Source organism: Arthrobacter sp. sptzw32 (assembly GCF_059089735.1).
On sequence record NZ_JBNHEZ010000001.1, the window covers coordinates 57,672 to 114,081 of the forward strand.

At 65.5% G+C, this 56,410-nt stretch carries 52 protein-coding genes and 1 tRNA gene (2 of these 53 only partly in view); 29 read left to right on the forward strand and 24 right to left on the reverse strand.

Annotated features, from left to right (window positions below):
* The 5 genes from AC5RVN_RS00255 to AC5RVN_RS00275 all read right to left on the reverse strand — a co-directional run.
* Nucleotides 1–403: the start of an aminotransferase class I/II-fold pyridoxal phosphate-dependent enzyme gene (locus tag AC5RVN_RS00255; RefSeq protein ID WP_494136738.1), read on the reverse strand. Its footprint begins 824 nt before the window's first position; 403 of the gene's 1,227 nt are visible here — the first part of the coding sequence; the start codon lies at nucleotides 401–403; the stop codon falls past the left edge of the window.
* A 296-nt stretch (nucleotides 404–699) separates the two neighbouring features.
* Nucleotides 700–1,503: an amino acid ABC transporter ATP-binding protein gene (locus tag AC5RVN_RS00260; protein WP_494041683.1), complete on the reverse strand. Its 804-nt coding sequence runs from the start codon at nucleotides 1,501–1,503 to the stop codon at nucleotides 700–702.
* A gap of 12 nt (nucleotides 1,504–1,515) precedes the next feature.
* On the reverse strand, nucleotides 1,516–2,307 hold the full coding sequence (locus AC5RVN_RS00265) for an amino acid ABC transporter permease (RefSeq protein WP_494041684.1): 792 nt from the start codon (nucleotides 2,305–2,307) through the stop codon (nucleotides 1,516–1,518).
* Nucleotides 2,308–2,457: 150 nt separating this feature from the next.
* Entirely contained in the window at nucleotides 2,458–3,261 is an 804-nt protein-coding gene (locus tag AC5RVN_RS00270) for an ABC transporter substrate-binding protein (RefSeq protein ID WP_494041685.1), read from the reverse strand.
* A gap of 168 nt (nucleotides 3,262–3,429) precedes the next feature.
* A complete protein-coding gene (locus AC5RVN_RS00275; RefSeq protein WP_494136739.1) occupies nucleotides 3,430–4,821 on the reverse strand; it encodes an isochorismate synthase in 1,392 nt (463 codons plus the stop codon).
* Nucleotides 4,822–4,980: 159 nt separating this feature from the next.
* On the opposite strand from AC5RVN_RS00275, the gene AC5RVN_RS00280 reads away from it, so the two are divergent.
* The 3 genes from AC5RVN_RS00280 to AC5RVN_RS00290 are packed head-to-tail and all read left to right on the forward strand — an operon-like array spanning nucleotide 4,981 to nucleotide 8,204.
* Complete coding sequence (locus AC5RVN_RS00280) at nucleotides 4,981–5,763, forward strand: demethylmenaquinone methyltransferase (RefSeq protein ID WP_494105190.1); 783 nt, start codon at nucleotides 4,981–4,983, stop codon at nucleotides 5,761–5,763.
* A 3-nt stretch (nucleotides 5,764–5,766) separates the two neighbouring features.
* Nucleotides 5,767–7,107, forward strand: coding sequence for a geranylgeranyl reductase family protein (locus tag AC5RVN_RS00285; RefSeq protein ID WP_494136740.1), 1,341 nt, complete (start codon nucleotides 5,767–5,769; stop codon nucleotides 7,105–7,107).
* Nucleotides 7,104–8,204, forward strand: coding sequence for a polyprenyl synthetase family protein (locus AC5RVN_RS00290; RefSeq protein ID WP_494041689.1), 1,101 nt, complete (start codon nucleotides 7,104–7,106; stop codon nucleotides 8,202–8,204). Before AC5RVN_RS00285 ends, AC5RVN_RS00290 begins: the two co-directional genes overlap by 4 nt.
* Nucleotides 8,205–8,512: 308 nt before the next feature.
* On the opposite strand, the gene AC5RVN_RS00295 is transcribed toward AC5RVN_RS00290, so the two are convergent.
* On the reverse strand, nucleotides 8,513–8,938 hold the full coding sequence (locus tag AC5RVN_RS00295; RefSeq protein WP_494105188.1) for a hypothetical protein: 426 nt from the start codon (nucleotides 8,936–8,938) through the stop codon (nucleotides 8,513–8,515).
* Between the two features lie 13 nt (nucleotides 8,939–8,951).
* Nucleotides 8,952–9,620 (reverse strand): trimeric intracellular cation channel family protein, encoded by a 669-nt coding sequence (locus AC5RVN_RS00300; protein WP_494041691.1) that lies wholly within the window; start codon nucleotides 9,618–9,620, stop codon nucleotides 8,952–8,954.
* A 60-nt stretch (nucleotides 9,621–9,680) separates the two neighbouring features.
* Here AC5RVN_RS00300 and AC5RVN_RS00305 point away from each other — a divergent pair, with 60 nt between their 5' ends.
* From AC5RVN_RS00305 to AC5RVN_RS00330, 6 genes are read left to right on the forward strand one after another with little or no spacing between them, the layout of a single operon-like run.
* On the forward strand, nucleotides 9,681–10,574 hold the full coding sequence (locus AC5RVN_RS00305) for a sirohydrochlorin chelatase (protein ID WP_494136741.1): 894 nt from the start codon (nucleotides 9,681–9,683) through the stop codon (nucleotides 10,572–10,574).
* A gap of 54 nt (nucleotides 10,575–10,628) precedes the next feature.
* Nucleotides 10,629–12,374 carry a nitrite/sulfite reductase gene (locus tag AC5RVN_RS00310; protein ID WP_494105187.1) on the forward strand — a complete coding sequence of 582 codons (1,746 nt, stop codon included), beginning with the start codon at nucleotides 10,629–10,631 and terminating at the stop codon, nucleotides 12,372–12,374.
* Nucleotides 12,371–13,162 (forward strand): phosphoadenylyl-sulfate reductase, encoded by a 792-nt coding sequence (locus AC5RVN_RS00315; RefSeq protein WP_494136742.1) that lies wholly within the window; start codon nucleotides 12,371–12,373, stop codon nucleotides 13,160–13,162. Before AC5RVN_RS00310 ends, AC5RVN_RS00315 begins: the two co-directional genes overlap by 4 nt.
* Nucleotides 13,159–14,106 (forward strand): sulfate adenylyltransferase subunit CysD, encoded by a 948-nt coding sequence (gene cysD, locus AC5RVN_RS00320; protein ID WP_494041695.1) that lies wholly within the window; start codon nucleotides 13,159–13,161, stop codon nucleotides 14,104–14,106. The genes AC5RVN_RS00315 and cysD overlap by 4 nt, the downstream gene beginning before the upstream one ends.
* Nucleotides 14,106–15,518 carry a sulfate adenylyltransferase subunit 1 gene (locus AC5RVN_RS00325; RefSeq protein WP_494136743.1) on the forward strand — a complete coding sequence of 471 codons (1,413 nt, stop codon included), beginning with the start codon at nucleotides 14,106–14,108 and terminating at the stop codon, nucleotides 15,516–15,518. Before cysD ends, AC5RVN_RS00325 begins: the two co-directional genes overlap by 1 nt.
* A gap of 50 nt (nucleotides 15,519–15,568) precedes the next feature.
* Nucleotides 15,569–16,735, forward strand: coding sequence for an RtcB family protein (locus AC5RVN_RS00330; protein WP_494041697.1), 1,167 nt, complete (start codon nucleotides 15,569–15,571; stop codon nucleotides 16,733–16,735).
* A gap of 26 nt (nucleotides 16,736–16,761) precedes the next feature.
* On the opposite strand, the gene AC5RVN_RS00335 is transcribed toward AC5RVN_RS00330, so the two are convergent.
* Together AC5RVN_RS00335 and AC5RVN_RS00340 are read right to left on the reverse strand one after the other, a co-directional pair.
* The gene (locus AC5RVN_RS00335; RefSeq protein WP_494136744.1) at nucleotides 16,762–17,589 is read right to left on the reverse strand and encodes a glycerophosphodiester phosphodiesterase; all 828 of its coding nucleotides are present in this window, start codon (nucleotides 17,587–17,589) and stop codon (nucleotides 16,762–16,764) included.
* Between the two features lie 113 nt (nucleotides 17,590–17,702).
* Nucleotides 17,703–18,113: an Hpt domain-containing protein gene (locus AC5RVN_RS00340; RefSeq protein WP_494041699.1), complete on the reverse strand. Its 411-nt coding sequence runs from the start codon at nucleotides 18,111–18,113 to the stop codon at nucleotides 17,703–17,705.
* Nucleotides 18,114–18,444: 331 nt separating this feature from the next.
* On the opposite strand from AC5RVN_RS00340, the gene AC5RVN_RS00345 reads away from it, so the two are divergent.
* The 6 genes from AC5RVN_RS00345 (at nucleotide 18,445) to AC5RVN_RS00370 (ending at nucleotide 26,184) form a co-directional block, all read left to right on the forward strand.
* Nucleotides 18,445–19,584 (forward strand): ABC transporter substrate-binding protein, encoded by a 1,140-nt coding sequence (locus tag AC5RVN_RS00345; RefSeq protein WP_494137081.1) that lies wholly within the window; start codon nucleotides 18,445–18,447, stop codon nucleotides 19,582–19,584.
* Between the two features lie 35 nt (nucleotides 19,585–19,619).
* Complete coding sequence (locus AC5RVN_RS00350; RefSeq protein ID WP_494041700.1) at nucleotides 19,620–20,345, forward strand: ABC transporter ATP-binding protein; 726 nt, start codon at nucleotides 19,620–19,622, stop codon at nucleotides 20,343–20,345.
* Nucleotides 20,335–21,282, forward strand: coding sequence for an ABC transporter permease (locus AC5RVN_RS00355; protein ID WP_494136745.1), 948 nt, complete (start codon nucleotides 20,335–20,337; stop codon nucleotides 21,280–21,282). The genes AC5RVN_RS00350 and AC5RVN_RS00355 overlap by 11 nt, the downstream gene beginning before the upstream one ends.
* 138 nt (nucleotides 21,283–21,420) lie before the next feature.
* Complete coding sequence (locus AC5RVN_RS00360; RefSeq protein WP_494136746.1) at nucleotides 21,421–23,196, forward strand: glycoside hydrolase family 5 protein; 1,776 nt, start codon at nucleotides 21,421–21,423, stop codon at nucleotides 23,194–23,196.
* Between the two features lie 150 nt (nucleotides 23,197–23,346).
* On the forward strand, nucleotides 23,347–24,618 hold the full coding sequence (cobA, locus tag AC5RVN_RS00365; RefSeq protein WP_494136747.1) for a uroporphyrinogen-III C-methyltransferase: 1,272 nt from the start codon (nucleotides 23,347–23,349) through the stop codon (nucleotides 24,616–24,618).
* A 99-nt stretch (nucleotides 24,619–24,717) separates the two neighbouring features.
* Entirely contained in the window at nucleotides 24,718–26,184 is a 1,467-nt protein-coding gene (locus AC5RVN_RS00370) for an FAD-dependent oxidoreductase (RefSeq protein ID WP_494136748.1), read from the forward strand.
* A gap of 101 nt (nucleotides 26,185–26,285) precedes the next feature.
* Here AC5RVN_RS00370 and AC5RVN_RS00375 read toward each other — a convergent pair whose 3' ends face one another.
* Genes AC5RVN_RS00375 through AC5RVN_RS00385 form a run of 3 tightly spaced genes read right to left on the reverse strand, consistent with a single transcriptional unit; the run spans nucleotide 26,286 to nucleotide 28,650 of the window.
* The gene (locus AC5RVN_RS00375; RefSeq protein WP_494136749.1) at nucleotides 26,286–27,500 is read right to left on the reverse strand and encodes an SRPBCC family protein; all 1,215 of its coding nucleotides are present in this window, start codon (nucleotides 27,498–27,500) and stop codon (nucleotides 26,286–26,288) included.
* Nucleotides 27,501–27,528: 28 nt separating this feature from the next.
* A complete protein-coding gene (locus AC5RVN_RS00380) occupies nucleotides 27,529–28,356 on the reverse strand; it encodes a DUF1206 domain-containing protein (RefSeq protein ID WP_494136750.1) in 828 nt (275 codons plus the stop codon).
* A gap of 3 nt (nucleotides 28,357–28,359) precedes the next feature.
* Complete coding sequence (locus AC5RVN_RS00385; protein WP_494136751.1) at nucleotides 28,360–28,650, reverse strand: hypothetical protein; 291 nt, start codon at nucleotides 28,648–28,650, stop codon at nucleotides 28,360–28,362.
* Between the two features lie 153 nt (nucleotides 28,651–28,803).
* Here AC5RVN_RS00385 and AC5RVN_RS00390 point away from each other — a divergent pair, with 153 nt between their 5' ends.
* Nucleotides 28,804–29,340 carry a hypothetical protein gene (locus tag AC5RVN_RS00390; protein WP_494136752.1) on the forward strand — a complete coding sequence of 179 codons (537 nt, stop codon included), beginning with the start codon at nucleotides 28,804–28,806 and terminating at the stop codon, nucleotides 29,338–29,340.
* Nucleotides 29,341–29,433: 93 nt separating this feature from the next.
* Here AC5RVN_RS00390 and AC5RVN_RS00395 read toward each other — a convergent pair whose 3' ends face one another.
* From AC5RVN_RS00395 to AC5RVN_RS00405, 3 genes are all read right to left on the reverse strand, one after another.
* Nucleotides 29,434–30,651: an AI-2E family transporter gene (locus AC5RVN_RS00395; protein WP_494136753.1), complete on the reverse strand. Its 1,218-nt coding sequence runs from the start codon at nucleotides 30,649–30,651 to the stop codon at nucleotides 29,434–29,436.
* 118 nt (nucleotides 30,652–30,769) lie between these two features.
* Nucleotides 30,770–31,450: a FadR/GntR family transcriptional regulator gene (locus tag AC5RVN_RS00400; protein ID WP_494041710.1), complete on the reverse strand. Its 681-nt coding sequence runs from the start codon at nucleotides 31,448–31,450 to the stop codon at nucleotides 30,770–30,772.
* A 6-nt stretch (nucleotides 31,451–31,456) separates the two neighbouring features.
* On the reverse strand, nucleotides 31,457–32,803 hold the full coding sequence (locus AC5RVN_RS00405) for an MFS transporter (protein ID WP_494136754.1): 1,347 nt from the start codon (nucleotides 32,801–32,803) through the stop codon (nucleotides 31,457–31,459).
* 146 nt (nucleotides 32,804–32,949) lie between these two features.
* On the opposite strand from AC5RVN_RS00405, the gene AC5RVN_RS00410 reads away from it, so the two are divergent.
* A complete protein-coding gene (locus AC5RVN_RS00410; protein WP_494136755.1) occupies nucleotides 32,950–34,518 on the forward strand; it encodes a CYTH and CHAD domain-containing protein in 1,569 nt (522 codons plus the stop codon).
* A gap of 15 nt (nucleotides 34,519–34,533) precedes the next feature.
* Here AC5RVN_RS00410 and AC5RVN_RS00415 read toward each other — a convergent pair whose 3' ends face one another.
* Nucleotides 34,534–35,970, reverse strand: coding sequence for a PucR family transcriptional regulator (locus AC5RVN_RS00415; protein WP_494041713.1), 1,437 nt, complete (start codon nucleotides 35,968–35,970; stop codon nucleotides 34,534–34,536).
* 168 nt (nucleotides 35,971–36,138) lie between these two features.
* Here AC5RVN_RS00415 and AC5RVN_RS00420 point away from each other — a divergent pair, with 168 nt between their 5' ends.
* Both AC5RVN_RS00420 and gabT read left to right on the forward strand, forming a co-directional pair.
* Nucleotides 36,139–37,569 carry a gamma-aminobutyraldehyde dehydrogenase gene (locus tag AC5RVN_RS00420; RefSeq protein ID WP_494136756.1) on the forward strand — a complete coding sequence of 477 codons (1,431 nt, stop codon included), beginning with the start codon at nucleotides 36,139–36,141 and terminating at the stop codon, nucleotides 37,567–37,569.
* Nucleotides 37,570–37,615: 46 nt separating this feature from the next.
* Nucleotides 37,616–38,986: a 4-aminobutyrate--2-oxoglutarate transaminase gene (gabT, locus tag AC5RVN_RS00425; RefSeq protein ID WP_494105179.1), complete on the forward strand. Its 1,371-nt coding sequence runs from the start codon at nucleotides 37,616–37,618 to the stop codon at nucleotides 38,984–38,986.
* Nucleotides 38,987–39,086: 100 nt separating this feature from the next.
* On the opposite strand, the gene AC5RVN_RS00430 is transcribed toward gabT, so the two are convergent.
* Both AC5RVN_RS00430 and rarD read right to left on the reverse strand, forming a co-directional pair.
* Nucleotides 39,087–40,328, reverse strand: a complete 1,242-nt coding sequence (locus tag AC5RVN_RS00430) for an NAD(P)/FAD-dependent oxidoreductase (RefSeq protein WP_494136757.1) — start codon at nucleotides 40,326–40,328, stop codon at nucleotides 39,087–39,089.
* Nucleotides 40,329–40,370: 42 nt separating this feature from the next.
* On the reverse strand, nucleotides 40,371–41,420 hold the full coding sequence (gene rarD, locus AC5RVN_RS00435; RefSeq protein WP_494136758.1) for an EamA family transporter RarD: 1,050 nt from the start codon (nucleotides 41,418–41,420) through the stop codon (nucleotides 40,371–40,373).
* 83 nt (nucleotides 41,421–41,503) lie between these two features.
* On the opposite strand from rarD, the gene AC5RVN_RS00440 reads away from it, so the two are divergent.
* The 7 genes from AC5RVN_RS00440 to AC5RVN_RS00470 all read left to right on the forward strand — a co-directional run bounded on the left by AC5RVN_RS00440 (nucleotide 41,504) and on the right by AC5RVN_RS00470 (nucleotide 49,812).
* On the forward strand, nucleotides 41,504–42,502 hold the full coding sequence (locus tag AC5RVN_RS00440) for a DNA topoisomerase IB (protein WP_494041718.1): 999 nt from the start codon (nucleotides 41,504–41,506) through the stop codon (nucleotides 42,500–42,502).
* A gap of 104 nt (nucleotides 42,503–42,606) precedes the next feature.
* Complete coding sequence (locus AC5RVN_RS00445) at nucleotides 42,607–44,040, forward strand: FAD-dependent oxidoreductase (protein ID WP_494136759.1); 1,434 nt, start codon at nucleotides 42,607–42,609, stop codon at nucleotides 44,038–44,040.
* A 157-nt stretch (nucleotides 44,041–44,197) separates the two neighbouring features.
* Entirely contained in the window at nucleotides 44,198–45,538 is a 1,341-nt protein-coding gene (locus tag AC5RVN_RS00450; protein WP_494041720.1) for a GAF domain-containing protein, read from the forward strand.
* A gap of 90 nt (nucleotides 45,539–45,628) precedes the next feature.
* Nucleotides 45,629–47,152: an acetaldehyde dehydrogenase ExaC gene (gene exaC, locus AC5RVN_RS00455; protein WP_494041721.1), complete on the forward strand. Its 1,524-nt coding sequence runs from the start codon at nucleotides 45,629–45,631 to the stop codon at nucleotides 47,150–47,152.
* A gap of 3 nt (nucleotides 47,153–47,155) precedes the next feature.
* Nucleotides 47,156–47,566, forward strand: coding sequence for a DUF779 domain-containing protein (locus AC5RVN_RS00460; RefSeq protein ID WP_494041722.1), 411 nt, complete (start codon nucleotides 47,156–47,158; stop codon nucleotides 47,564–47,566).
* A 174-nt stretch (nucleotides 47,567–47,740) separates the two neighbouring features.
* On the forward strand, nucleotides 47,741–49,288 hold the full coding sequence (locus AC5RVN_RS00465) for an amino acid permease (RefSeq protein WP_494105175.1): 1,548 nt from the start codon (nucleotides 47,741–47,743) through the stop codon (nucleotides 49,286–49,288).
* 164 nt (nucleotides 49,289–49,452) lie between these two features.
* Complete coding sequence (locus tag AC5RVN_RS00470; protein WP_494041754.1) at nucleotides 49,453–49,812, forward strand: nuclear transport factor 2 family protein; 360 nt, start codon at nucleotides 49,453–49,455, stop codon at nucleotides 49,810–49,812.
* A 4-nt stretch (nucleotides 49,813–49,816) separates the two neighbouring features.
* On the opposite strand, the gene AC5RVN_RS00475 is transcribed toward AC5RVN_RS00470, so the two are convergent.
* The 4 genes from AC5RVN_RS00475 to AC5RVN_RS00490 all read right to left on the reverse strand — a co-directional run bounded on the left by AC5RVN_RS00475 (nucleotide 49,817) and on the right by AC5RVN_RS00490 (nucleotide 53,233).
* Nucleotides 49,817–50,452, reverse strand: coding sequence for a DUF2461 domain-containing protein (locus AC5RVN_RS00475; protein WP_494136760.1), 636 nt, complete (start codon nucleotides 50,450–50,452; stop codon nucleotides 49,817–49,819).
* A gap of 147 nt (nucleotides 50,453–50,599) precedes the next feature.
* Complete coding sequence (locus AC5RVN_RS00480; RefSeq protein ID WP_494041725.1) at nucleotides 50,600–52,096, reverse strand: catalase; 1,497 nt, start codon at nucleotides 52,094–52,096, stop codon at nucleotides 50,600–50,602.
* A 7-nt stretch (nucleotides 52,097–52,103) separates the two neighbouring features.
* Complete coding sequence (locus AC5RVN_RS00485; RefSeq protein WP_494041726.1) at nucleotides 52,104–52,589, reverse strand: Fur family transcriptional regulator; 486 nt, start codon at nucleotides 52,587–52,589, stop codon at nucleotides 52,104–52,106.
* A 152-nt stretch (nucleotides 52,590–52,741) separates the two neighbouring features.
* A complete protein-coding gene (locus tag AC5RVN_RS00490; protein WP_050054209.1) occupies nucleotides 52,742–53,233 on the reverse strand; it encodes a YajQ family cyclic di-GMP-binding protein in 492 nt (163 codons plus the stop codon).
* A gap of 184 nt (nucleotides 53,234–53,417) precedes the next feature.
* Here AC5RVN_RS00490 and AC5RVN_RS00495 point away from each other — a divergent pair, with 184 nt between their 5' ends.
* The 3 genes from AC5RVN_RS00495 (at nucleotide 53,418) to AC5RVN_RS00505 (ending at nucleotide 54,559) form a co-directional block, all read left to right on the forward strand.
* Entirely contained in the window at nucleotides 53,418–53,672 is a 255-nt protein-coding gene (locus AC5RVN_RS00495) for a hypothetical protein (protein ID WP_494041727.1), read from the forward strand.
* A gap of 188 nt (nucleotides 53,673–53,860) precedes the next feature.
* Nucleotides 53,861–53,942 (forward strand) — tRNA-Tyr (locus AC5RVN_RS00500).
* A 185-nt stretch (nucleotides 53,943–54,127) separates the two neighbouring features.
* Nucleotides 54,128–54,559: a CBS domain-containing protein gene (locus AC5RVN_RS00505; protein ID WP_494041728.1), complete on the forward strand. Its 432-nt coding sequence runs from the start codon at nucleotides 54,128–54,130 to the stop codon at nucleotides 54,557–54,559.
* Between the two features lie 161 nt (nucleotides 54,560–54,720).
* On the opposite strand, the gene AC5RVN_RS00510 is transcribed toward AC5RVN_RS00505, so the two are convergent.
* Nucleotides 54,721–55,599: a LysM peptidoglycan-binding domain-containing protein gene (locus AC5RVN_RS00510; protein ID WP_494136761.1), complete on the reverse strand. Its 879-nt coding sequence runs from the start codon at nucleotides 55,597–55,599 to the stop codon at nucleotides 54,721–54,723.
* Nucleotides 55,600–55,951: 352 nt separating this feature from the next.
* Nucleotides 55,952–56,410 carry the 3' portion of a potassium channel family protein gene (locus tag AC5RVN_RS00515; protein ID WP_494105170.1) on the reverse strand. 273 nt of this gene lie beyond the right edge of the window, so the window shows 459 of its 732 coding nt (coding positions 274–732); the start codon falls outside the window, past its right edge; the stop codon is at nucleotides 55,952–55,954.

Below are 56,410 nucleotides of genomic sequence, written 5' to 3' on the forward strand. Positions count from 1 at the left end.
AAATGACCTCGTCACCCGGATCGCCCACGGTCTTCAGGGCCAGCGCGATGGCCGCGAAGCCGCCGGTGGTGAGGTAGATATCCTCCGGCCGAAACGGTACGTCCAGCAGCCGCTGAAGGGATTCTGCAGCAGCCTCCCGGGCCTCCTCTCCATTGCTCTGGTACGCGAACCATTGGTCATGCTGCGGAGTAAGGGCATCCCGCAGCGTATTGACGTAGCGGTCGGGCGGCATCTGGTGCGGGTTGCCGAAGGTGAAATCAGAAATGTCAGTTTGGCCGTGCCGGCGCAATTTGGCCGCCGTGAAGAAAGCATCGACCCGCTGGAAAGAGGGGATGGATGCCAGCCGGGCGGCACGCGTCGATACTGCCGGGGTGGCCTGCGTTGTGGTTGTCGGCTCTCTCATTTAAGCGCTCCTGTGGTTGCCGGCCGGGGCCTGCTGTGTGGGTTGGCAGCGCGCTGCTGAGCCAGTGGAGGCTGTAGAGGGACCATTGTCGAATGCACCAGCCACAGAAGTAAAGGACCCCGCCGGAACGAAAACCGGCCGGCAGTGCGGCGCCCCGCCGCCGCACGAATTACGCGGGCGTCAGCGCGCAAAGGCCCAGCTGCGACGCAAAAGCGCGGGGACGCAAAAATTCCCCGCCGCCATGGACAACCACAGCGCCGGGGAATTCGCCAGGCGGTCCTAAAGAGGCGGAGCGCTTATTCCTCGATGTCGATGTGTGTGGGATCGAGCACGCGGCGGAGGAACTCCTTGGTGCGAGGCTGGGTGGGGGCGGAAATGACCTGCTCGGCCACGCCTTCCTCCACCACAACGCCGCCGTCCATAAACACCACACGGTCGGCAACTTCGCGGGCGAAGCCCATCTCGTGGGTCACCACCAGCATGGTCATGCCCTCCTGGGCGAGGTTCCGCATGACGGAGAGGACGTCGCCCACCGTCTCAGGGTCCAGCGCAGAAGTAGGTTCGTCGAAGAGCATCAGCTCAGGGTCCATGCTCAGTGCGCGGGCGATGGCCACGCGCTGCTGCTGGCCGCCGGAGAGCTGGTCCGGGAAACGGTCCGCGAGGTGTCCGAGTCCCACGCGCTCCAGGTTGTGCATGGACACCTTGTCCGCCTCGGCCTGGGAGCGCTTGAGAACCTTCGTTTGGGCGATGGAGCAGTTGCGCTTGGCGTCCAGGTGCGGGAACAGGTTGAACTGCTGGAACACCATGCCCACCTTGCGGCGCATCCTGTCGATGTCCACGTCGGGATCGGTGGCCTCAAAGCCGCCCACATGGATGCTGCCCTGGTTGGGCTGCTCCAGCAGGTTCACGCACCGCAGCAGGGTGGACTTGCCGGAACCCGACGGCCCGATCAGGCACACCACTTCACCCGGCGCCACGGCCAGGTTGATGCCCTTCAGGACCTCGTTGGATCCGTAGGACTTGCGCAGGTCCTTGATTTCCACGCCGGCAGCGTGGATGGTGCCGGTGCTGCCGGCGGAGGAATGTACGACGTCGTTCATAGTCTTCCCTGCCTATCGATTGTTCCGCGCGGTGCGGCTTTCGAACTTCCGGGCCAGGAAGCTCAGGGGGATGGTGATCACCAGGTAGAAGGCGCCGGCCACCAGGAGTGGAGTAAGGCCCGCGCCGAGGCTGGAGATGCCGTCGCGGCCAAACTTGGTCAGCTCGTACTGGGATGCGGTGAGGCCCAGGACGTAGATCAGCGATGAGTCCTTGGTGAGCAGGATGACCTCGTTGGTCAGCGGCGGCAGGACGATCTTGAACGCCTGCGGGATGACGATGGTGACCATGGCCCGCCACTGCGGCATGCCAAGGGAGCGCGCGGCCTCCAACTGGCCCTTCGGTACTGCCTGCAGGCCTGCGCGGAGGGTTTCGGCGATGTAGGCCGAGGCCACCATGCCGAGCGAGACCATCACGATCACGGTGATGTTCCAGGAGACGCCGAACGCCAGCGGAACGCCGTAGCCGAAGGCGATGAAGACCAGCAGCGCGGGAATGCCGCGGAAGAACTCGATGTACCCGGTGGCGATCCAGCGGTACAGCGGGAAGCTGGAAAGCTTCATCAGGGCCAGCAGGAGACCGCCGGAGAGACCCACAATGAAGCCGAGGAAGGTGTAGATCAGGGTGTTCGTCAGGCCGGTCATGAAGATGCCCGGGAACATGGGGCCGATCTTGGCGAAGTTGAAGACGCTGTTGCCGATGGTTTCCCAGTCGGTGGCCAGGACCAGCGCGGCGATGGCCACAACAAAGATCCCGGCCTGGACATACAGGCTTACTCTGGCTCGTTGACGTGCGGTCATTGCCATGGGTTACTCACATTCGTTGTGCGTGGCAGAGGCCCCGGACTCACTGCGGTACAGCTCGTCCGGGGCCCCGGCTGCGTAGTTCTCTAAGCCGTGCACCAACCTGGGCGGGGGAGCCTCAGGCCTGCACGGCCACTACTTTGCGGTCTTTGGCTACTTGGCGGTTTCGCCGAACCAGGTGGTCTTGAACTTCTCGAGGGAGCCGTCGTCGGTCAGGCGCTTGAGCGTGCCGTTGACCTTTTCCGCCATGGCGGTGTTGCCCTTCTTGATGGAGATGCCCAGCTGCTCGCCGGTGGCGAACTCCTCAACGCTCTTGAACTTGGGCTGGTCCTTGATGGCGTAGCCGAGGACGGACTGGTTGCCCAGGGCGGCGTCGATGGTGCCGGCTTCCAGGGCCTGTACCAGAAGGCCGCTGTCCTCGAACTGCTGGGCGTCGATGCCCTGTTCCTGGGCGTAGTCTGCGCCGGTGGTGGCTTGCTGGACGCCTACCTTCTTGCCCTTGGCGCCGTCAAGGTTGGTGATGCCGGAGTCATCGCTGGCTACCAGGGCGAGGTCGTCATCCAGGTACGGGGTGGAGAAGTCCATGACGGACTTGCGGGTGTCCGTGATGGAGATGGAGGAGATGCCGAGGTCGCACTGGGTCAGTGCGGTGCCGGTCTCGATGGCCTCGAAGGAGCTGTCCACGATGCTCAGTTCAGCGCCGAAGTCCTTGGCGAGCTCCTTGGCGATGTCAACGTCGAAGCCGACCGTCTGGCCGTCCTTTTCGAATTCAAACGGCTCGTAGGGAATGTCGGAGCACACGGTGAGCTTGCCGGCGTTGATGAGCTGGATGCCGCCTTCGGAGGCTGCCGGAGTGGAGCCCCCGCCGCCGCAGGCCGTGAGGGAGAGGGCGCCGACGGCGAACAGTGCTGCTGCCTTGGCGGTGATCTTGGCCGTGGCCAGGGACTTGAGCTGCATGTTTCTTACCTTTTGTTGCAGGAGTATGCGGTACTAAATCGGTTCATAGTGTAGCGCCGATTACGAGATGTGCATCACAGGAAACTTCGATTCACTATTGGATAACCAAGTTACCGTTGTTTCAAGCCTAGGTGAAGGGGTGATGTTCCGGATCCCGGACTTTCCGGCCTAGCTGCTGATTCCGAGCGACTCCAGCATGGGCCGGAACTTCGCCCAGGTTTCCGCCAGTTCGGCTTCCGGCTGTGATCCGTCCACGATCCCGCAGCCGGCATAGAGGCGCACCGTGTCGTGCGACTCGATGACAGCCCCCCGCAGGGCGATGCCCCATTCTCCGTTACCTGCAGCATCCAGCCACCCCACCGGTCCGGCGTACGGTCCGCGGTCCAGGTGCTCCAGCTTGCGGATCAGGGCCCCGGCCACCTGAGTGGGCGTTCCGCACACGGCCGCCGTGGGATGCAGGGCGTTGATCAAGGCCAGGCAGGTGGGCACATGCCCTTCCACCTCCGTGAGTTCCGCTTTCACATCCGAGGCCAGGTGCCAGACGTTGGGCAGCTCAAGGATGAACGGTTCGTCATGGGCGTTCATCGCCTCGGAGAACGGCGCCAGCTGGGAGGTGAGCGACTGGATCGCGATCTCGTGTTCGTGCCGCTGCTTTTCCGACCCCGCCAGCACCCGCGTGGCGTAATCCATGGGAAGGCCGTCCTCGCCGTGGGCATCACGCCGGTCAAGGGTTCCGGCCAGCACGCGTGCCTGGGCAGTGCGCCCCTCCACCTGGATCAACATCTCCGGCGTGGCCCCCACCAGGCCGTCCACCCCGTACGTCCAGCATTCGCGGTACCGCCCGGCGAGCTCCCGCAGCACCTGAGCGGCGTTCACACCGGAGGGAACGGTAGCCACGACGTCGCGGGCGAGCACCAGTTTCTCCAGCGCGCCGGTCCGGATCTCGGCCACACCCGCTTCCACGGCGGCCATCCAGTCTTCCTCACTCAGCGACCCCGTATGCAGGGTTGCGCCGGCGGCAAGAGGCAGGGGACGTACGACGGCGCCGCCCGCCCGGGCGGTAGCCGCGCCGGAGGTGCCGTCCCCGCCGGAGTCCGCCGCCGCCGTCGTGATTCCAGCGCCTGGTGCATTGCTGATTAGCCAGCGGTCCAGCGCGGCGAGGGCACTGTCCTCTGTGAGGGGGCCGTCGTCGAGCGTTAACTGGGTGAGCCAGACCTGTCCGTCCCGTACACCCACCACTACCTCAGGCACGATCAGCCGGGATTCATGCGCGGAAGTCTTGGAGAAAGCGAAGGAGCCGAAGGCCACGGGACCGGTGCCCGGCAGATCCACTGCATCCGAGATGTCGGCTTCGAGCACCAGGTGGCGCCACCAGATGTCGGCCTCAAGAAAGCGGTCAGGGCCGGTGGCGGTGAAACGGGTGATCTCGCCGAAGCCCACCAGGCCGGCCTCGCGGCGCGTCCAACACAGGACGTCATCCCGCACCAGAAACGACGGCAGGCCCCCGGGGAATTTTCGGCCGTCAAGGGGGACTGTCAAGGAGCGGAACGTGCTGGTCATGATGGATCAACACTACCCCTCAGTAAACGGCAGCAGCGTGCCGCCATCCAGGCCGGGGTGGCCCACAAGCTCCGCGGGGCGCAGCCTTCCGCTACTGACCCGGACGTCCGCATCAAGGCCTTGGTCCGGACGCTCCGGAACATTTGAGACAATGTCTGGGTGAACCGAGCATCCTTGGAAAAGCGTCCGGACGAAGTAGCCACGATGTTTGACGACGTCGCCCCCAAATACGACGTCGTCAACGACGTCCTGTCCCTGGGGCAGACCCGCCGCTGGCGCAAGGTAGTGGTGGAAGCCATGGAAGCCACCAAGGGTCAACTCGTCCTGGATCTCGCCGCAGGAACGGGCACCTCCAGCGAGCCCTACGCGGATGCAGGCATCGATGTGGTGGCCTGCGACTTCTCGCTCGGAATGCTCAAGGTCGGCAAGCGCCGCCGCCCGGACATCAACTTCGTGGCCGGGGACGCCACCAATCTGCCGTTCGCCGACAACACCTTTGACGCCACCACCATCTCCTTTGGCCTGCGGAACGTGAACGAACCCAAGAAGGCCCTGCAGGAGATGCTCCGCGTCACTAAGCCCGGCGGCCGCCTGGTCATTGCCGAGTTTTCGCAGCCCGTGGTTCCGCTGTGGCGCACCATGTACACCGAATACCTCATGCGCGCACTGCCGGCCATCGCCGTCAAGGTGGCTTCCAACCCGGACGCCTACGTCTACCTCGCCGAGTCCATTCGCGCCTGGCCGGACCAGGACCACCTGGCCGCCTGGCTGGAGGAGACGGGTTGGGAAAAGGTTACCTACCGCAACCTCACGGGCGGGATCGTTGCAGTCCACCGTGCGCTCAAGGCCCCCGAGGCTACAGCCGGCACCCCCGGCGGATCTGCTGCCGCCATCGCTGCGCACAAGGGCCCCGTGGCCAAGCTGCGCCGCAACATCCGCTGACCCGTGAGGGTACTGATAGTCGGTGCGGGACCGGCCGGTTCCACCGCCGCGTACTACCTCGCCAAGGCGGGCATCGACGTCACGGTTCTGGAAAAGACCAGCTTTCCGCGCGAGAAAGTCTGCGGCGACGGCCTAACCCCGCGCGCCGTCCGCGAAATCCAAAAGCTTGGACTGCCCCACCCGGAGGAAGACGGCTGGCGCCGCAACAAAGGCCTGCGCCTCATTGCCGGCGGCCGCACCATCGAACTGCCTTGGCCGGAGGTGTCCGACTTCCCGCAGTACGGCCTGATCCGCACTCGGCTGGGCTTTGACGAGGAACTGGCCCGCCATGCCCAGGCCGCCGGTGCCACCATCCTCGAGCGGCACAGCGTGACAGAAGCCCTCCGGGACGACGACGGCCGGGTCACCGGCGTCCGCGCCGCAGTCCTCGACGAGGCAGGACGCAAGACGGGGGAAACGCGGAAGTTCAGTGCCGACGTCGTACTCGCCGCCGACGGGAACTCCACCCGCACAGCCGTGTCGCTCGGCATCCAGAAGCGCGACGACCGCCCCCTCGGCGTGGCCGTCCGCACTTACTTCACCTCGCCGCGCACGGACGATGACTGGATGGAAGGCTGGCTTGAGCTCCCCGGCCGTGACGGCAAGCTGCTGCCCGGCTACGGCTGGGTGTTCGGCGTAGGCGACGGCACCTCCAACGTCGGTCTCGGCATCCTGAACTCCTCCAAGGAATTCGGCAAGCTCGACTACAAGCAGGTCCTGCGCGAATGGACTGCCGGGATGCCCGCCGATTGGGGCTTCACGCCGGAGAACCAGGTGGGTGAGATCCGCGGTGCCGCGCTGCCCATGGGCTTCAACCGCACCCCGCATTACTCTGCCGGCCTGCTCCTTTTGGGTGACGCCGGCGGCATGGTTTCGCCATTCAACGGCGAAGGCATTTCCTACGCCATGGAGTCAGCGCGCTTCGCCGCCGAGTTCATCATCGACGCCTCCTCCCGAAGCGTGGCTGCTGGCGGAACGTACAACGCCGACGCCCACCTCTCGCGGTACGCGGACTATGTGCGGGACCAGTGGGGGTCGCACTTTACGCTGGGGCGGGCGTTCGCCGCGCTGATCGGCAAGCCGGCGGTCATGAAGCTCGCGCTGCGCACCGGCATGCCCATCCCGGTGCTGATGCGGTTCGTGGTCCGGCTCCTGGCCAACCTCACGGACCCCGCTGCCAAGGGCTTCGAGGACCGGGTGATCCGGGTCCTGGAATCGCTGGTTCCGGCCACATCGAATACATTGCCCACCCCGGCAGTCTCCAATCAGCGGTATCCGCAACAAAAAGTTAGGGTTAACCCGTGACCAACCCCGCGAACCACAGCTGGACGCATGCCGGACACGGCCTGACGGACTCCGAACCCAGCCTCAACACCACCGCCATCGCCACCGGCCTGCAGCTGCCCGCGGGGTTCGCCGCCATCGCTGGTGACGCCGAGCTGGGACCCGCCATCACCACCAACCTGGCCCGGGTTGAGAAGAAGCTCCGCGAAGCCATTGCCAACTCCGATCCGCTCGCGGACGCCACGTCCCGCCACCTCGTGGAAGCCGGCGGCAAGCGCATCCGGCCGCTGCTGACGCTCCTCTGCGCCCATCTCGGTGACGCATCGCTGCCCGCAGTGGTGCAGGCCGCCGTCGTGGTTGAACTGACGCACCTCGCCACCCTGTATCACGACGACGTGATGGACTCGGCGCCGTTGCGCCGCGGTGCGCCCACCGCCCACGAGGTGTGGGGCAACTCAGTGGCCGTCCTCACCGGTGACCTGATTTTCGCCCGCGCCTCCATCCTGGTGTCCGAGCTGGGCGGCCGCGCGCTCGGCATCCAGGCCCGGACCTTCGAGCGGCTGTGCCTGGGCCAGCTGCACGAGACGGTGGGACCGCGGCCCGACGAGGATCCGGTGGAGCATTACCTGTCGGTGATTGCGGACAAGACGGGCTCCCTGGTTGCGGCGTCCGGACAGTTCGGCGCCATCTTCTCCGGTGCCGACGAGGCATACGAAGACGTTCTGGTGGAGTACGGCGAGAAGGTAGGCGTTGCCTTCCAGCTCGCCGACGACGTCATCGACGTCACGGGCATCAAGGTCAAGTCGGGCAAGTCACCGGGCACGGACCTGCGCGAAGGTGTTCCCACGCTGCCGGTGCTGCTCCTGCGCAAGGCCGCTGCCGATGGTGACCAGAGCGCCATCGGGCTTCTCAAGCTCATTGACGGGGACCTGACCTCCGATGAAGCCCTGGCCGAGGCTGTTGCGGGTTTGCGCGAGCACCCGGTTACTGCTGAGTCCTGGGTGGTTGCGCGCGAATGGGCAAATGAGGCCATTGCTGCGCTTGCCCCGCTGCCGGAAGGCGTGGTCAAGGAATCGCTGTCCAACTTTGCGGTGGCTGTGGTGGACCGCGCGAGCTAGCCCTTTTGTGTTGTGTGTCGAGGCCCGGCCCCCTGGTGGCGCCGGGCTTCTGCTTTTGGCGGCCGCTGACGTTCCTGCACTGTCCTTTAAACGGGACAGCCCCGGTCCGCAGCAACGGTACGAGTCATACGTTGCTGTGAACCGGGGCTGTCTCTCCGTTCGCATCAGACCCGCCGGAGGCGTTTAGCGGATCCGTGAACAGTCTATGACAGGTTTGTCACAAAGCGCAAGCAGCTTGTTACTTCCGGTGTCAAAGTCTTAGGCGAGGTGGATTTCCTGGTGGGCGACCGCCTGGTGGTCAACAGGACTTAGTCTTCGTCGTCCCCGAAGGCCCACTCGAACATATCGAACACGAACTCCGAGAAGGTGCCCTCTTCGGACTTCCACTGGCCGCGGGTGTTGTTGCGGCGGTACACAATGGGGTCCGGGACGCCGAGGTCGCCTACGCGGAAGCCCCAGGTGTACTCCTCTTCCTCATCCTCGAGGAACATGAGGAAGCCTTCGTCGTCGACTTCGAGCTCATCCGGGTCCCAGAAGTAGTGGTAGGCCTCCATCAGGTCCTCGCAGCCACCGATGGCCAGGTAGAACTCGCGGAGGACCAGGGGAATCTGGAATTGGTGGTCGGCCAGGGCCTTGTCCAGCTCCTCGGCGGACAGCCCGTCTTCTTCCTGCCATTCGTCTTCGAGATACTTCGGAACAAGCGCACGGAATTTCTCGAGGAACATGTCAGTCATGCAAATATCCTAGCTAATCGCCGCCCCGCAATTCGCCGCCTCCGGAACCGCTGCGGTGCCACCCGTTGACGGCCAGCGGGATGTACCAGGACCGCCGCCAGCCCACCACCCGGAAGGCAAAAACAAGGCCCGCCACCAAGCACGCCGTGACCGCGTTAAAGGCCCCCGTGACCCACAGCACCGTGGTCAGGGCCGCGCCGCTGAAGGCCGGCACGGCATAGAGGTCCCGGGAGTTGAACAGCTGCGGCACCTCGTTGGCGGTAATGTCCCGCAGCAGCCCGCCGCCCACCGCGGTCGTCACACCCAGGAGCACGGCAGCAACGGGGTTGACGCCGAACGAGAGCGCCTTGAGCGTGCCGGTAATGGAGAACAGGGCCAGTCCGCCGGCGTCGAACAGGACCAGCAAGGACGTGAAGCGTTCCACGCTGGAAAACAGGAAGTACACCAGGACCGTGGCAAGAAGCGGCGGGACGAGGTAGGCCGGGTTGGTGAAGGCCGCCGGGATCACGGCAAGGATGATGTCGCGGATAACGCCGCCGCCAAGGGACACGAGGGAGGCCAGCAGGAGGGAGCCCACAATGTCGAACTGCTTCCGGGCCGCCAGCAATGATCCGGAGACGGCAAAGAAGAAGACACCGGCCAGGTCCAGCCACACCAGGGCGATGTCAAAAGGGAAAGTCATGGAGCGTCCCGGCAATTCATTGAGGGCGGACAGGGCGGCTCCAACGTTACGCTAGCCCCTATGAACAGCCCCATCATGATCGCCTGCGCCCATGGGACGTCCAGCACACAGGGCGCCGCAGAGGTCAATGCGCTGCGGGACGCCATCGCCGCCCTGCGTCCCGGGCTGGATGTCCGCGAGGCCTACGTGGATGTCCAGCAGCCGGACCTGGTGGACGTGGTGGCGGGCCTGCCGGAGGGGGAGTCCGCCGTCGTGGTGCCGTTGCTGCTGAGTGTTGGCTATCACGTGAAGGTTGACATCGCCAGGGCGGTCAAGAGCCGTCCCGGAAGTGTGGCCGCCGCGCCCCTGGGGCCGGATCCGCGGCTCGCTGCCCTGCTGGACCAGCGGCTGCACGAGGCCGGGGTGACGGATCGCGACGTGATCGTTTTGGCCGCAGCGGGCTCGTCCAACCCCAAGGCGGCGTTGAGCGTCGAGGAGCTGCTGGGCCAGCTCCAGGAGCTGCGGCCCAACCGGATAACGGCCGCCTATGGTGCCTCCGCGAAGCCTTCCGTGCCCGACGCCGTCTCGATGCTTCGTGAGGAACTGGAAGGAGGTGCCGGGGCGGGAGAGTCCGCCGGAGCCGTCGACGTCGGCGGGCGGGTGGTGATCGCCTCCTACCTCCTGGCGCCGGGGTACTTCCACGACCAGCTGGCCAAGGCCGGTGCCGACCTGGTGACCGAACCGCTGCTGCCGTCTCCGGTGCTGGCCGAAATCGCACTGGCAAGGTACGACGCCGCCGTCGAAAAGGCCGCTGACACCTCCGCCACAACAGGTGCAGAAACACCAGCGGCAGTACCCGCCCAAAGCCCGGCCCATGGGCCCGCCGCAGCCCGCCCCGAAGTCGTGCCGGATGCACAGGAGGGTGGCTTCTTCAAGGCGGTCCGGCGTTTCGTGACGAAATATTTCCCTAGGTGACTCAACGTTTCCGGGCCTTTGTGACGCAATTCGGGCGGGACCTACAGTCGATGCATGACTGATACAGCTCTGGCCGGAGCGTCCGCGGACACCGCCGCCTCCAAGCGCCCGGCCCGCACGTCCCGACCCGCCGCGAAGCCGCACGGTCAGTGGAAAGTGGACGGCAAAACACCCCTGAACGCCAACGAAACCTGGAAACAGGAAGACGACGGCCTGAACGTGCGCGAGCGTATCGAGACCATCTACTCCAAGGAAGGCTTCGACGCCATCCCCGGCCAGGACCTGCACGGCAGGTTCCGCTGGTGGGGCCTGTACACCCAGCGCAAGCCCGGGATCGACGGCGGCAAGACCGCAACCCTTGAGCCGCACGAGCTCGAGGACAAGTACTTCATGCTCCGTGTAAGGATCGACGGCGGCGCCCTCACCACCGAGCAGCTGCGGGTCATCGGCCAGATCTCCGTGGACTTTGCCCGGGACTCGGCGGACCTCACTGACCGCCAGAACATCCAGCTGCACTGGATCCGGGTGGAGGACATTCCCGAGATCTGGACCCGCCTGGAAGCCGTTGGCCTGTCCACCACCGAGGCGTGCGGCGATGTTCCCCGCGTTATCCTCGGTTCGCCTGTGGCCGGTATCGCCAAGGACGAGATCATCGATCCCACCCCGCTCATCGAGGAGCTGGGGGAGCGGTTCATCGGCAACCCGTTGCTGTCCAACCTGCCGCGCAAGTACAAGACCGCCATTACCGGCCACCCCAGCCAGGACGTGGTCCACGAGATCAACGACTTCGCCCTGGTGGGTGTCCGGCACCCCGAACTCGGCATCGGCTACGACCTCTGGGCCGGGGGCGCGCTGTCCACCAACCCGATGCTGGGCAAGCGCCTCGGCGCGTTCGTAACTCCGGAGCAGGCCGCGGACGTCTGGCTAGGCGTCACCAGCATCTTCCGCGACTACGGCTACCGCCGCATGCGCACCAAGGCGCGCCTGAAGTTCCTGATGGCCGACTGGGGTCCGGAAAAGTTCCGGCAGATCCTCGAGGACGAATACCTGGGCTACAAGCTGGCCGACGGACCGGCAGCGCCCAAGCCCACCTCCCCGGGAGACCACATCGGGGTGCACGAGCAGAAGGACGGAAAGTTCTTTATCGGTGCCACCCCGCTGGCCGGCCGCCTGTCCGGTGCTGCCCTGGTGAAGCTCGCGGACACCCTCGAGGCCCGCGGCTCCTACCGCCTGCGCACCACGCCGCACCAGAAGCTCGTTGTCCTGGATGTCGAGAAGGAGCAGGTGGAGCCACTGGTGGCCGAGCTGGACGCGCTGGGCCTGTCCGCCCGCCCGTCCGTGTTCCGCCGCGGCACCATCGCCTGCACCGGCATCGAATACTGCAAGCTCGCCATTGTGGAGACCAAGCACACCGCGGCCACCGCCGTCGCCGAACTGGAACGCCGCCTGGCCGATCTCGCCGCCTCCGGGAAATTGCCGCACGCCTTGTCGCTGCACATCAACGGCTGCCCCAACTCCTGCGCCCGCATCCAGACAGCGGACATCGGCCTCAAGGGCATGATGCTTCCCACGCCCGACGGCGACCCCTCCCCGGGTTTCCAGGTTCACCTGGGCGGCGGGCTGGCGTCCAACGAGCGTGAGGAAGCAGGGCTGGGACGCACCGTCCGCGGACTCAAGGTCTACGTGGACGACCTGCCCGATTACGTGGAGCGCGTCGTCCGCACCTTCGTGGCCCAGCGCGCCGAAGGCCAGACCTTCGCCGAGTGGGCACACGCCGCAGACGAGGAGGCACTCCAGTGAGCAAGCACGCCCTCGGAGTCGACCCTGTTGTAGCGCCGGCTGAGGCTTCAGCCCAGGTCGACGCCGCGGTGGCAACCGCTGCTCCCAAGCTCCGCTCCAAGGAAGAACTGAAAGCCCTTGCCGCGGCCGGCGCTGCCGAGCTCGGCTGGGACGCCCCCGCCCGCGACGTTATCGCCTGGGTGGAACGCAACTTCGACCTGCCCGCGGTGGCCGTGGCCTGCTCCATGGCTGACGCCGTCCTGCCTGCCCTGGTCGCGGACCAGCTGCCCGGCGTCGACGTCCTGTTCCTGGAGACCGGCTACCACTTCCCGGAAACCTACGCCACGCGCGACGAGGTGGCCGCGAACCTCCGCGTCAACGTGGTGGACGTGCTCCCCGAAACCACCGTGGAACAGCAGGACCGGCTTTTGGGCAAAAACCTCTTCGCCCGCGACGCCGCCCAGTGCTGCGCCCTCCGCAAGGTGGCCCCGCTGCGCCGCACCCTGTCCGGCTATGAACTGTGGTTCACCGGCGTCCGACGCGACGAAGCCCCCACCCGCACCAACACCCCGCTGGTGACCTGGGACGAGGCGAACGGCCTGGTCAAGGTCAACCCGGTGGCCGCGTGGACGTTCGACCAGCTGGTGCAGTACTCGGACGATAACCTCCTGCCCGTCAACCCGCTGCTTTCCCAGGGTTACCCCTCCATTGGCTGCCAGCCCTGCACGCGGAAGGTGGCGCCGGGCGATGACCCCCGCGCCGGCCGTTGGGCAGGCTCCGACAAGACAGAATGCGGACTACACGTATGAGCACCTATCTATCCGAGGAGACCACCCAGGTGAGTGAAGCTGGAGTCTCGACCCGGTTGAGCAGCCTCGACACCCTCGAATCCGAGGCCATCCACATCATCCGCGAGGTTGTTGCCGAGTTCGAGAAGCCTGCACTGCTGTTCTCCGGCGGCAAGGACTCTGTGGTGATGCTGCACTTGGCCACCAAGGCATTCTGGCCCGGCAAGGTTCCGTTCCCCGTGCTGCACGTGGACACCGGCCACAACTTCCCCGAGGTCATCGACTTCCGGGACCGCACGGTGGAGCGGCTTGGCCTGAAGCTCGTCGTCGGCTCCGTCCAGGAGTTCATTGACCGTGGCGAGCTCGCCGAGCGTGCCGACGGTACCCGCAACCCGCTGCAGACCGTCCCGCTGCTGGACGCCATCCAGCAGAACAAGTTCGACGCCGTCTTCGGCGGCGGCCGCCGGGACGAGGACAAGGCGCGAGCCAAGGAACGCATCCTGAGCCTGCGCGACGAGTTCGGCCAGTGGGACCCGCGCAACCAGCGTCCCGAGCTGTGGAACCTGTACAACGGCCGCCACACCGTGGGCCAGCACGTGCGCGCGTTCCCCATCAGCAACTGGACCGAGCTGGACATCTGGCGCTACATCGAACGCGAGAACATAGAACTGCCCGGCCTGTACTACGCCCACGAGCGCGAGGTCTTCGCCCGCGACGGCATGTGGCGTGCGGTCGGAGAGGTATCCCAGCCGCTGCCTACCGAGGAAGTCATCACCAAAACCGTCCGCTACCGCACCGTGGGGGACATGTCCTGCACCGGCGCCGTTGAGTCGGACGCGTACACCGTTGCCGACGTCGTGGTTGAAGTCGCTGCCTCCACCCTGACCGAACGTGGCGCCACCCGTGCAGATGACCGCATCTCCGAGGCAGCCATGGAAGACCGCAAAAAGGACGGGTATTTCTAATGAGCACCGACACCGTTTTGTCCGGCGCCGACGCGCTGGTGACAGCCCTGCCCACGACGCTCTTCCGGTTCGCCACCGCGGGATCTGTCGACGACGGCAAGTCCACCCTCGTGGGCCGCCTCCTTCACGATTCCAAGGCAATCCTCGCTGACACGCTGGACGCGGTTGCCCGCACCTCCGCAGACCGCGGCTTCGGCGGCGAGAAGGGCGGCATCGACCTCGCCCTGCTGACCGACGGCCTGCGTGCCGAGCGCGAACAGGGCATCACCATCGACGTCGCCTACCGCTACTTCGCCACCGACCGCCGCAGCTTCATCCTGGCCGACTGCCCCGGGCACGTCCAGTACACCAAGAACACCGTAACCGGCGCGTCCACCGCGGACGCCGTCGTCGTACTCATCGACGCCCGCAAGGGCGTCCTGGAGCAAACCCGCCGGCACCTGTCCGTGCTGCAGCTGCTCCGCGTGGCGCACGTGATCGTGGCGGTGAACAAGATCGACCTGGTGGACTTCAGCGAATCCGTGTTCCGTGAGATCGAAGCCGATGTGCAGCAGGTGGGCCGCGAGCTCGGCCTGGGTGCTGACGGCATCAGTGACCTGTTGGTGGTGCCCGTGTCCGCGCTCGACGGCGACAACGTGGTGGACCGCTCCGAGCGGACCCCCTGGTACACCGGCCCGGCACTGCTGGAGGTCCTCGAAACCCTCCCGGCTGCAGACGAGCTGGAGAGCCACCTGGAAAGCTTCCGCTTTCCGGTTCAGCTGGTCATCCGGCCCCAGGGCGCCCTGGCTCCCGACGCCGTTGCCGCCGGCCTGGACGTGGAGGCCTACCGCGACTACCGCGCGTACGCCGGCCAGATCACCGAAGGTTCGGTCAAGGTGGGGGACAAGGTGTCCGTGCTGACTCCCGGCCAGGACCCCCGCACCACCACCGTGGCGGGCATCGACTTCGCCGGCGCCTCGCTGGAAGAGGCCGCCGCCCCGCAGTCCGTCGCCATCCGCCTCGCTGAGGAATTCGACGTCGCCCGCGGTGACACCATCGCCGCCGCCGGCACCGTCCGCGAAGCCTCGGCAGACCTGTACGCTTCGCTCTGCTGGCTTTCTCCCAAGGCGCTGCGCGAGGGGCAGAAGGTGCTGGTGAAGCACGGCACCCGCACCGTGCAGGCCCTGGTGCGCAATGTCTCCGGCAAGCTGGACCTGGCCTCGTTCAAGCTGGAGCCGGCGTCAACGCTCGAACTGAACGACATCGGCCACGCTCAGCTCCGGCTCGCCGCACCGCTCCCGCTGGAGAACTACCTGCACCACCGCCGCACCGGCGCGTTCCTGGTGATCGACCCGCTGGACGGCAACACGCTGGCCGCAGGCCTGGTCAAGGACCACCCGGGCGACCACGAGGACGAGCGCTACAGCATCTAAGCCTAACGGACCCAAGTTAGTCCTCATCCGAATGCGGGTAAGGGCCGGGCATGGAGACCATCAACAGCAAGCTGCTCAACTGGGCTTCAATCCTTGACCCGCAAACCCGGGAACAGGCCGTGATGACCGCGGAGCTGCCGTTCATCTATCCGCACTTGGCGCTGATGCCCGATGCCCACCTGGGCAAGGGCGCCACCGTAGGCTCAGTCATTCCCACTTTGAACGCCATCATCCCGGCTGCGGTGGGCGTGGACATCGGCTGTGGAATGATCGCCGTGCGGACCCAGTACTCCCTGAAGGACCTGCCTAAGGACCGGAGACGGCTCCGCGAGGACATCGAACGGGTGGTTCCGCTGTCCGCGGGGCACAACAATAAAAAGGTGCTGCCAACGGCCGAACCCCGGGTGGCTGAACTGAAGCAGCAGGCAGCGATGGCAGGCTTCAACCCTGCCCAGTACGTGGCGAAATGGGAGCTGCAGCTGGGGTCGCTGGGCTCGGGCAACCACTTCATCGAAGTCTGCGCCGACGAAAACGATGACGTCTGGCTGTTCCTGCACTCAGGTTCGCGCGGCATCGGCAACAAGATCGCCCAGCACCATATCGGCGTTGCCCAGCATGTGTCCCGGAAAAACCAGATCCGGCTGCCGCACCCGGACCTTGCCTACCTCGATGAGGGCACGCCGCAGTTCGACCGGTACATCGCGGAGCTGCGCTGGGCCCAGCACTTCGCCTTGCTGAACCGGGAAGAAATGATGGACCGCGTCAGCACCCAGTTCGGCAAGTGGGTGGGCGGCCCGGTCCACGAACGGGAGCGAATCAACTGCCACCACAACTTCACCCAGCAGGAGAAGCACTACGGCAAGTCCCTCTGGGTGTCGCGGAAGGGGGCCATCAAAGCCGCGCCGGGCGATCCCGGACTCATTCCCGGCTCCATGGGGACGGCGTCGTACGTGGTGGAAGGAAGGGGCAACCCGGCATCCCTGAACTCCTCGCCGCACGGGGCAGGCAGGGAATACTCACGCAACGCCGCCCGCAGAACGTTTTCCCTGGAGGAGCTGAAGAAAGCCATGAGGGGCATCGAGTTCCGGGCATCCGAGGCCTTCATCGACGAGATTCCCGCCGCCTACAAATCAATCGACCAGGTAATGCAGGACGCCGCAGACCTCGTCACGGTCCGGCACAAGCTGCGGCAACTCATCAACGTCAAGGGCAACTGAGCGGCAGGAGCGGATTGTTGGCCGGGTCAGGCCGGCGCGGCTGCTGCCCTCCGCGCCCGTGCGGACTCGAGCCATGCCCGGGCCTGGCCGGGGTCATCGGCCGTGCCGCCGTCGGCGTTGAGCTCCAGTGCCCGGTCCAGGTCTTCGCCGCTCCTCAGGGGCCAGACGTGGACCTCCAGGCCCGCGGCCTGCAGCTGTTCCACGTGCAGGGAAGTGAGGTGCTCGAACCCCGTATACAGTGCCCCGGCACCGGTAACGATGAGGACATCCTCGAGTTCTTCCTGCTGCCGGCGCGTAGCGGGAAAACTGCTGACGATGAGGCCGCGGGGTACTCCCGGCAGGTGCAGCGTGAGGAGGAACAGTGCCTGCGGGAGGAAGCTGGAGAACTTGATGCGCCGGGTGTTGGACGGGTCCTGAGCCAGCAGCGCGGCCAGGGCGGGCACCGCCGACGGGTCTTTAATCTCCACCTGAAGCGTGGCGGTGGTCAGCCGGAGGACCTCGGCAAAAGTCAGAACCTCGTGCCCTGGCGCCAGCTGAACCGCATGCACCTCGGCCAGCGTCAGCCCGGTGACAGACGCCGTGGCGTTCCCCCTTCCTGCTGCCAGCCGCTCAAGGGTTGGATCGTGGAGGACGATCGGGATGCCGTCGGCCGTGATGCGCACGTCAAGTTCGATGTCGTCAACACCGGCTGCCTCGGCCAGCCGGAACGACGCCGCGCTGTTCTCGGGTGCCAGGGCCATGGCCCCGCGGTGGCCGACGAGAGCGAAGCGGGCCTTCCGGGAGCCCGGCCCGACGTTGTGGTTCAGAGAGTCAGTGGGAAACTGCAGAGCGGGAAGCACCTGGTGGTTGGTCACAACCAGAACCTATGGAGGCAAGGTCAACTGCCAGGTGGAGGGACCTTAACGGGGCAAAAACTTCCGGTCAAAAGTGCGGCCGCCCTGCGGTTAATCAAGGGGCCCACGGCGCATCAGCTGAGGTCCGGTTTCTGTTTGAGGGCAGCCTGCAGGAGATAGGTGGTCTGCCGGCTGCACTGCTTGATCCGCCGGAGGTGGGCTGCTGCCAGCTGGGGCAGGGCGACGGCGGGGTCGGTGTCACGGGTATCGCGTCGAATATCCTGTTCCAGGTCCATGGCAAGCCCCGCCAGCCGTTCCGCCCCCACCATCTGGCTGGAGGTTTTGAGGCTGAGGACAGCGTCAATGGCCCCCTTAAGGTCACCGGTCGTGAGGGTCTGACGCAGCCGCTCCGTCCTTTCAGGCAGGTGCGCGATGAAGTTCTGGACAAACACTTTCCAGACTCCCTCGTCGTCGTCCAGCTCCTCGCGCAGCCTCACCAGCACGGCCGGATCCAGGAGGGGTAAGTAGCCGTCGTTCTGGGTCACGGTTGCTCCCACCGGTGAACCTCCGCGCTAAGTACAGCCCCATGACACAACCGATGCCTGAACAGCCTGTTAGCCATAACGCCCCTGAAAGTCAAAACTCCTTTGTGCCTCCCAGCAGGACTTTCCATGGACGCTACGGGGCAGGGGAGGGCCAGGCACGAGTAGGGAGTACTCGTCTTTCCCATTGCGGGAAAGCCGGCGCTTCCAAGTGGTGGGTCCGCCGACCGTCAATTATGACGCTAGATGAACCCGCGTGACCCCCCGTTTCCGCTTCATTGAACGGCCTTATGCCACTCCCTATGGTGAAACAATGACTAGTTCCAAGCCCGGGATGACCCGCATCGTGGCAGGCGAAAGCGCGGTTCCCAAGCGCAGCCGTGCCATCGAGGCGGCCCTGGCTGTCGGGCTGGTCCTGCTGATCGTGGTGGGCGCTGTGGTTGCCTCCACTGTCTCGCGTAACACTGAGGCCCGGGCAGTCGAGCCCACACCCGCCGCCGACTTGAAGCTGGGCTACTTCGGGAACGTGACCCACGCCCCCGCTCTTGTGGGCATCAGCCAAGGCTTCCTGGCAGGCGCCCTCGGTGATACTGCCCTCAGCACTGAAACTTTCAACGCCGGACCCGCGGCCATCGAAGCCTTAAATGCAGGCGCCATTGACGCCGCCTACATTGGCCCCAACCCGGCCATCAACTCCTTCGTCAAAAGCCAGGGTGAGTCAGTCCGGATCGTGGCCGGCGCTGCTGCCGGCGGCGCCCAACTGGTGGTCAGGCCGAAAATCGAGTCGGCTGCGGACCTCAAGGGCAAAACGCTCGCCTCGCCCCAGCTTGGCGGCACGCAGGACGTTGCCCTCCGCGCCTGGCTTTCAGACCAGGGCTACAAAACCAACGTTGACGGCAGCGGCGACGTCGCCATCAACCCCACCGAGAACGCCCAGACGCTGAAGCTGTTCCAGGACGGAAAGCTCGACGGCGCGTGGTTGCCCGAGCCGTGGGCGTCCCGGCTGGTGCTCCAGGCCGGCGCAAAGGTACTGGTGGATGAAAAGGACCTGTGGGACGGAAGCGGCACCGGCAAACCGGGAGAGTTCCCCACAACGGTCCTGATCGTGAACCAGAAGTTCGCCGCTGACCACCCGGACACGGTGAAGGCCCTCCTGGCCGGCCATGCGAAGTCGGTGGCCTGGTTGAACGAGGCTCCTGCCGCCCAAAAGGCAAGCGTCATCAACGCGGCCCTGCAGGAATCGGCCGGAGCAGCCCTGGCCGGGGACGTCCTCGCACGGTCACTGGCCAACATCACGTTCACCCTTGACCCGCTGGCCGGAAGCTACCCCCGGTTGCTGGAGGACGGGGTGGCGGCCGGAACCACCAGGCAGGCGGACATCAACGGGTTGTTCGACCTCCGTCCGCTCAACGAAGTCACCGCCACCAGCGGCGCCACCGCACCTGTTTCAGCAGCCGGCCTCGGCCAGGACTGACACCCTCACTTCCGTAACTACCTAAGGACGGCACCATGCCAGTCGTACTGGAACACCTGGGCAAGAGCTTCGGCGATGGCGCCCCGGTACTGGACGACGTCAACGCCAACATCGGCAAGGGCGAGTTCGTTGCCCTCCTCGGTGCCTCCGGCTGCGGCAAGTCCACCCTGCTGAACATCATGGCCGGACTGGAGGCCCCGTCGTCGGGCGCCCTCGAAGTTCCCAGTGACGGCGCTGCCTTTATGTTCCAGGACGCCGCGCTGTTCCCCTGGCTCACCGCCCGGGAGAACATCGAACTGGCCCTCAAGCTCCGCGGCGTGGGCAAAGCCGAACGCAAGGCCAAGGCCCAGGAGCTCCTCGAACTGGTGCACCTCGGCGCCGCGGGGGACAAGCGCCCGCACGAACTGTCCGGCGGCATGCGCCAGCGGGTGTCCCTGGCCCGGTCGCTCGCGCAGGACCGGCAGCTGCTCCTCATGGACGAGCCCTTCGCTGCCCTCGACGCCATCACGCGCGACCTGCTGCACGATGAACTCGAGCGCATCTGGAAGGAAACCGGGCGCACCATTGTCTTCGTGACCCACAACGTCCGTGAGGCCGTGCGCCTGGGCCAGCGCGTACTGCTGCTGTCCTCCCGTCCCGGCCGCGTTGTCCAGGAATGGGCCGTCACCGAGGAACATCGAACCGACGCCGGGCTTGCCGGCCAGCTGACCGGAGTCATTACGGCCCGGCTGCGTGAGGAGATTCGCCGCCATGCCAAGTAAGTCCACGCCCCTTGCGGAAGCGCCGTCCGCGTCGGCCGAACCCCAGCATATTCACGCTGCCCTGTTGCGCACATCCACTGGCAAGGAAGACCTGCGGGAGCTGGAGTCCGGGCTGGACTCCCTGCAGTCCGACGCCGACCGTAAACATCGGATCGACTGGAGCCGGGTGCTCCTGCCGATCGCCGCCCTGGTTGCCCTGGTCCTGATCTGGCAGTTCTACGTCTCGCTCGGGGTCAAGCGCCGGGACCTGGTGCCCGGTCCCCTGGACGTGGTGGCCCAGATGGGTGTCCTCTGGAACGAGGGCAAACTGCAGGAATCCCTGTGGACCTCTATGCAGCGGGGACTGGTCGGCTTCGTCATCAGCGTGGCCATCGCGACTCCCGTGGGTTTGCTGCTGGCCCAGGTGGCTCCGCTCCGCCGCGCCTTCGGTCCGCTGATCTCCGGCCTGCAGGTGCTGCCGTCCGTGGCCTGGGTACCCGCCGCCATCATCTGGTTCGGCCTGACCGACGCCACCGTGTACTTTGTGATCTTCATGGGCGCCATCCCGTCCATCATCAACGGGCTTATCTCCGGAGTGGACCAGATTCCGCCGCAGTACCGCAGCGTGGGCACCGTCCTGGGCGCTTCCCGGCTCCAGATGTCACTGCAGATCATCCTCCCGGCAGCGCTCCCCGGGTACCTCAGCGGACTTAAGCAGGGTTGGGCATTTTCCTGGCGTTCGCTCATGGCCGCGGAAATCATCGCGGTCGGCGGCACCATCGGCTTCGGCCTGGGCTCACTGCTGGACCAGGGCCGGCAACTGTCCGACATGTCCGTGGTCATGGCGGCAATCCTGCTCATCCTGGCCGTCGGCATCCTGATCGAACTGCTGGTGTTCGCCCCGATAGAAAAGCGCCTCCTGCGCAGCCGCGGCCTGCTGGCCGGCAGCACCCGCTGACCGGGCGGCGGCGGCCCGGACAAAACCTGCGGTAATGCCCGACGGCGACTTCCGCCGTCGGGCAGTACCGTTTCTTTGGGCAGCTGATACCGCTGCGAATAAGCTGGGCTTTCAAGCGTCGACCGAGGGGAGACAGCGGTGCCCGGTACCGGTACTTCCGAGCCGTCCCATGGGTGGCGCCGCATTTTGGGCGGCGCAGGCAAACCCTGGGTGCAGGCGCGGTGGTTGGTGGTCCTGCTGGTTGCCGTTCCTGTGCTGATCGTGGCGGGATGCACCGTGTTCCTCAACAGCGGCGCAGACCGGAAGCCGGACTCCGAGTTTGTCACAGCGTACGGCCGTGGCCTGTTCGTCAACGGCGAACCCACCAGGCTCAAAGCCGTAAACTTCTCGAACTTCTACCACCGGAACCTCAAGGGGAATGAGCTCCTGGACTCCCAGCACCACTCGGCAGCCGACTTTGCGCGGGCCAGGGAAATGGGATTCAACAGCGTCCGCTTCGCCTTTGACGGAGACTGGTACGTGGATTCGCCGGACTTCTTCTTCCAGTGGCTGGACCGGAACGTGGCGTGGGCGAAGGAGCATGACATGCGCCTGGTCCTGGACCTCCATACCCCCATCGGGGGCTTCTGGCTGGACCGCGCCAGTGATGCGGTGAGCTTCGACCTCTGGTCCAGTCCGGAACTGCAGCAGCGCAACCTGGACCTGTGGCGTGACATCGCCGGGAGGTACAAGGATGAGAAGGCCATCGCCGCTTACGACCTGCTGAACGAGCCGGTGACAGCTGACGCTACAGGCGAGCAGTGGCAGCGGCTGGCAGGGGACATGGTGGCTGCGGTGCGTGCTGTTGACCGGAACCACCTGCTGGTGGTGGGTGGAATCTACGGCGTCAACGGGCATTACGGAACCACCGGAATCGACCCCCATTTCCTGGTGGACGATGACAACGTGGTGTACGACTTCCATTTTTACGAGCCCATGGAGTACACCCACCAGTACGCCTCATGGATCGGCGGTCCGCTCAGGGACGGGGGCCGCTACCCGGACCCAAACGTCGTCATCTCAACTGGCGACAGGGTCCTGCTTCCGGAAAACCGGATCACCACTCCGTCCCTGCCGCCCGGGACATCGGACTGGGCGCCCTATGACAGCGGCGCCATCCCCATCGACAACGACCGGGCCATGGCCGCTGCGCCGTTGGTCACGGTACAGGGCGGGATGAAGGGAACCGTCCGGTTCGATGCCATCGTGGTGACCGAATATGGCCCGGACGGAGCGGAAATCCGGAAAGTCACCGAGGACCTGCTGGACGGCGACGGGACGCGGGACTGGCACGAATGGCAGTATGGCGGGGATGACGCGGCACCGGCGGAGTTTGCGCGGGAGGCTTCCGGGTACCAGGACAACGGCAGCCTCTCCATCACCAACGTTGCCGCCGGGGCCACGGCAGGCTGGAGCAGCGATTCACACCTGTTCAAAGTGACACCGGGCAACAAATACCGCATCCAGGGCTACATGCAGGGGCAGGACATCGCAGCCCTGCCCGGGTCAGCCCCGCGCATCAGCCTGCAGCTGGACGTTTACGCCGGAACACCGGATGCGGCAGGAAACGGCTTCGTGGAGCTCGGCAAAGAGTACCTGGCCAACGAAATCGCAAAGCACCTGGACTTCGGCGCCCGCCACAACGTCCCCATGTCCGTCATGGAGTTCGGACTGGTACGGCAGGCCTTCGAGATGGAAGGCAAGGGCGGAGACCGGTGGGTGGCCGATGTACTCTCCCTCCTCGAGGACAACGATCTCAGTTTCGGCTACTGGCAGTACCACAACGACCACATGGGCCTCTACCTCACCGGCACGGGCCCGCCCGGGGAGCCGAACCGGTTGCTCCAGGACACGCTCACACGCGAACTGCGGTAACCGTGCATGCCCGGCAGGAGCCGTGGCGTCAAAGCGTGCGGCGGGAGTCCGGACGGCCTGGCAGGGCCTTGTATGACGCAGCGTTACCTTGCGTGAACTGGTGTTGCTCGGCCTTTGTTGGCGATTGTGACGCGGCCCTACCGTTGATTCATGGCAATTCAGGATATTTACCCCACAGCGCTGCGGTTGCTCGGCCGCCCGGTGCTGGTGGTGGGCGGCGGCCCCGTGGCTGCCCGCCGCGCCAAGGGTCTGCTCGACGCCGGTGCCCGGGTCACCGTCGTGGCTCCGGTTGCCTCTGACGTGCTCCAGGAAATGGCCCGCTCCGGCCTCCTCGTCTGGCAGCCGCGCACCTACTCTTCCTCCGACGTCGACGGCGTCTGGTTCGTTCAGACGGCCACCGGGGACGCTGCGGTGGACGCCCAGGTTTCCGCCGACGCCGAGGCGCAGCGGATCTGGTGCGTCAACGCCTCCGACCATGAAGCCTCCGCCGCCTGGACTCCCGCCGTGGCAGAAGTGGACGACGTGAAAATCGCCGTGAACGCCGGTGGAGACCCGCGCCGTGCCATGGCCGTCCGCGATGCCGTGGCCACAGCCCTGGAAACCGGTGACCTGCCGCTGCGCCGCCGCCGCGCTTCCGCCGGAAGTGTCGCCCTCGTCGGTGGCGGTCCCGGAGATACCGGCCTCATTACCGTCCGCGGCCGCCGGCTCCTGGGCCAGGCCGACGTCGTCGTCGCTGACCGCCTTGGCCCCCGTGAACTACTGAACGAACTGGCGCCCGACGTCCGCATCATCGAGGTGGGCAAGACCCCCGGCCACCACCCCGTCCCGCAGTCAGACATCAACCGGATCCTCGTTGACGAGGCCCTCAACGGCCACCGCGTGGTCCGGCTCAAAGGCGGCGACCCCTACGTCCTGGGCCGCGGCGGCGAGGAAGCCGAGTACTGCCGGCAGCACGGCATCGAGGTTGAAGTGGTTTCCGGCGTCACGTCCGCCATTTCCGTTCCTGCTGCCGCCGGCATCCCGGTCACGCACCGCGGCCTGGCCAAGGGCTTCAGCGTGGTGACCGGGCACGAAGAACTCACCGAAGTACCGGCCCGCCCGGACCACACGGTTGTCCTGCTGATGGGTGTGGGCCAGCTGCGCGAATCGGTGTCCGCCCTGGGCAAAGCCGGTCTGCCCGGCAACACCCCGGTTGGTATTGTTGAAAACGGCTATTTGCCGAACCAGCGCGTCACCATCGGCACCCTCGGTTCCATCGCGGACCAAGCCGAAGCCGCCGGGGTCGCAAATCCCGCAGTGATAGTCATCGGTGATGTGGTGCGCGTCAGCCCCTTCGCGCCGTCCCACTTCAAAACCGCTGATTACAGCACCATCACCCCGAACCAGCCCCGCACCACCAAGCCCCGAATCCTCACCTCCTAGCCCACAACCCAACCAGGTCGCAGTAACTGTCGTTATGAGCCCTCAAAACGACAGTTAGTGCTACCTGGTTGGGCCGGAACGAACAAAAGGAACACAGCCGTGTCATCAAGCACCACCGTAGGTTCTGCCGAACGTCCGCTGCGCGTCGCCGTCGTGGGCTCCGGCCCGGCCGGCGTCTACGCCGCGGACATCCTCACCAAGAGCGAAGCCGTCAAAAGCGGCGAGCTGACTGTGAGCATTGACCTCTTTGACCGCTACCCGGCACCCTACGGACTGATCCGCTACGGCGTGGCCCCGGACCACCCCCGCATCAAGGGCATCGTCAACGCCCTGCACAAGGTGCTGGACCGCGGCGACATCCGCTTCTTCGGCAACGTGGACTACGGCACCGACCTCACCATCGAGGATCTCCGCACCCACTACGACGCCGTCATTTTCGCCACCGGTGCCATCAAGGACGCGGACCTGAACATCCCCGGCATTGAGTTGGACGGCTCCTACGGCGGCGCGGACTTCGTCTCGTGGTACGACGGCCACCCCGACGTGCCGCGCGAGTGGCCGCTGGAGGCAAAGGAAATCGCTGTTATCGGCAACGGCAACGTGGCCCTTGACGTGGCCCGCGTCTTGTCCAAGCACGCCGACGACCTGCTGGTTTCCGAAATTCCGGACAACGTCTACGCCGGCCTCAAGGCTTCGCCCGTCACGGACGTCCACGTCTTCGGCCGCCGCGGTCCCGCCCAGGTCAAGTTCACCCCGCTGGAGCTGCGCGAGCTGTCCCACTCAAAGGACGTGGACATCATCCTGTACCCGGAGGACTTTGAGTTCGACGAGGAATCCGACCGCCAGATCCAGTCCAACAACCAGACCAAGACCATGGTGGGCACGCTCACCAACTGGATCGCCGAGCAGCCCGAGGACCTCTCCGAGCTGAAGGCCTCCCGCCGCCTGCACCTGCACTTCCTGCACAGCCCGGTGGAGATCTACGACGACGCCGAGACGCCGGGCAAGGTTGCCGGCATCAAGTTCGAACGCACCGAACTGGACGGCACCGGCAACGCCCGCGGCACCGGCGAGTTCGTGGACTACCCGGTCCAGGCCGTCTACCGCGCCATCGGATACTTCGGTTCGGCCCTGCCGGAGGTTGAGTTCGACCACAAGAAGGGTGTTGTTCCGAACGACGGCGGCCGCGTCCTTGACGCTGACGGCAAGCACGTGCCGGGTATCTACGCCACGGGCTGGATCAAGCGCGGACCGGTTGGCCTGATCGGCCACACCAAGGGCGATGCCCTCGAAACCGTCACCTACCTCCTGGAGGACCGCGAAAACCTGCCGGTGGCCGCCGTCCCGGAGGCGGAGTCCGTCGTCGACCTGCTGGACGCCCGCGGCGTAAAGTTCACCAGCTGGGAAGGCTGGCTTGCCCTGGACGCGCACGAGCTGGCGCTGGGGGCAGCAGCAACGGAAGCCGGCGGTTCACACGGTGTTGAAGTCAAGCGTGAGCGCATCAAGGTGGTGCCGCGCGAGGACATGGTCGCCATCTCCCGCGACGGCGTCGCCGCGCAGGTCTAACGCAGAAACAAGAACTGCGCGGTCCCTTCCCGCCCACCCATTCATGGGTGCGGCGGGAAGGGACCGCCTGCTTTAAGCACGGACGGGCTGTCCCGTCGCCCTTACCTGCCTGCTCCGCCGACAGCCATGAGCTCCAGGCGCTTGAGGGTTTCACGGTTCCGTACCGTGATCATCGGGTCCCGCATGATTTTGGGCACCTTCTGGCCCGGGCCGCGGATGGCGTCCTCGGCGATGGTCACAAGGCATTGCCCGCCCTGGTCCTGGAGTGTGATGACTATCTTGGCCTCACCCATGGGCCAGCCGCGCGCCACCAGTTCCAGGGACTTTCCGGGGTCGACGGCGGTCACCCGGGTGCTGTCGTTGATGACCAGCGGCCAGGCGCCCACTGAGTGATGAAGGCGGGAACCGGTTTGCGGCCAGGTGTCGTCCACGGCACGGATGCGGGAGGCGCCGACAACCCAGCCGGAGTACAGCCAGCCATCGGCGATGACCCGCCAGACATCGGCGGCAGGAGTATTGAACAACTGGGACACGGTGGACATGGGTTTCCTTCCTGGGGCGGCTGGGCTGGTGCGTTCTCCGGCGGGAGCAGGAGCAGATCGGGCGACGGCGGGCGGACCGGGCAGCTGCGCCGTCCGGTAGGAGCGCTCCCGCAGGCGGCGGGTCCACCCGTATATCCCGGCGCCGGGCGGTGCGTTCCGTATGGGGTTGAAGCGGAGGGCCGTGTCAGCCTGTTCCGGGGCCGCCCGCAGCCGCAGTTCCCCGCACTGCCGCCACTGCCCGGCCGGCTTGGCCCAATACAGCCCGAGCACCCACTCGCCGGCGGTGACGGATCCAGCCGGCAGGGTTACGGTGCGGAGCCCCAGGAGTACCGGACCCTTCCGGCCCTGGTAAGGCATTATTGTGGTGAAGGTGGCGGAGGGAACGTCGAGCTTGGGCTGGAGCAGGAACCTCCCGGGCACCTGCCAGCCGGTGGAGGCAAACAGGACGTCAGCGGTGTCGTTAATCCGGAGCGCAAGCCCCAGGACGTCCGGAAGCCGTTCGGGGAGCCCGGCCGAGCGCGAAAACCGCGCTGCAACGGGGTCCTCCCCGGGAACGTCGAGCCAGTCCAGTCCGCTCGGCTCGCCCGGGTTGCCGGTCCTGGTAAGTTCGCCATCCAGGCGGATGCCCTTGGGGTGGATTGGCCGGTCGGGGCGGGCCACCTTCAGGAGCCGGAACAGGGCAGCAAAAGCCCGGCCCGCCGTCTCCGTGGCACCGGGCACCACGTCCCGCGCCGCGCCGCCGCCGGCTGGTTGCTCCCTCAACAAATGCGTCATGCTTCCTTCCTACCCACAAAAGGTGGAACTACATGCGCCCGAACCTCGACCGGATCAGGGCGAAAATCCCGTAGGCGATGAACCCTGCCCCAATGACCACGAGCAGGTACGGGCCGAAGGGGTGGTCCCGGAGGGCTTTGAGGCCGCCGTCCAACCCGGTGGACTCCTCCGGGGTGTGCTTGGCAGCGGCAATGACAAAGAGCAGGCCGGTGAGGCCAAGGGCGGCGCCTTTTGAGACATGGCCTGTGACGCCGAGGGTGTCGATGAGCCGGCCGCGCCGGGTGCCGTCAAAACGGAACAGCTCCTCCTTGAAGCCCCGCCGGACGCCCTTGAACACAAAGTAAATGCCGATCCCGATGATGGTCAGGCCCAGCGCCACCAGCCCCCACCGGCCCCAGGACGTAGCCATGAGCGAGGCGCTGAAGTCCCGCGTGCTCTCACTGGAATCCCCCCGCATCCCCACGGCAAAACCGGCAAAACTGAAGCCCACACTGGTGTAGGCGACGGCCAGGAAGCCCGAGGAGATCAGCTTGGATACGCGTTCCTTGCGGGGCAGGCGGCGGGCCCGTAGCGTCGCTTCGCTCGCCTGCCACAACCCCAGGCCGATGCATGCCAGCACGCACGCCCACATGACTGCCGGACCCCACGGGTTTGCGGCCAGTTGCTCAATGGCTCCGGTGGGTTCCGCTTCCCCCGGTTGGCCGAAAGCCACGGCGACGGCGATAGCTCCGATGATGACATGCAGCAGGGCCATTACGGCGAACCCGGTCCGGGCCAGAACGTCCAGGGCGGGGTGGTTGGAGGCCTCCTCAACGGCATCCGCGGCCTGGCTGATGGTGGATTCGCTCTCTGACACAGGTCAGCCGTTCATGGGCCCTTCGGCACGGATCTTCTCCGCACCGGGTCCCTCCACGTGAACGGTGCAGCGCACCACGAGCTTTCCGGGTGCGTTGTCCAGCTCCACCAGGGTATCGTCCGCACTCAACACGGTGAACACCTCGGAGCCCGGGACAACAGCGAGGCCCTTGGTTTTGGCGGTGTCCTGCGCATTTCCGAATGCTTCGCGCTGAAGCCCGTCCACGTAGCTGTCTTCATTTTCGCGGGCCGGGTCTCCGAAGGCCCAGCCGAACAAACTCCCAGTAGTTCCCATGAGCACGATATTACGCGGTCGGCATGGGCAAGACGGGCTTTCGTAACATTAGTAAGTGTGCTTACCATAGGCGGACCATGACCTCGATGGGACACGGCAAGTGAAGTCCGCAGGCACGGCATCTCAACCAGTTCAACGTTAGGAATGCACATCATGGCAGGAAATCTCATTGCCCGGTCAGTTCACGACCTGACGGCAGCAGCATGGTTTGGTGGGTCCCTGATGGGGGCCATCGGCCTGAACGGCGCAACAGCGCAAGCCAAGGACCCCGCTGAGCGCACCCGACTCTCCAGCGCCGGCTGGATGAAATGGGCGCCGTTCCAGACGGCAGCATTTGCCTCGCACCTCGTAGCGGACCTCGCCATCGCCTTGGAGAACAAGGAGCGCATCGCCCAGCAGGACGGCGTGGCAAGGGACACCGTCATCAAGACGGCCGTGACGCTGGTTGGCGCAGCGGTAACCCTGTACTCCGGCATCCTTGGCAAGAAGGTCGAAAAGCTCGCAGCGGAGGGCGCCGAAGGCGCCACCGAGCCGCGGCCTGACGCTTCCGACGAACTCCAGGCCGCGCAGCAGCAGCTCAAAATGCTGCAGTGGGTCATCCCCGCTTTCGCCGGACTCGTAGTGATCCTTGGAGCCAAGCATGGCGAGATGCAGCGGCCCAAGAACGTGTTCAAGGGAGTGCGCAGCTAACTCCCGCGGCGCTGACGCAGCAAACGCAACGACGGTCCGGCACCCAGGTGCCGGACCGTCGTCGTGATTGGGCCAAGAGGTTCCCGGAGCGCTTTAGATTGGCTGGCTATTGAGCGGCGGAAGGTCCGGGTTCATGTCCTCCATGTTCGGATCCTCGGCCGTCCAGACCTGGATGATGGCCCAGGCAACGGCGGCCAGCGGGACGGAGAGCACCGCGCCGACGATGCCGGCCAGGATGGTGCCGGCGGTCAATGCCATCAGGATCACCAGGGCGTGAAGCTGCAGGGACTTGCCCATCACAATCGGCTGCAGCAGGTCGCCCTCGAGCTGGTTGACGGCGATGACCACGGCCACCACGATCAGCGCAACCACGGGGCCATTGGCCACCAGGGCCACCAGTGCGGCCAGAATGCCGGCCACGGTTGCGCCCACCAGCGGGACAAAGGCTCCAATGAAAACGATGATGGCCAGGGGGATGGCCAGCGGAACCTGCATGATCAACAGCGCGGCCCCGATGGCTACAGTGTCCACCAGCGCAACGATTGCCGTACCGCGGACGTAACCGCCAAGTACCTCAAGGGTGCGGCTGCCGACCCGGCGCAGCTTGGCTTCGCGTTCCCCCTTGAAGGGACGGAGGAAGAAGTTCCAGATTTTGGCGCCGTCCTTCAGGAAGAAGAACAGGATAATGATTACCAGGCTTGCCCCTGCCAGGAACTCGGTGACCACGGACAGCCCGGTAAGAGCCCCCGACCGGACCTGGCTGCTGGTGGCGAACTGGATAATGCCCTCGCGGGCCTGGTCCAGCTGTGCCTGTTCGAGGGGGATGGGGCCGGTCAGCAGGAACTGCTCGAGCTCATCCAGCCCTGATGCAGCCTGCTGCGCCAATTCGCCCCACTGGTTCCGCACCGAGTGGTAAATCACAGTGGAGACGCCGCCGAGTACCAACAGCAGCCCAATGAAGGCGATGCCGGTGGCCAGGCCGCCCCGCATCCCGCGGCGCCGAAGCATGTTGACGAACGGGCCGATGGCGGCGGCCAGGATGAGCGCGATCAGGATCGGAATCACGAGCAGCTTGATCTGCAGCAGCGCGTAAACGGAGACCGCGGCGACTGTCAGGATCAGCAGGACCTGCGCCGAACGGATGCCCACCCTGCCCAGCCCGTCCGCCCACAGCGCGCCGGCCGGCTTTGGTTCCTTCTTCCGTGCAGCGGGGCCGGGGGTGTGTTGCTGCGGTGCTGACCCGGCCGCCGGCACGGGCTGCGGGGTGTCCGTGGCCGGCCCCTGGTCGGTCACGCGTATTGCTCGCGCCATGGGGGACTCCTCATCATCGGCGGGTGCCTGGGCACGGGTATGCGCCGCAGGCCTACTACCTGTCTCAGATAGTAAGCCTACTGACTGATTGAGGAGGGGCGAAACCCCGAGGAACAGATTATCCGGCCAACCACTCGGCGCATGAGTTCAGGTTGGCGTTGACCGTTGCCACGGCCGCGTCTTCGTCCCGCTGCTCGATGGCGGCCAGCAGAAGGTCGTGGCCTTCATGCTGGAGCCCGTCGAATCCGGGCCGGCGGAGCTGTTTCAGCAAATCCCCGTGGACAACGGCGCCGAAGCTGACGTAAAGCGCGTGCAGCAGGGGATTTGCCGATGCCTGCGCCACCCGCTCGTGGAAGCCCCAGTCAGCCCTCGCCCATGCCTCGAAGTCCTCCGAGATCCAGGCCTCGTTCCGGTCCGCGAGGAGGGCTCGCAGGGAGGCGGTGTCGTCCGCCGTCGCGTTCCGCGCCGCCAGCCTGGCAGCCTGCGTGTCCAGTCCGCGCCGGACCTCCAGGATGTGGGCCTCTGTGTGGTCCTGGTACATGCGGCGGGCGGCGCCGGAGATCTCGCTGGTGGCACGCACATAGGTGCCGTCACCACGCCGGACTTCCAGCATCCCGCTGTGGGCAAGCGCCTTGATGGCCTCCCGGAGCGTACCGCGTGAGACGCCCAGGTCAGCCATCAGTCCCGTCTCGGACGGGATGCGCTGGTTAAGGGGCCACTCGCCGGACTGGATCATGGTCCGCAGCTTTGCCGTGACTTCGTCGGCGAGCGGCGGGCGGTGGGAAGTGCTCAGGGCCATGGCGTGCTACTTCCCGGTGGCCGCGGTGCTGCCGGCAGGGATGCCGATGGGGTTTTTGGCCTGGGTGCCGGCAACGCTTCGGGTCATCGCGCCGCCCGTGATCAGGTGGGCCACCACAATCTGCACCACCGCCAGGCCCAGCAGCAAAGCGAGGGGGAGGGTCCAGCCGCCCGTGGTGCTGTGCAGGAGCCCCATCCCGAACGGGCCGGTAGTGGCGAGCAGGTAGCCGGTGGACTGGGCCAGCGTGGACAGCGCAGTGGTTTCGGTTGTGCTTGCACCGCTGCGGCTGATCATCACCATCACCAGCGGGAAAATGCCCAGTCCGAAACCCAGCAGGATCACCGGAAGGATGGCCAGGCCAACGGGCAGGACCAGGAGCAGGGCAAGGCCCGCCGCCATGGTGATGCTGACCAGGTAGAACGCCGGCCGCAACATCCTGGGCCGGGAACCGATGGCGATCAGCAGCATGCCCGCGGGAACGGATACCAGCTGCATCAGTCCGAACATCAGCCCGCTGCCGGAGGCGCCAAGTCCCATGGTGGTGAGCATGTAGGGAAGCCAGCTCAGCAGCGAGTAAGCCATGAGGGATTGGAGCGCGAAAATTGCGGTCAGCAGCAGCCCTTTCCGGGTTTGCAGCAGTGGCCAGGGCGACACGTGCTTTTCCGCTGGGCGGCCGCTGTGCCGGTGCGCATGAAGTGCAACAGGGAGGAAGCCCAGGAATGCGGCCACCGCGGTGATGCCGATTGCCCCGACGGCGGCGGACGGGGATCCGAGGGCCTGCGCCAGGGGGACGACGGCAACGGAGGTGACGGTGGCCCCGGTGGTCATGGTGACCGTATACACGGCCGTCATAAGGGAGGTCCGGTGGGCGAAGTGCTCCCGGATGAAGGACGGCATGGCCACGTTGCAGACCGCCAGCCCGGACATTCCCACAACGCTTCCGGCCACCAGCATCCCGGTAGCGGGAATCCCCCGCAGCAGCAGGCCGCCCGCAAGCATGGCCAGGGACAGCAGGATCGCCTTTTCCACCCCCAGCCTGCCCGTCAACCAGGACGTGCCCGCCCCCGCCAGGGCGAAGCACAGCGTGGGGATCGACGGGATGAACGCTGCCACCAGCGGCCCATACCCCAGCACATTCTGCAGGTCATGCAGCAGCGCAGACGCCCCGGTGATGCCCGCCCGCAGATTCAGCCCGATCAGCACCAGCGCAATAACCCCGAACACGACGGCCGAACGCGGCCTGGTGACCTGGGCCCCGGCAGTGGACGCGGCAGGCGCAGGCACGCGTGCGGCCGGCGGCTTGGATAATGGCTTGGAGGGCGCGGCGGCAGGAGCGGGGGGAGCGGCGGGCATGGTTCAAGGCTAAAGGTTAGACGTTTGATGTCTCCAGTTATGTGGCCAACCTCTCCCGGCGCATTGCATCTGCACAATAGACTTCCAGCGGGGTTCCGGAACGGAGAGTTCCGGCCCGCAGGCAGGACCAAAGCGGAAGGACAGCTGTGAAGGCTTCCCAGGGAATTGAGATTGAAAAGAAGTACGACGTCGGCGACGACGCCGCAGTACCCGCGCTGAAAGACCTGCCGGGCGTTGCCCGGGTGGGGACCCCCCATACCGCCCATCTTGAGGCTGTCTATTTCGATACAGACCGCCACACGCTGTCATCCCGCCGCGTCACCCTGCGCCGCCGCACCGGGGGACTGGATGCGGGCTGGCACCTCAAGCTGCCGCCGGAAGCCGCCGCAGCATCCGAAGGGGAACCCCAGCAGCGCCGGGAGCTGCATGCACCGCTTGGCCGGCCCGACGTCGTACCCGACATCCTGCTGGCCCACGTCCAGGCGTACCTCCGCGGCGCGCAACTGGTGCCGGTTGTCCGCCTGGAGACAGTGCGCACCACGCACGCGCTCTACGGGGAGGACGGAGGTCACCTGGCGGACTTAGCGGACGACCAGGTGGCGGCGACGCGTCTGCACCCGCCCGCGGACGAACAGCCGCAGCGCTGGCGGGAGTGGGAACTTGAACTTGTCGACGGCGGACCGGAGCTGTTCGGCCCTGCCGGTGCACTCCTCGCTGCCGCCGGCGCCCGCCCCGCAGCCCATGCCTCCAAGCTCGCGCGGGCACTTGGCAGCATCTCAGGGGAGAGGGATGAAGGGGAGAAGGAAAGCCCCGCCGCGCCCAGGACGGGAAAGAAGGCCACGGCCACTTCCGTCGTCACGGCCTATGTAGGGGAGGAGGTGGGCCAGATTACCGCCGCGGACGCCGCCGTCCGGCTGGAGGAGCCCGAGGGCGTCCACGACATGAGGTCCGCGACCCGGCGGATCCGTTCGGTGCTGGCCGCCTACCGGAAGCTCTACCGGGCCGTCCCGGTGCGGCGCCTCCGGGACGAGCTCCACTGGCTGGGCCGCCTGCTGGGCGAACCCCGGGACGCTGAAGTCCTGCTGAACCACTTACGGGCGCACATCGCTGAGCTGCCGCCCGGTGAGGGGGCCGACGCGGTAAGGGCCCAGGTCGAACTCACGGCCGGGGCAGCGTTCGACGCCGGGTACCGCCAACTTCAGGAGGCACTGCAATCGGAGCGCTATTTCAAACTGCTGGATGACCTGGAAGGTTTTTGCAACCGGCCGCCGGTGCTGTCCCGGGCGGCTGCTTCAGGACGGACCGTTGCCGCAAAGGTGGTGGAGAAGTCGGCCCGCCGCCTGCGGCGCTCGCACAAGGCCGCGGCCCATGCAAGGCGGGGAACGGCCCACGAAAATGCCCTCCACCAGGCGCGCAAGGACGCCAAACGGCTCCGCCACGTTGCGGAATCCGCTGCGCTGGTGCGGGGCAAACGCGCCGGGAAAGTGGCCAAGGCCGCACACCGGCAGCAAAAGATGCTGGGGGACTACCATGACGCCGTCATTGCACGGAACCTGTTGCAGGCCCTCCAAACAGGCCAGGAACTGTCGGGGACCACGGCTGAGGCACTGGCCGCACTCGGGACCCGGCAGGCGGAATTGATGGATTCGGCCGAGGCCAAGTACCGCAAGGCCCGCAAGAAGTCCCGGAGGCTGCTGAAGCCCCGGGTCATCTGACGACGTCGGGTTTCCTTACTTTCCCTGCCTGGCGGACAGCCTGGCCACTGCCAGCGCCAGCCACAGCTGCACCCGGTCAGCGGTGACGGCGGGATCGTAGCCGGTGAGCTCGGTGATCTGCGCCAGCCGGTACCTGACGGTGTTCCGGTGCAGGGTGAGTTCCTCGGCCACCGCGGCCACGGAACCGTTGTTGTTCAGGTAGCTCTCAAGCGTGGTCATCAGTTCGGCGCCGTGGGCGGCGTCGAAGGTCCGGAGCGGGTTGAGAGACTCGTGGGCCATGTCGGCCAACGGCACGTCTTCGCTTGCCAGCAGCAGGGACGTCAGGCTCAGCCGCTCCGGCTCGTTGACGGGCAACCCGTGGCTGGCGGCGTCACGCCCCTCAAAGTAGCTCCAGCGCAGACCGTTGGGCTTGGTGTACGCCCCGCCGATGCCGATCGTCGCATGGATCCCCGCCTCAGCGAGGTGGTCACTCAACTTGCGCGCCAAAGACGGCGCCGTGCCGCCGTCGTCGTTCATCACCAGCACGAGATCCTTGCCCACGACGGCGGCAACGGCGTTCTCCAGCTCCCGCGGTACTGAGGTGCTCAACAGGGCTTTGTGGTGGGCGGCGGAGACTGCCAGCAGCACAACATTCTTGCGGGTGCTGTTCACGCCGATGCCGGCGAGCCGGCGCTGGGCCTCACTGGTTTCCAGGGCCCCGTGGATCACGTCCTCCAGCACCTGCCCGCACAGCGCGCGCTCGGACTGGCGCTGTTTGACCATGTTATTCAGTTCCACGCTGATCAGGTTCTGGGCGTAACCGATGATGCCCGAGTCCTCGAAAGGCTTGTGCACCCACAGCGTGCAGGCATCACGCCGGCCAGTTGGGATGGGGTACGAGGACCAGGTGTCCGCCTGCGGAGTGTCCTTGCTGCTGTTGTACAACTGGGCGGTGAACTGGGTTAGGGCAATGTCCGCCCGCAGCATGCCACCCAGGTTCTTGAGGAGCTCGGCCAGGCCGCCGCCTGTCAGCAGGGCGCGCGCCAGGACCTGGTGCCCGGCGATCAGGCGCTCAAGTTTGGCGTAGTGGTCCGCGGACTGGGCGTCAGCAACCAGCTTGCCGATGGCGATGAACGGTGTGGCGTAGGGGACTTCCACCACGGGCAGGCCCCACCGGTTCGCCTCCGCGAGCAGTGCCGGCGGCACGGCCTCATGCGAGAGTCCCACACCGAAGCCGATACCTACGGCGCCGGCCCGCTGCACCTGCCGCACGAAGCGCCGCTGCTCCGGCGCGGACTTCAGCCGCAGGCCGGTGGTGAGGATCAGTTCCCCGCCGTTGATGAACCTCTGCGGGTCCTCCAGCTCGGTCACTGCCACCCAGTTGATGTCCTGGTGCCACGTGGTCTCGGCAAGCCCTGCTTTGGACAGGTTCAGGGACTTGACACCCAGAAGGGCAGCGAGGGAAATGGCCATGAACCAAGGATAAGCGGGCGCTAGTCAACCGCACTAACAAGCAGCAGAAAGGGTGTGCAGGTGGCTATTCACCGCGCAGGAGTGCTGGCATAGGCTCAAGGCAGTCAAATCCGTCCGCCCTGATTACCGCTCAGGTGCGGGTGGCCCCCAGGAAAGAGGTTGCACACCGTGGTCCAGACCTTGCAGAACTTCATCAACGGGACGTTCGTTACGCCTGCCGGAACCGGCACGCTGGACATCGTCAACCCCACCAACGGTGACGTTGTGGCGCGCGCGCCCATCTCCGTGCAGGAAGACGTTGACGCGGCCATGGCAGCCGCCAAGGAAGCCTTCAAGACCTGGAAGCACGTCACCCCGGGACAGCGGCAACTGATGCTGCTTAAGCTCGCGGACGCCATCGAGGCCAACAGCGAAGAATTGGTGGAGGCGCAGCACCGCAACACCGGGCAGGTCCGTTCCCTGATCGCTTCGGAGGAAATCGCGGCCGGCGCTGACCAGTTGCGCTTCTTCGCAGGGGCCGCACGCATCCTTGAAGGGAAGTCCGCCGGCGAGTACTTCGAGGGCCACACCTCCTATGTGCGCCGCGAGCCTATCGGCGTGGTGGCACAGGTTGCTCCCTGGAACTACCCGTTCCTGATGGCCATCTGGAAGATCGGCCCCGCGCTCGCGGCCGGCAACACCGTGGTGCTGAAGCCCTCGGACACCACCCCCGAATCCACCCTGGTCCTGGCCCGCCTTGCCGGTGACATCCTTCCCGCCGGCGTGCTCAACGTGGTGCTCGGCACAGGCAAGACCGGAGCCATGATGGTGGACCACAAGGTCCCGGGGCTCGTTTCCATCACCGGCTCCGTGCGTGCCGGCATTGCCGTCGCCTCCGGTGCTGCCAAGAGCCTCAAGCGCGCGCACCTGGAGCTCGGCGGCAAGGCTCCTGCCATCGTTTTCAAGGACGCGGACATCAAGAAGAGCGCCGCGGCGATCGCCGAGTTCGCCTTCTTCAACGCAGGCCAGGACTGCACCGCCATCACCCGGGTCCTGGTGGAGGATTCCGTGCACGACGACGTCGTGGCCGCCATGGTGGAGCACACCCGAACCCTGCGCACCGGTTCGCAGAACGACGAAGACAACTACTTTGGCCCCTTGAACAACGTGAACCACTTCAACCAGGTCACCTCGGTGGTGGAGAACCTGCCCGCGCACTGCCGGATCGAAACCGGCGGACACCGTGCAGGGGAGAAGGGCTTTTTCTTCGAACCGACCATCATCACCGGCGCCAGGCAGTCGGACAACATCGTCCAGCAGGAAACCTTCGGGCCCGTTATCACCGTGCAGAAGTTCAGCACGGAGGCAGAAGCCGTGGAGCTGGCCAACGACGTCGACTACGCCCTCGCCTCCAGCGTGTGGACGTCCAACCACGGCACCGCGATGCGCTTGAGCCGCGACCTGGACTTCGGCGCCGTCTGGATCAACACCCACATCCTGCTTACCGCCGAAATGCCCCACGGCGGCTTCAAACAGTCCGGCTACGGCAAGGACCTCTCCATGTACGGCGTCGAAGACTACACGCGCATCAAGCACGTCATGAGCGCACTTGATGCATAACCCACTCTCCTAGTCCTACCGGCGCCCTAACTAAGAAAGAAACCCCATGACCACCACCGCATCAGACATCACCTTCCGCCTTGAGCAGAAGCGGCGCGTCCAGGCCGACTTCCCGGGCCCCAAGTCCCTCGCCCTGGCCGAGCGGCGCAAGGCCGTGGTTGCAGCCGGCGTTGCCTCCGGGGTCCCCGTCTATGTCGCAGACGCCGACGGCGGCATCATCCACGACGTGGACGGCAACTCCTTCATCGACCTCGGCTCAGGCATCGCCGTGACCAGCGTCGGCGCGTCCGATCCCGCCGTCGTCGGCGCCGTAAAGGAAGCCGTCGAGCACTTCACCCACACCTGCTTCATGGTCACCCCGTACGAAGGCTACGTCGCCGTCGCCGAGCAGCTGAACCGCCTCACCCCGGGCGACCACGAAAAGCGCACGGTCCTCTTCAACTCCGGCGCGGAGGCAGTGGAGAACGCCGTCAAGGTGGCCCGCCTGGCCACCGGCCGTGACGCCGTCGTCGCTTTTGACCACGCCTACCACGGCCGCACCAACCTCACCATGGCGCTGACCGCCAAGGCCATGCCCTACAAGACCAACTTCGGCCCGTTTGCACCCGAGGTCTACCGCATGCCCATGAGCTACCCGTACCGCGAGGAAAACCCGGAGATCACCGGCGCCGAGGCCGCCAGGCGGGCCATCACCATGATCGAGAAGCAGATCGGCGGGGACCAGGTAGCCGCGATCATCATCGAGCCCATCCAGGGCGAGGGCGGGTTCATCGTCCCGGCCGAGGGCTTCCTCCCCGCGCTGGCCGCGTGGGCCAAGGAAAAGGGCATCGTTTTCATCGCCGACGAGGTCCAGTCCGGCTTTTGCCGCACTGGCGAATGGTTCGCCGTCAACCACGAAGGCGTCATCCCGGACATCATGACCCTCGCCAAGGGTATCGCCGGCGGCATGCCGCTGTCCGCCATCACCGGCCGGGCAGACCTGCTCGACGCCGTCCACCCGGGCGGCCTGGGCGGCACCTACGGCGGCAACCCGGTGGCGTGTGCTGCCGCGCTGGCGTCCATCGGCACGATGGAGGAATACGACCTTGCCGGCCGCGCCCGCCACATCGAGGCGGTGGCCACCACCCGCCTGCGTGAGCTGCAGACCGAGCTGGGCGGTGCCGGCTCTGCCGTGATCGGCGACGTCCGCGGCCGCGGCGCCATGCTGGCCATCGAACTGGTCCAGGCCGGCTCCAAGGAACCAAACCCGGAGCTCACCAAGGCTGTTGCCGCCGCCTGCCTCAAGGAAGGCGTCATCATCCTCACCTGCGGCACGTACGGCAACGTTATCCGTCTCCTGCCGCCGCTCGTGATCACCGACGAACTGCTCAACGACGGACTGGACGTCCTTGCAGCAGCGATCAAGGCCAACGCGTAAAGAACGGCGATTAGAGTTAGCGTCCCCTCGCAACGGCGCGAACAAACCCTGGGACCCCGGAACATCAGTTCCGGGGTCCCAGGGCTTTAACACTGAAGTTTCATTTCGGTTCTCCGATAACCACCTGGGCCGGGCTGTGCAGGACGTAACCGTTGAGCCAGGAAAACATGGCGCGGACCTTCTGCTGGAATCCGGACAGGAGGGCAAGGTGGACCAGGAGCCAGGACAGGAAAGCCAGTGAGCCTTGAAGCTGGACTCGCTTGCGGCCCAGTTCAGCGACGGCGGCGCCCCGCCCGATCATGGCCATGTACCCCTTGTCGACGTAGCGGAAAGGCTGCCGGGTACCGCCGTTGAGGTCCGCGTGGATGTTGCGGGCAGCCCATTTACCGGCCTGCTGCGCCACGGACCCGAGCTGCGGGAGCTTCGCGCCGGTGGCATCAGTGATGTTGGCGGCGTCACCGATCACGTACACGCCTTCGGCATCCGGGGCAGTCAGATCCGGGCGGACGTCCACCCGTCCGCCCTTCCCCTGCGGCAGGCCCGAGCCGGAGATCAGGTTCCCGCCCTTCAGCCCGCCGGCCCAAACCACGACGTCCCCGGGGATCTCCGTCCCGTCAGCCAGCGTCACGCCGTCCGCCCGGACCTCAGTGACGCCCACTCCCATGTGGAGCTGAACCCCGATTTTTGTCAGGCGTTTTCGGGTGTATTCCTGGGACTTGCTGGAAAACATGTTGAGCACTGTCGGGACCATGTCCACCAGGTGTACGCGGCACCGGGACGCGAGATCGGGGGAGAAGTATTTGGTCACAACGAATTTGATGTTTTCGGCCAACGCCCCGGCCGTCTCCACGCCGGTGGGGCCGCCGCCCACCACCACCATGTCCACCGCGGTGCCCGGCTCCCGGTCCGCCTGGTCCAGCAGGTGGGTCACGCTGGTACCGAGCCTGCTGGCGTCCGATACCGAATACAGAGGGAAAGCATGCTCCTCGGCACCGGGGGTATCGAAGAAGTTCGGGACGGCGCCGACGGCGAGAACCAGGATTTGGGCCCGGAACGTATTGCCGTCGGCTGTGGTGACGGTGTGGTTCCCGGCATCGACCCCCGTCACCTCTGCAGTCAGGACCCGCACGTTTCGAAGCCGCCGGAAGACTGACCGGATAGGCCGGGCGATTGCTGAGACGCCGATCTGTGACGTTGCCACCTGGTACAGCAGGGGCTGGAACTGGTGGTAGCTGTTTGAGTCGACGAGCAGTACCTGCACGCCTTTGCGGCCGAGTTCCTTCGCTGCTGTCAGGCCGGCGAACCCGGCCCCGACCACGATGACCTGATATGAGTCCTCCATTCGAGCAACCTACTCCAACGGAGGTTCCGGGCAACAGGGGGGTCAGGAGGATTTCAGCGAAGCTTTGCTGCGCCGCCGTGCTGCCGACGCTTTACCGGCGGTCCGCAGCATATCCACGGTGAGGACCAGCAGCGCCACCCAGACCACACCGAACCCGATCCAGCGGTCCAAAGTCATCGCTTCGCGGAAAACCACGAGGGCGAGGATGAACTGGAGCAGGGGTGCGAAGTACTGGAGCAGCCCGATGGTGGTCATGGGCAACCGCCGGGCCGAAGCTCCGAAGAACAGCAGCGGAACGGCGGTAATCACACCTGAGGCCAGCAGGAGCCAGAAATGGCCCGGGCCCTGAGTGGTCAGGGTGGCTGTTCCGGACGCTGCAAGGTAGATCATAGTGACCGCCGCGAACGGGGCCAGCACCATGGTCTCCACGCTGAGGCTGGTGGCGGCGTCCACCTTGGGGCCGACGCGCTTCTTGACGAAGCCGTAAAGGCCGAAGCTGAATGCCAGGGTCAGGGCGATCCACGGCAGCTTGCCGTAGGAGTACGTCAGGACGCCCACTGCAATGATTCCGATGCCCACCGCCGTCCACTGAAGCGGGCGAAGCTTTTCCTTGAGCACGAAGACGCCCAGCAGGACCGAGACCAGCGGGTTGATGAAGTAGCCAAGCGATGCCTCCACCGCCTGGCCGGTGGTCACTCCGTAGGTGTAGGTCAACCAGTTGACGGCGATCAGGAAGGCGGCCAGTGCCAGGGAACCAAACACTGTGCGGTCCCGGAGGGCGCGGGCAAGGTTGGACCAGGAACGGGTAACGGTAATGAGGAGCGCGCAGAAGAGCAGCGACCACACTACGCGGTTCGCCACAATTTCGACGGCGCCCGCCGGCATCAGGACGAAGAAGTAGAGGGGGAGCAGCCCCCACAGCCCGTAAGCTCCGATGCCAAAGAGGATTCCCGCCGTCGTCTCCTTGTCCACTGCCTTGGGCAGCGCCCCCCTGGTGCCTGCCGGCGCCGTTTCGGAGGGCGGCGCTGCTGGAGCGGCTTGGGCAGGGACATGGGAAGTGGAAGATCCATCGGGAGAAGGCACGACATCCATAACATCAGTCCCAGGGCAGGTATTCCGGCAAATAGTCAGTAGGCTTGCTTTATGATATTTGCCGAAGGGCCGGAGGCCGCCTGATGAGGCTCCGGCGAAGCAACGCATCGGGCCGCGGATACCGCCGTGTCCCGGCAGGCAAGGGCTTCAGCTACCGGGACCTCAACGGTTCAACCCTGCCGGCTGGCCCTGTGCGGGACCGGCTGGAGAGCATCGGCATCCCGCCGGCGTGGACGGACGTGTGGATCGCCCCGTTTGAAAACGGCCACATCCAGGCCACAGGGGTGGACGCCGTGGGCCGGCGGCAGTACATCTACCATCCTGAATGGCGGGAACGTAAGGACCGGGTCAAGTTCAACCGTGCCCTGCAGTTGGCTGAGTCGCTCCCTGCCGCCCGCCGGCGGGTCACCATGGACCTCCGCGGCGAAGGTTTTTCCCGCGAACGCGTCCTGGCCGGGGCGTTCAGGATGCTGGACAGCGGTTCGCTGCGGGTCGGATCCGAACGGTATACCAACGAAAACGGCAGCCATGGGCTCGCCACCCTGCTCTGTGCCCACGTCCAGGTGCGGAAGGACCGGATCCTCCTGAGGTTCCCGGGCAAGAGCGGCAAGGACTGGGAATCGGAGATCCGTGACGCTGACCTTGCGGCCCTCCTGCGCCTGCTCAAGCGCCGCGGTCCCAATGCCCGCCTCATGGCATACAAGGAAGGCCGCCACTGGCGTCCTGTCACCAGCGCTGACATCAATGCCTACGTCAAGGAGCGCACCGGATCGGACTTCACCGCCAAGGATTTCCGCACCCTCCGCGGCACCGTGGCCGCTGCCGCCAGCCTGGCCCGGACCGGGGCGCAACGAACGGCGGCGAAACGCAAGAGGGCCATCAGCCGCGCCATGATTGAAGCATCCGAGGTGCTGGGCAACACTCCCTCGATTGCCCGCAAGAGCTATGTGGACCCGCGCGTCCTGGACCATTACCACGAGGGCGAGACCATCGACCCCAAGCGGCCTGACTCTGCCGAAACGGAACTCCGTGCCCTGCTTTACCGTGAAGGCAACGTGGTTCCGTTGGCCCAAAGCGGCTAGGGCCCCTGCGCTGCAGGCAGCAGCGGGCCGCGGAAGCGGCCAATTAGAATAAGTGATTGTGCGCTGCTCCTGCTGCGCAACGTCATCGGTCAGAAGGGTCCCAGGTGTCCAACCACGGCGAAACCACCCCCGCACGTCCCCTCCGCGTAGCAATTGTGGGCGCGGGACCGGCCGGCGTCTACGCTGCGGACATCCTTACCAAGTCAAGGGGAGTGGCGGACGGTGACTTCGAGGTCAGCATCGACCTTTTCGAGGCCTACCCTGCCCCCTACGGGCTGATCCGCTACGGCGTCGCCCCGGACCACCCCCGGATCAAGGGGATCGTCAACGCGCTCCACAAGGTCCTGGACCGCGGCGACATCCGGTTCCTGGGCAACGTAACCTACGGCCGGGACCTCACGCTGCACGATTTCCGCGCCTTCTACGACGCCGTCATCTTCTCCACCGGCGCCATCAAAGACGCGGACCTGAACATCCCGGGCATCGATCTGGCGGGATCGTTCGGCGGGGCCAATTTCGTTTCCTGGTACGACGGCCACCCGGACGTCCCGCGGGAGTGGCCGCTGGAAGCCAAGGAGATCGCCGTCATCGGTAATGGCAACGTGGCCCTGGACGTGGCCCGGATGCTGGTGAAGCACCCCGAGGAACTGCTGACCACCGAAATCCCGGACAACGTCTACCAGGGCCTGAAGGCGTCACCTGTCACGGACGTGCACGTCTTTGGCCGCCGCGGCCCGGCGCAGGTGAAGTTCACGCCACTGGAACTTCGCGAGCTCAGCCACATGCATGACGTGGACATCGTGCTCTACCCCGAAGACTTCGAGTTCGATGAAGCATCCGACGAAGCAATCCGCAGCAACAACCAGATCAAGACCATGGTGAACACCCTCACCAACTGGCTGGTGGAGGAACACGCTGAGTCCGAGCACCCCTCCTCGCGCCGCCTGCACCTGCACTTCCTGCATAACCCCGTTGAGATTTACGACGACGGCGGCTCGGGCAAGGTGGGCGGGATCAAGTTCGAGCGCATGCAGCTGGACGGCACGGGCAACGCCAAGGGAACGGGCGAGTTCATCGACTACCCCGTGCAGGCGGTTTACCGCGCCATCGGCTACCACGGCTCCGCCCTGGACGAGCTGGAGTACGACGCCGAGCGCGGCGTTATCCCCAACGAGGGAGGCCGGGTGCTGGACGCGGAGGGCAAACCCGTGCCGGGGATCTACGCCACCGGCTGGATCAAGCGCGGGCCGGTGGGCCTGATCGGCCACACCAAGGGTGATGCGCTGGAAACCATCGGGTTCCTGCTCGAGGACCGGCTCACCCTGCCTCCCGCCCGGAACCCCGACCCGCGGGCAATCATCGATCTGCTGGAAGAGCGCGGAATCGAATACACCACCTGGGAAGGCTGGAACAAGCTCGACGCCCACGAAGCCGGCCTCGGTGCAGCCTGGACCGGCCCGCAGGGCTCCGACCATGTGGTGCGTGAACGCATCAAGGTGGTGCCGCGCGAGGAGATGATCCGCATCTCCCGCGCATGACCCCCGGAGTTAGGGAAAAGCCGGGTCCTCATCACCCTCCTGGCCCTGGCATCTGACCCAAACTTACTGTTGGGTAAGGGGAGGAGGGCCGCGCTAGAATGGCCACCACCCTTGGCCGGCATTGTGGCGCCGTGCCTGCAGGCAGCACAGGAGTTCGATGAGGAACCTGATTCAGGCGGAGCCGGTGCAGCGCTGTGCCCTTGCGGCCCATGAAAACCTCGACGGCGGCGGCATGTCCGATGCCGCCAGCGGACTCCGCCCCCTCATCCGCGAATCCTGGCAGCGCTCCGCCGGCTTCAACGCAAACCCGGACAACCCTGCTGCACCGCTGGCCATCGACCGGGACGAGCTGGAGGACTACCGCCGGCAGCACCCGTTGGCCGCCATCATGCCGGTCATCAACAAGCTCCTGGTCCAGCCCAGCCACGACAGCGGACTGCTGGTGGCGGTAGGGGATGAGGTGGGCCGGTTGCTCTGGGTTGATGGTGATCCTGCCCTGCAGAGAAGGGCCGAGGGCATGATGTTCGTTCCCGGCGCCGACTGGTCCGAGGCCACCGTTGGCACCAGCGCACCCGGAACCGCCCTCGCCCTGGGCCGCGGCATCCAGATCTCAGGAGCGGAGCACTACCAGCGGGCCGTCCATGCCTGGAGCTGCACGGCCGTCCCCTTCCACGACCCGGATTCCGGCGCACTGCTCGGAGTCGTGGACATTACCGGCACTTCCACTGCGGTGGCACCCCACACGCTGTCCCTCGTGGAGGCAACCGTGGCTGCCGCGCAGGCACAGCTGCGCATTGAACGTCTTCAGCGCGCCTCGGAGCGTGCCGCCATGCCCGCGCGACGGCGTCCGGAGCATGCCGCCTCCCACGCACCGGGGGCCGGTGCCAAGATAAGCAGCCTCTACCGGAACAGCCTGCAGCTGCTGGGCCGCGACCACGCGCTGCTCAGTCTGCGTGGCAGGACCGTTGCACTTTCCGCCCGGCACAGCGAGATCCTCACAATGCTGAGCACCCACTCCGATGGTCTCAGCGCCGGGGAGCTCAACCTCCTGCTCTATCCCGGGGACGGCTCCACCATCACTCTCAGGGCTGAAATGGTGCGCCTGCGGAAGGTCCTTCAGCAACTCGATCCGGACGCTGTTCCGGGTTCCCGGCCTTACCGGCTTCCCCTGGACCTCGTCCCGGACAGCGCCCAGGTGCTGAGCTGCCTGCAGCGCGGCGCCCACCGCATCGCCCTGGAAATTTACCGCGGCGCCGTTCTGCCCCGCTCTGAGGCGCCCGGCATCATCGAGCTGCGGAACAAGGTTTCCTCGCTGCTGCGGGAAGCAGTACTGACGGACGGCAGCGCCGAGTCGCTGCTCCGGTACGCAGCGCTCCCGGAGGCAAGGAACGACGTCGGCATCCGCCGCGCCGCGCTCCGCCTCCTTCCGGCCCGCTCACCCAAGCGCGCCGCCGTCGTCGCGGACCTGGAACGGCTGGAAGCAGAGCTCCACGCCTAAATGGCACTGGATGCAACCTTGCTGCAACCTTCCCGCTCCTACGCTGGCTCCAACGGCGAAAGCCTGGTTTGCACAGCAAAGGAGCTAGCAATGACTGTTTACGCACAGCCCGGTACCGAGGGCTCGAAGGTCACGTTCAAGGACCGCTACGAGAACTGGATCGGCGGGGAATGGGTGGCCCCGGTGAAGGGCCAGTACTTTGAAAACATCACACCGGTAACGGGCAAGGCCTTCTGTGAGGTGGCCCGCGGCACGGCCGAGGACATTGAGCTGGCACTGGATGCAGCGCATAAGGCAGCACCCTCGTGGGGCAAAACCTCTGTGGCCGAGCGTGCGGCGATCCTGAACAAGATCGCGGACAGGATCGACGGCAACCTTGAGATGCTCGCCGTTGCTGAGTCCTGGGACAACGGCAAGCCCATCCGCGAGACCCTCAACGCCGATCTTCCGCTCGCAGCCGACCACTTCCGCTACTTTGCCTCGGCCGTACGCGCCCAGGAGGGCAGGCTGTCCCAGCTCGATGACGACACCACTGCCTACCACTTCCACGAACCGCTCGGGGTCGTAGGGCAGATCATCCCCTGGAACTTCCCGATCCTGATGGCAGTGTGGAAGCTGGCTCCGGCGCTCGCCGCCGGCAACGCCGTGGTGCTCAAGCCCGCCGAGCAGACGCCGTCGTCCATTCTGGTCCTGATGGAGCTCATCGGCGACCTTCTTCCCGCGGGTGTGGTCAACGTGGTCAACGGCTTCGGTGTGGAGGCCGGCAAGCCGCTGGCATCCAGCCCCCGGATCCGCAAGATCGCGTTCACCGGCGAAACCACCACAGGCCGCCTCATCAGCCAGTACGCCAGCCAGAACCTGATTCCTGTCACCCTGGAACTGGGCGGCAAGAGCCCGAACATTTTCTTCAACGACGTCGCCCAGGACAACGATGCGTTTTACGACAAGGCCCAGGAGGGCTTCGCGCTGTTCGCCTTCAACCAGGGCGAGGTGTGCACCTGCCCGTCCCGCGCGCTGGTGCAGGAGGACATCTATGAGTCCTTTATGGCCGACGCGATTGCCCGGGTCGAGAAGATGGTCCAGGGCAACCCGCTGGACACCGACACCCAGGTGGGCGCCCAGGCCTCAAACGACCAGCTCGAAAAGATCCTCTCCTACATCGACATCGGCAAGCAGGAGGGCGCCAAGGTGCTGACCGGCGGCGGCCGGGCAGAACTGCCAGGCGACCTGGCAGGCGGCTACTACGTCCAGCCCACGGTGTTCGAAGGCCATAACAAGATGCGGATTTTCCAGGAGGAGATTTTTGGCCCGGTGGTGGCCGTGACCAAATTCAGCGATTACAACGACGCCATGGGACTGGCCAACGACACCCTCTACGGGCTGGGTGCCGGCGTCTGGTCCCGCAACGGCAATGTTGCCTACCGCGCCGGCCGCGAAATCCAGGCCGGCCGCGTCTGGGTCAACAACTACCACGCCTACCCGGCCGGCGCCGCCTTCGGCGGCTACAAGTCCTCCGGCATCGGACGTGAGAACCACGCGATGATGCTGGACCACTACCAGCAGACCAAGAACCTGCTGGTCAGCTACAACGAAAACAAGCTCGGTTTCTTCTAGGCCATGGCTGCGGAAAGTGTTATCGAAGCCGCGGCGGCGTTGCCCGGGGAGGACTTTTCCCGGGTGGCCCTCGTGCCGGCGGCCGCGGAGCTTCTGCGGAAGCTTTGGCTTCAGCATGGACCGCTGATGTTCCACCAGTCCGGCGGGTGCTGTGACGGTTCCTCGCCCATGTGTTACCCGAAGGGCGACTTCCTGACCGGTGACTCCGACGTCCTCCTGGGCGTGTTCGATGTTTCCACTGGGCCCGAGCCCCAACTCCTGGAGTTTTGGATGTCCCGGGAGCAGTTCAACTACTGGAGCCACACGCATCTGACAGTAGATGTCGTGCCGGGGCGGGGCAGCGGTTTTTCGGTGGAAGCGCCGGAAGGCAAGAGGTTCCTCATCCGGTCGCGGCTGATGGACTGGCCTGCCTGACTATTCGGACTAAAAGCGCTTGAGGCCCTCCCCATGGAGGGTCTTAAGTGCTTTTGGCAGAACATGGTTCGGCAGGAGTGCGTCTCACCATCCGGAACCATTGGGACCGGCCAGTGGATGGACACTATCGTTGATAGGTCTGTTTCCATCAGAAATCAGGATAGTGATCCCCTTATGAACCTCCTCCGGACCAAATCCATCGAGCAGTCCATGGCTGACGCCGATGAGCCCGGACGCAAGCTCAAGCGCTCCCTCAGCACCTGGGACCTCATGATCATGGGCGTCGCCGTTGCCGTCGGCGCCGGTATCTTCTCGGTCGGCGCCAAGGCAGCAGCCAACTTCTCCGGCCCCGCCGTCACGCTGTCCTTCGCGATCGCCGCCATTACCTGCGCCCTTGCCATCATGTGCTACGCCGAATTTGCCACCGCCATTCCCGTGGCAGGCTCGGCGTATGTATTCACTTACGCCACGATGGGCGAACTCCTTGCCTGGATCATTGGCTGGAACCTGATCCTTGAGCTCTTTACCGCGGCCGCCGTCATCGCCAAGTACTGGGGCATCTACCTCAGCAAGGTCTTCGCGCTGATGGGCGCCGACATCCCCGCGGCAGTCTCACTCGGCGGTGTGGACCTTTACTGGGGCGCTTTCCTGATCGTTGCCGTGTTTACGGTGCTGCTGGTGCTGGGCACCAAGCTGTCCGCCCGCGTGGGCAACATCTTCACCCTGATCAAGATCGGTGTGGTCCTCTTCGTCATCGTCGTGGGCTTCACCTACGTGAAGTTTGAAAACTACAGCCCGTTCATCCCGGCAGCCGAGCCCACCGGCGGCACCGGCACCGCCGATGTCCTGAAGCAGTCGTTCTTCGGCTTTCTCACCGGAGCAGCCCCGGCACAGTACGGCACCCTCGGCATCTTCGCCGGCGCTGCCCTGGTGTTCTTCGCCTTTATCGGCTTCGACGTGGTGGCCACCTCTGCTGAGGAAGTCAAGAACCCGCAGAAGACCCTGCCGCGCGGTATCTTCGGCGGCCTCGCCCTGGTGACGCTGCTCTACATCCTGGTTTCCCTGGCGCTGACCGGCATGGTTTCCTACACCCAGCTGGCGGAGGCAGAGAGCCCGACCCTCACCACCGCATTCGAAGCAGTGGGTGACACGTCCGCGGCCAAGGTCATCGCGTTCGGATCCCTGGTAGGCCTGACCACCGTGATCATGGTGCTCCTCATGGGCCTGTCCCGCGTAGTGCTTGCCATGAGCCGTGACGGCCTCCTGCCGCGTGCACTGTCCAGGACCAGCGAGAAGCGTTCAACGCCGGTGCGTCTCCAGATCATCTGCGGCGCCGCTGTTGCGCTGGTAGCAGGCCTGACCAATGTGGACCTGCTGGAGGAAATGATCAACATCGGTACGCTGTCCGCCTTTGTGGTGGTGAGCCTTGGCATCCTCGTGCTGCGCAAGAAGCGCCCGGACCTGAAGCCGGCTTTCCGCGTCCCCTTCGGCAAGGTCCTGCCGATTGTTTCCGCCCTGCTGTGCCTCTACCTGATGACCAACCTGGCCGTGGAGACCTGGATCTTCTTTGCCATCTGGCTGGCTATCGGTTTGGCCATCTACTTCGCCTACGGCCAGCGCCACTCCCGGCTGAACGAGCGGTTCCAGGAAGCGAATACCGCCGTCAATGGTGCTTCCGTTGCTGCCGGCAGGAACGACGAGGACGAACTGACCCGCGCCTGACACCCTCCGAACTGCTTGCCTGAATGCAGAACCGCCCGCTGATCTTTGGACAGCGGGCGGTTTTCGTTTTGCAGAAGCCGGAATTACACGTGCAGCCGGAGAGACTTTGGAGTTCAATGAGTGGACCGAAGGTCGGCCAAGGGGGCACTAAGGGAGTGGGCGGTATGCAGGTGGCGATGGAAGCGGTAGCCAGGGCTTTTTCGAGCCATCGGTTCGAAGATGCCGTGCCCCAGCTGGACAACGACATCATCTGGGAGCTTGTGGGCGGTGAAGCCCTTACCGGAAAGCCCGCCGTTATGGACGTCTGCACATCCCTGGCACGGGATCTCAGGGGCGTCCAGACCACCTTCGACACGTTCAGGGTGATAGAGGCTTCATCGAGTGTGGTGGTGGACAGCGTCGCGAGCTATGTCTCAGGCGATGGCAGCGTCAGCCGGGTGGCGTCCTGCGACATCTATGACTTCGTGGACGGGCGGGTGGTCCGGATCCGTTCCTACAACGTGGAACTGGCCAGCACCATGTGAAAGCTTAGGGCGCGGCGTACCGGCCCACCCATTCCACCAACGGCCGCAGCTCATCCCACAACGCTCCAATTTCCTGCACTGCTTCCGGTGTCTCCAGCCAGGCAGGCTGTCCGAGGTTCACGCTTGCCGCTAGCGACTTTTGCTTGAGCAGCGCGCCCCGGGGATGGTCCCGGGGATACCCGCGCGGTACGGTTTTGAGCCGTTCTCCTTCCACCACAAAACCGGCAGCACTGACGGCATCCACAATGTGCCGGAGTGCTTCGCCCGTTCCTGACGCATCCACAGAGTTCCGGTATCTCGCCAGTTGCGCGGGCGTGTGGGAGTGGTAGCCTCCGCCCGCCAGGAGCCCGTCCGCGCTGATTCGGAGGTAGTAGCCCATCCCTTCCTGACTGGATGCAAAAGCACCCTGTGCAGTTTTGTACGGCGACTTGTCCTGGGAGAAGCGGACGTCCCTGCTGGCCCGGAAAACCCGGCCGGGGCCAAACCGGGGCTCCAGCTCCGCGAGGAGGAGCGTGAGCGGTTCCCGGACCAGCTCCTGGTACCTGTCCTTGTGCTCCAGCCACCACTCGCGGTTGTTGTTGTCCTGAAGCTCTTTGTAGAACTCGAAGGCGCCGGCAGGTATGCCCTGGAAAGTTGTCATGCGTCGATCCTAGGGAGGGCTGCCAGTGGTGGCCACGGCTCGGGCGGCTATGTGGAAAGCACCGGATTTATGGAAAAAAGCCAGAAGACCACCCCGCCACGGAAACCGTGACGGGGTGGTCTTGAAAAAGCTCAACAGGCAGCTGGATCAGCCGATCTTGTTGGCAGCCTCTGCATCGGAGGACGGAGCCGACGCGACAGCAATGGCGCCGAGGTTGGCGCGCAGCTTGGCGCCGAGTTCGGCGTCAACGTTGGTCCAGTACTGGATGGCGCGCTCCTTGATGCCGGGGCTCTTGACGCCGCCCACGGCACCGGTGATGGTCTCCAGGAAGCGGGCCTTGCTGGCTTCGTCGTACACCTCGCGGTACAGCGTGCCGGCCTGGATGAAGTCGCTGTCCTCGGTGTGGAGGGAGTGCGCGGCAAGGGTCAGCTCGCCGTCGTTCTCCCAGCCGCCTGCCGGGTTCTGCGGCTCAACTGCAGCCGGTCCGCCCACCGAGTTGGGGGCGTAAACCGGGACGGACGGGGCGTTGAAGTGGTAACGCCCGGCGCCGTCCTGGCTGTAGTTGTTGACCTGGTTCTTCGGCTGGTTCACCGGGATCTGGGCGTGGTTGGTGCCCACGCGGTAGCGGTGCGCGTCAGCGTAGGAGAAGATGCGGGCCTGCAGCATCTTGTCCGGGGAAGCCGCAATGCCCGGCACGAAGTTCGACGGCGCGAAGGTGGCCTGCTCGATTTGCGCGAAGTAGTTCTCCGGGTTCCGGTTCAGCTCCATGGTGCCCACCTTGATCAGCGGGTAGTCGCCGTGCGGCCACACCTTGGTCAGGTCGAACGGGTTGAAGCGGTAGGTCTTGGCGTCCTCGTACGGCATGACCTGCACGTGCAGGTCCCAGGACGGGAAGTTCCCGGCTTCGATGTTTTCGGACAGGTCGCGGATGTAGAAGTCCGCGTCCGAGCCGGCCAGCTGCTCTGCCTGCTCGCTGCTCATGGAGTTCACGCCCTGGTTGGACTTGAAGTGGTACTTGACCCAGAAACGCTCGCCCTCGGCATTGATCCACTGGTAGGTGTGGGAGCCGTAGCCCTGCATCTCACGCCAGGAGGCGGGCAGGCCGCGGTCGCCCATGAGCCAGGTGACCTGGTGTGCGGATTCGGGGGACAGGGTCCAGAAGTCCCACTGCATGTCGGCGTCGCGCAGGTGGGTACCCGGAAGGCGCTTCTGGGAGTGGATGAAGTCCGGGAACTTGATGCCGTCGCGGATGAAGAACACCGGGGTGTTGTTGCCCACGAGGTCGTAGTTGCCCTCGGTGGTGTAGAACTTCACGGCGAAACCGCGGGGATCACGCCAGGTGTCCGGGGAGCCGTTTTCGCCGGCGACGGAGGAGAAGCGGATCAGCATCTCGGTTTCGGCGCCGGGCTGGAGGAAGGCTGCCTTCGTGTACTTGGACACGTCCTCGGTGGTCTTGAACGTACCGAATGCACCGCCGCCCTTGGCGTGCACTACGCGCTCCGGAACCCGCTCGCGGTTGAACTGGGCGAGCTTTTCCACCAGGTAGTGGTCAGTCAGGATGATCGCACCGTCGGCGCCAGTCGACTTCGAGTGAGCGTCGGACGTTACGGGTGCACCTGACTGGGTTGTTGAAATGGCAGTCATTGTTCTCCTATTTCTGTGTTTCTTGTGACAAACGATTGGAAGGAAGTTGTTGGGACTGCTGGCAGTCCTGGCAGATGCCCTGGTACATGACATCGGCGATCTGGATGGTCATCGGCTTGGCGTTCTCGTCCCAGTGCGGTGTGAGGCAGGGAGCGTGGCCCACTGCGCAGTCAACGTCCTCCACGCGGCCGCAGCTGATGCAGATGGCGTGGTGGTGGTTGTCGCCCACGCGGGTTTCATAGAGCGCGGGTGAGTGCGGGGGTTCGAACCTGCGAAGCATGTGCAGGTCCGTCAGGTCTCCCAGCACCACGTATACGGACTGTGCCGTCAGTTCAGGGAGCTCAGCGCGGGCAGCAGAAAGAATGCTTTCGGCAGGGGAGTGCGGGTGGCGTTCGACGGCGGCGAGGACGGCCAGCCGCTGCTTTGTCACCCTGCGGCCATGGGCGCGCAGGGCGTTGGCCCAGGCCTCGTGGCCGTCGAAGTTCTCCGTCATGACACCATTCAAGCACTTATTATGAACATCTCACAATAAGGCTCAGCTAACCTTCCTCCCGGTGCGCAAAGAGGCCGGCGCAGCCCGTATTCAGGGTGCGCCGGCCTCTTGGTGAAGCGGCTGTACTTTGCGCGTCGGAAACGACAGCGCGGCTAGCTGCGGAAGTTAACGAACTGCAGGTCGGCCTCGTCAAAGTCCTTCAGCAGCGCCATGGTGGCCTGCAGGTCATCGCGGGACTTGGACGTCACACGCAGTTCGTCGCCCTGGATCTGGGACTTCACGGACTTGGGGGCTTCGTCACGGATCAGCTTGTTGATCTTCTTCGCCAGGTCCTGGGCAATACCTTCCTTAATGGAAGCCTCAAGGCGGAACTCCTTGCCGGAGGCGTAGGGCTCCCCGGTGTCCAGCGACTTCAGGGAGATGCCGCGCCGGATCAGCTTCGACTGCAGCACATCCAGTACCGCCAGGACGCGCTCCTCAGAATTGGCCTTCATGAGGATCTTTTCGCCGCTGAAATCCACCTCAGCGCCTACACCCTTGAAGTCGTAGCGCTGGGCCAGTTCCTTTTGTGCCTGGTTAAGGGCGTTGGCCACTTCCTGCTTGTCCACTTTGCTTACGACGTCGAACGTTGACTCGCCTGCCATGACTCTCCTTGCACTGGTGGGAGCCCCGTCGGCGGACGGGGCCGGGTGGGCTGGATTCAAGCGTAATACGGATGCTCCCGCTGGGGGTGCGGTATTCACAGTTCCCTCCCAGCGCACGCCCCGGGGGAACGAAGGGGGCCCGGGCACAGTTGAAAGGGTTGGAAAGCTGCACGAAAGGAACACGATGCACCGCAAGGCCGCGCAATATGTCACACGAACCAGCTCGGCGGCGGCCGGCGCCGTGGCCACCGCAGCAACGTCCGTGGCGGCAGCGGCGGTGGCAGCCTCCATTATCTTCAGCCCTGTGGCGGACGCCGCATCCCGGATGGAGGGTGTCAGAGAGGACCTTCTCCGCGCCGTCCAGCTGAACCAGATCACCGAGGAGCAGGCGGTGAAGTTCGAGGCCCGCCTGGCCGGGCGGATTCTGGGTGAAGCCTGACGCGTCCGGCCACCGCCATACCTCGAGGATGGACCCGCTAAAACCGCGCTTTTTTGGCCGTGGTGCGCCGATTCGATTCTTCGGCGGAAGTTCTGTAAAGTTGTCTTGCCCGCGGTTACTGGAAGCGGAACGGCCCGGAAACGGACGTTTCACGGACTGCAGCCGGGGGTGATCTTCTTTTGAAGTTCGGCAGATTACCCGAGCGGCCAAAGGGGGCTGACTGTAAATCAGCTGGCAACGCCTACGGGGGTTCGAATCCCTCATCTGCCACCCAAGGAAAAGCCTCCGGAACCCCAGGTTCCGGAGGCTTTTTCGTGTCCCGCAAAGAGTCTGCATCCACGCCTTTACAACCAGCCGACCGCCGTCGACACGGGCCATCCCCGGGCGTAGGCTGACAGCATCGGCGCATGCGCCCGATGCCCTGCGTCGATTAGGAAATCGATAAAGGAGGACCAATGAGTGCCGTACGTGAATTCATGACGACGGACGCACAGTGTATTAAGGAAAACCAGACCCTCGCCGACGCCGCCCGCATGATGCTGGATCTGGACTGCGGGTCGTTGCCGATCTGCGGTGATGACGGCAAGCTGAGGGGCATGATCACCGACCGGGACATCGTGCTCAAGTGCGTAGCCGCCGGGCGCGATCCCCGCGAAATGATGGCCCGTGACCTGGCCACTGGCCGGCCCTACTGGGTGGATGCCGACGCGAATGTTGATGCCGCCATCGAAATGATGGAAAAGTACCAGGTCCGGCGGCTTCCGGTTATCGCGGACCACAAGTTGGTGGGCATCATCAGCCAGGGAGACATCGCCCGCAACTACTCCGAACAGCGTGTGGGTGAGCTCGTGGAGCACATCTCGGAGCGCAAACGGATGAACGCCTAGCCCTGCTTCCCTGAGGGAATGTCCCGCAGAACCAACGCCACGGAGTTCGATTCGTGGCGTTACTTTATGTCCATGCATGCGCCCCTGCCGCAGCCCAGACAAGTAACAGCCGCGGAAAGGCCATGACGCCGCCCAGTTTCCAACCGGCTGGTTCACCCCGGCTAGTTCAGTGCGATCAGGAGCATCTGGCTGGTCCCCGGAATGCAGGTCTGCAGGATGGCCCGCGGGAAACCACCGAACACTGCGATGACGTCATTGGTGGTTCCCGGGTTTGGTACCTGGCCCCTCGCGGTTGCTGTGTAGGTTCCGTAGCCCGGGATCTCTACCGTCTCACCCACCCCAATTCCGGAGAAGCGCGCCCAGCCCCCGCAGAAGTCGTGTTCGGTGATGAAAAGCGAGTAGCCGTCGTTCGGGGTGTAGTGGATGGGGCCGATGCAGGCGTCCACCATGGATTGCCCGCCGGCGCCGGCCACGTAAATGGTTCGGATTGCCGGAGCAGCCGGAACCACCGGAACAGGAGCAACGGGTGCTGGCGCCACGGCCGGTGCCGGAGCGCTGGCCACGGCGGCTGCCCCCTCGGGTGTGGCAGGGGCTGGACCGGAAAGAATCAACGTCTGATCTGGCGGCTCAGGGGCTGGCGCGGGGGCGACAGCGGGCGGAACAGGAGGTGACGCCTGCGCTTCCATTGCAGGGGGCACCGCCGCAGGTGCGGCCGCGGGCACGGCCGGCTGCTCCTGCCCGTCGCCGGAAGAGGTCCCGGAGGAATCGCCTTCGGCCGCAGCCTGGCCAGCCGCGTCAACGCGGGCGGCCGGTTCCGGCGTCCCGGCAACGGGGGCAGCCGCCGTCGAGTCCTGCAGCAGTGACGTGGCCGGGGCAGCGAGCGCACCGACTCCCACCGCCGCCACTACGGCGGCAGCGGCCATCCCGGCCCACAGCCTGTTCATGACGGTGGGCGGGGCAGCCGTCACGCCGGAGCGGAAAGCGTTTGTGGCGAAACTGCGTCCTGGTGGTTCGGAGGTTTGAAACTTCGGCTGGTTCATGGGATAGCCCATCGGGGTTCGGTCCAGCCAGGCAGCTGCAGGCGCACGAAGCGAAGGCGGGACGGAGCGCGTGTGATGCGCCGGGGCGGTCCCCTTCCAGGCTGGCCGCCGTCGGCACAAGATGGAGTGTCCGCATACCCAGAAGATACGGAAGCTCCGCGAGGAGGCACTGCCATCCGGAAGCCACCCGGTGAACAGGCCAGCACATGTTCGGTCCTAGGATTCCCGAGTCTAGGAAGTGTGCATCCTGCGGGCACCAGTAGGAATTACCCGAATATCCTTGCCGGGTACTCGGGCGTTCAGCCCCGGATACTCAGTCTGATTCCGCCCACTTACCGGGCATCAGCCTGTGCTAGCGGCTGGGCTGGTCCTTCAGCGCAGCGACTTCCCGGCGAAGCGCAGCCAGTTCCGCCACGAGTTCTGCCAGCTCCGCCCGGACCGGCGCCTCAGCATCGGCCACGGCCTCAGCAGTGTCCTCCACACGCTGGACCAGCCAGGACGCGATGGAGGCCGTCACCACACCCAGGACGGCAATTCCGCTCATCATGAGGGCGGCTGCGACCATCCGCCCAATCGGTGTCACGGGGTACATGTCCCCGTAGCCCACGGTGGTGATGGTGGTCATGGCCCACCACAACGCGTCTCCAAAGGTAGTGATCCTGGCATCCGGGACAGTCTGTTCCACGTCAAGGACGGCGAGTGCGCCCACAAACACCAGCATCGCCGCAGACCCTGCCACATACGTGACCACGCGTCCCCGCAGCGTGTCCCCGAGCGTGCGGTGCAATACGGACAGCAGCGTCACCAGCCG

Coding starts and splice junctions, on each gene's coding strand:
- AC5RVN_RS00260 (WP_494041683.1), bottom strand. CDS start 1,503: ATGAACGACGTCGTACATTCCTCCGCCGGCAGCACCGGCACCATCCAC.
- AC5RVN_RS00265 (WP_494041684.1), bottom strand. CDS start 2,307: ATGGCAATGACCGCACGTCAACGAGCCAGAGTAAGCCTGTATGTCCAG.
- AC5RVN_RS00270 (WP_494041685.1), bottom strand. CDS start 3,261: ATGCAGCTCAAGTCCCTGGCCACGGCCAAGATCACCGCCAAGGCAGCA.
- AC5RVN_RS00275 (WP_494136739.1), bottom strand. CDS start 4,821: ATGACCAGCACGTTCCGCTCCTTGACAGTCCCCCTTGACGGCCGAAAA.
- AC5RVN_RS00295 (WP_494105188.1), bottom strand. CDS start 8,938: ATGACTGACATGTTCCTCGAGAAATTCCGTGCGCTTGTTCCGAAGTAT.
- AC5RVN_RS00300 (WP_494041691.1), bottom strand. CDS start 9,620: ATGACTTTCCCTTTTGACATCGCCCTGGTGTGGCTGGACCTGGCCGGT.
- AC5RVN_RS00305 (WP_494136741.1), top strand. CDS start 9,681: ATGAACAGCCCCATCATGATCGCCTGCGCCCATGGGACGTCCAGCACA.
- AC5RVN_RS00310 (WP_494105187.1), top strand. CDS start 10,629: ATGACTGATACAGCTCTGGCCGGAGCGTCCGCGGACACCGCCGCCTCC.
- cysD (WP_494041695.1), top strand. CDS start 13,159: ATGAGCACCTATCTATCCGAGGAGACCACCCAGGTGAGTGAAGCTGGA.
- AC5RVN_RS00325 (WP_494136743.1), top strand. CDS start 14,106: ATGAGCACCGACACCGTTTTGTCCGGCGCCGACGCGCTGGTGACAGCC.
- AC5RVN_RS00330 (WP_494041697.1), top strand. CDS start 15,569: ATGGAGACCATCAACAGCAAGCTGCTCAACTGGGCTTCAATCCTTGAC.
- AC5RVN_RS00345 (WP_494137081.1), top strand. CDS start 18,445: ATGACCCGCATCGTGGCAGGCGAAAGCGCGGTTCCCAAGCGCAGCCGT.
- AC5RVN_RS00350 (WP_494041700.1), top strand. CDS start 19,620: ATGCCAGTCGTACTGGAACACCTGGGCAAGAGCTTCGGCGATGGCGCC.
- AC5RVN_RS00355 (WP_494136745.1), top strand. CDS start 20,335: ATGCCAAGTAAGTCCACGCCCCTTGCGGAAGCGCCGTCCGCGTCGGCC.
- cobA (WP_494136747.1), top strand. CDS start 23,347: ATGGCAATTCAGGATATTTACCCCACAGCGCTGCGGTTGCTCGGCCGC.
- AC5RVN_RS00375 (WP_494136749.1), bottom strand. CDS start 27,500: ATGACGCATTTGTTGAGGGAGCAACCAGCCGGCGGCGGCGCGGCGCGG.
- AC5RVN_RS00385 (WP_494136751.1), bottom strand. CDS start 28,650: ATGGGAACTACTGGGAGTTTGTTCGGCTGGGCCTTCGGAGACCCGGCC.
- AC5RVN_RS00390 (WP_494136752.1), top strand. CDS start 28,804: ATGGCAGGAAATCTCATTGCCCGGTCAGTTCACGACCTGACGGCAGCA.
- AC5RVN_RS00395 (WP_494136753.1), bottom strand. CDS start 30,651: ATGGCGCGAGCAATACGCGTGACCGACCAGGGGCCGGCCACGGACACC.
- AC5RVN_RS00400 (WP_494041710.1), bottom strand. CDS start 31,450: ATGGCCCTGAGCACTTCCCACCGCCCGCCGCTCGCCGACGAAGTCACG.
- AC5RVN_RS00405 (WP_494136754.1), bottom strand. CDS start 32,803: ATGCCCGCCGCTCCCCCCGCTCCTGCCGCCGCGCCCTCCAAGCCATTA.
- AC5RVN_RS00415 (WP_494041713.1), bottom strand. CDS start 35,970: ATGGCCATTTCCCTCGCTGCCCTTCTGGGTGTCAAGTCCCTGAACCTG.
- gabT (WP_494105179.1), top strand. CDS start 37,616: ATGACCACCACCGCATCAGACATCACCTTCCGCCTTGAGCAGAAGCGG.
- AC5RVN_RS00430 (WP_494136757.1), bottom strand. CDS start 40,328: ATGGAGGACTCATATCAGGTCATCGTGGTCGGGGCCGGGTTCGCCGGC.
- rarD (WP_494136758.1), bottom strand. CDS start 41,420: ATGGATGTCGTGCCTTCTCCCGATGGATCTTCCACTTCCCATGTCCCT.
- AC5RVN_RS00440 (WP_494041718.1), top strand. CDS start 41,504: ATGAGGCTCCGGCGAAGCAACGCATCGGGCCGCGGATACCGCCGTGTC.
- AC5RVN_RS00450 (WP_494041720.1), top strand. CDS start 44,198: ATGAGGAACCTGATTCAGGCGGAGCCGGTGCAGCGCTGTGCCCTTGCG.
- exaC (WP_494041721.1), top strand. CDS start 45,629: ATGACTGTTTACGCACAGCCCGGTACCGAGGGCTCGAAGGTCACGTTC.
- AC5RVN_RS00460 (WP_494041722.1), top strand. CDS start 47,156: ATGGCTGCGGAAAGTGTTATCGAAGCCGCGGCGGCGTTGCCCGGGGAG.
- AC5RVN_RS00465 (WP_494105175.1), top strand. CDS start 47,741: ATGAACCTCCTCCGGACCAAATCCATCGAGCAGTCCATGGCTGACGCC.
- AC5RVN_RS00470 (WP_494041754.1), top strand. CDS start 49,453: ATGCAGGTGGCGATGGAAGCGGTAGCCAGGGCTTTTTCGAGCCATCGG.
- AC5RVN_RS00475 (WP_494136760.1), bottom strand. CDS start 50,452: ATGACAACTTTCCAGGGCATACCTGCCGGCGCCTTCGAGTTCTACAAA.
- AC5RVN_RS00480 (WP_494041725.1), bottom strand. CDS start 52,096: ATGACTGCCATTTCAACAACCCAGTCAGGTGCACCCGTAACGTCCGAC.
- AC5RVN_RS00485 (WP_494041726.1), bottom strand. CDS start 52,589: ATGACGGAGAACTTCGACGGCCACGAGGCCTGGGCCAACGCCCTGCGC.
- AC5RVN_RS00490 (WP_050054209.1), bottom strand. CDS start 53,233: ATGGCAGGCGAGTCAACGTTCGACGTCGTAAGCAAAGTGGACAAGCAG.
- AC5RVN_RS00495 (WP_494041727.1), top strand. CDS start 53,418: ATGCACCGCAAGGCCGCGCAATATGTCACACGAACCAGCTCGGCGGCG.
- AC5RVN_RS00505 (WP_494041728.1), top strand. CDS start 54,128: ATGAGTGCCGTACGTGAATTCATGACGACGGACGCACAGTGTATTAAG.
- AC5RVN_RS00510 (WP_494136761.1), bottom strand. CDS start 55,599: ATGAACCAGCCGAAGTTTCAAACCTCCGAACCACCAGGACGCAGTTTC.